Source organism: Proteiniphilum sp., assembly GCF_034331125.1.
GTDB lineage: Bacteria > Bacteroidota > Bacteroidia > Bacteroidales > Dysgonomonadaceae > Proteiniphilum > Proteiniphilum saccharofermentans.
The window spans coordinates 1-57671 of the sequence record NZ_JAXQGC010000043.1 but is presented as its reverse complement, the minus strand read 5'-3'; the positions used below and the strand labels follow the sequence as shown (position 1 = coordinate 57671).

The 57671-nt window shown below is 42.4% G+C and carries 47 protein-coding genes and 2 tRNA genes (1 of these 49 running past the window's edge); 22 read left to right on the top strand and 27 right to left on the bottom strand.

Going from position 1 to position 57671, the window contains the following annotated elements; all coding sequences use genetic code 11:
* The 9 genes from U2P89_RS10715 to U2P89_RS10675 form a co-directional block, all read right to left on the bottom strand.
* On the bottom strand, positions 1 to 210 hold the 5' end (the start) of the coding sequence (locus U2P89_RS10715) for a DUF4623 domain-containing protein (RefSeq protein ID WP_322191404.1). Its footprint begins 1158 nt before the window's first position; the window shows 210 of its 1368 coding nt (coding positions 1-210); it begins with the start codon at positions 208 to 210; the stop codon falls past the left edge of the window.
* 81 nt (positions 211 to 291) lie between these two features.
* A complete protein-coding gene (locus tag U2P89_RS10710; protein WP_322191395.1) occupies positions 292 to 2076 on the bottom strand; it encodes a RagB/SusD family nutrient uptake outer membrane protein in 1785 nt (594 codons plus the stop codon).
* 19 nt (positions 2077 to 2095) lie between these two features.
* Positions 2096 to 5806, bottom strand: coding sequence for a TonB-dependent receptor (locus U2P89_RS10705; protein WP_322191394.1), 3711 nt, complete (start codon positions 5804 to 5806; stop codon positions 2096 to 2098).
* A 362-nt stretch (positions 5807 to 6168) separates the two neighbouring features.
* Positions 6169 to 7314: a FecR family protein gene (locus tag U2P89_RS10700; RefSeq protein WP_322191393.1), complete on the bottom strand. Its 1146-nt coding sequence runs from the start codon at positions 7312 to 7314 to the stop codon at positions 6169 to 6171.
* Between the two features lie 219 nt (positions 7315 to 7533).
* Positions 7534 to 9534, bottom strand: a complete 2001-nt coding sequence (locus U2P89_RS10695) for a SusD/RagB family nutrient-binding outer membrane lipoprotein (RefSeq protein WP_322191392.1) — start codon at positions 9532 to 9534, stop codon at positions 7534 to 7536.
* 20 nt (positions 9535 to 9554) lie between these two features.
* Positions 9555 to 12791 (bottom strand): SusC/RagA family TonB-linked outer membrane protein, encoded by a 3237-nt coding sequence (locus tag U2P89_RS10690; RefSeq protein ID WP_322191391.1) that lies wholly within the window; start codon positions 12789 to 12791, stop codon positions 9555 to 9557.
* 319 nt (positions 12792 to 13110) lie between these two features.
* Positions 13111 to 13680 (bottom strand): RNA polymerase sigma factor, encoded by a 570-nt coding sequence (locus U2P89_RS10685; RefSeq protein ID WP_322191390.1) that lies wholly within the window; start codon positions 13678 to 13680, stop codon positions 13111 to 13113.
* A 2-nt stretch (positions 13681 to 13682) separates the two neighbouring features.
* Complete coding sequence (locus U2P89_RS10680; protein WP_322191389.1) at positions 13683 to 14198, bottom strand: dihydrofolate reductase; 516 nt, start codon at positions 14196 to 14198, stop codon at positions 13683 to 13685.
* Positions 14195 to 14989, bottom strand: coding sequence for a thymidylate synthase (locus tag U2P89_RS10675; RefSeq protein WP_091907299.1), 795 nt, complete (start codon positions 14987 to 14989; stop codon positions 14195 to 14197). Before U2P89_RS10675 ends, U2P89_RS10680 begins: the two co-directional genes overlap by 4 nt.
* 321 nt (positions 14990 to 15310) lie before the next feature.
* Between U2P89_RS10675 and U2P89_RS10670 the strand changes: the two genes are divergently transcribed.
* From U2P89_RS10670 to U2P89_RS10660, 3 genes are all read left to right on the top strand, one after another.
* Positions 15311 to 15907 carry a DUF937 domain-containing protein gene (locus U2P89_RS10670; RefSeq protein WP_322191388.1) on the top strand — a complete coding sequence of 199 codons (597 nt, stop codon included), beginning with the start codon at positions 15311 to 15313 and terminating at the stop codon, positions 15905 to 15907.
* Positions 15908 to 16121: 214 nt separating this feature from the next.
* A complete protein-coding gene (locus U2P89_RS10665; protein ID WP_322191387.1) occupies positions 16122 to 16568 on the top strand; it encodes a hypothetical protein in 447 nt (148 codons plus the stop codon).
* A gap of 69 nt (positions 16569 to 16637) precedes the next feature.
* On the top strand, positions 16638 to 17207 hold the full coding sequence (locus U2P89_RS10660; protein ID WP_322191386.1) for a hypothetical protein: 570 nt from the start codon (positions 16638 to 16640) through the stop codon (positions 17205 to 17207).
* Here the strand turns inward: U2P89_RS10660 and U2P89_RS10655 are convergent, their stop codons facing one another.
* The 7 genes from U2P89_RS10655 to U2P89_RS10625 form a co-directional block, all read right to left on the bottom strand.
* On the bottom strand, positions 17208 to 18497 hold the full coding sequence (locus U2P89_RS10655) for a folylpolyglutamate synthase/dihydrofolate synthase family protein (RefSeq protein WP_322191385.1): 1290 nt from the start codon (positions 18495 to 18497) through the stop codon (positions 17208 to 17210).
* Between the two features lie 111 nt (positions 18498 to 18608).
* Positions 18609 to 20675, bottom strand: coding sequence for a dipeptidyl-peptidase 3 family protein (locus tag U2P89_RS10650; RefSeq protein WP_091907306.1), 2067 nt, complete (start codon positions 20673 to 20675; stop codon positions 18609 to 18611).
* Between the two features lie 118 nt (positions 20676 to 20793).
* Positions 20794 to 21300, bottom strand: coding sequence for a 5-(carboxyamino)imidazole ribonucleotide mutase (gene purE, locus U2P89_RS10645; RefSeq protein ID WP_322191384.1), 507 nt, complete (start codon positions 21298 to 21300; stop codon positions 20794 to 20796).
* Between the two features lie 101 nt (positions 21301 to 21401).
* A complete protein-coding gene (gcvH, locus tag U2P89_RS10640; protein WP_322191383.1) occupies positions 21402 to 21782 on the bottom strand; it encodes a glycine cleavage system protein GcvH in 381 nt (126 codons plus the stop codon).
* A 77-nt stretch (positions 21783 to 21859) separates the two neighbouring features.
* The gene (locus U2P89_RS10635; RefSeq protein ID WP_076930749.1) at positions 21860 to 22474 is read right to left on the bottom strand and encodes a hypothetical protein; all 615 of its coding nucleotides are present in this window, start codon (positions 22472 to 22474) and stop codon (positions 21860 to 21862) included.
* 27 nt (positions 22475 to 22501) lie between these two features.
* Entirely contained in the window at positions 22502 to 23953 is a 1452-nt protein-coding gene (rpoN, locus tag U2P89_RS10630) for an RNA polymerase factor sigma-54 (protein ID WP_322191382.1), read from the bottom strand.
* Between the two features lie 47 nt (positions 23954 to 24000).
* Complete coding sequence (locus U2P89_RS10625; RefSeq protein WP_322191381.1) at positions 24001 to 24318, bottom strand: hypothetical protein; 318 nt, start codon at positions 24316 to 24318, stop codon at positions 24001 to 24003.
* A 203-nt stretch (positions 24319 to 24521) separates the two neighbouring features.
* Here U2P89_RS10625 and U2P89_RS10620 point away from each other — a divergent pair, with 203 nt between their 5' ends.
* From U2P89_RS10620 to U2P89_RS10590, 7 genes are all read left to right on the top strand, one after another.
* A complete protein-coding gene (locus U2P89_RS10620; protein WP_076932173.1) occupies positions 24522 to 25079 on the top strand; it encodes an IS1096 element passenger TnpR family protein in 558 nt (185 codons plus the stop codon).
* 82 nt (positions 25080 to 25161) lie between these two features.
* Positions 25162 to 26064 (top strand): tRNA (adenosine(37)-N6)-dimethylallyltransferase MiaA, encoded by a 903-nt coding sequence (gene miaA, locus U2P89_RS10615; protein ID WP_076930746.1) that lies wholly within the window; start codon positions 25162 to 25164, stop codon positions 26062 to 26064.
* A gap of 18 nt (positions 26065 to 26082) precedes the next feature.
* Positions 26083 to 26505 carry a hypothetical protein gene (locus tag U2P89_RS10610; RefSeq protein WP_091907314.1) on the top strand — a complete coding sequence of 141 codons (423 nt, stop codon included), beginning with the start codon at positions 26083 to 26085 and terminating at the stop codon, positions 26503 to 26505.
* Positions 26496 to 26569, top strand: a tRNA-Asn gene (locus U2P89_RS10605). Before U2P89_RS10610 ends, U2P89_RS10605 begins: the two co-directional genes overlap by 10 nt.
* Before the next feature lie 30 nt (positions 26570 to 26599).
* Positions 26600 to 26673 (top strand) — tRNA-Asn (locus U2P89_RS10600).
* Positions 26674 to 26808: 135 nt separating this feature from the next.
* Complete coding sequence (locus U2P89_RS10595; RefSeq protein WP_092025049.1) at positions 26809 to 27765, top strand: NAD(P)-dependent oxidoreductase; 957 nt, start codon at positions 26809 to 26811, stop codon at positions 27763 to 27765.
* 10 nt (positions 27766 to 27775) lie between these two features.
* On the top strand, positions 27776 to 29002 hold the full coding sequence (locus U2P89_RS10590; RefSeq protein ID WP_322191380.1) for a pitrilysin family protein: 1227 nt from the start codon (positions 27776 to 27778) through the stop codon (positions 29000 to 29002).
* A gap of 208 nt (positions 29003 to 29210) precedes the next feature.
* On the opposite strand, the gene U2P89_RS10585 is transcribed toward U2P89_RS10590, so the two are convergent.
* Both U2P89_RS10585 and U2P89_RS10580 read right to left on the bottom strand, forming a co-directional pair.
* Complete coding sequence (locus U2P89_RS10585; protein WP_313381136.1) at positions 29211 to 29552, bottom strand: hypothetical protein; 342 nt, start codon at positions 29550 to 29552, stop codon at positions 29211 to 29213.
* Between the two features lie 186 nt (positions 29553 to 29738).
* A complete protein-coding gene (locus tag U2P89_RS10580; RefSeq protein WP_313381137.1) occupies positions 29739 to 29870 on the bottom strand; it encodes a DUF6597 domain-containing transcriptional factor in 132 nt (43 codons plus the stop codon).
* Between the two features lie 273 nt (positions 29871 to 30143).
* On the opposite strand from U2P89_RS10580, the gene U2P89_RS10575 reads away from it, so the two are divergent.
* Positions 30144 to 30761 carry a porin family protein gene (locus U2P89_RS10575; protein WP_092025053.1) on the top strand — a complete coding sequence of 206 codons (618 nt, stop codon included), beginning with the start codon at positions 30144 to 30146 and terminating at the stop codon, positions 30759 to 30761.
* Positions 30762 to 30954: 193 nt separating this feature from the next.
* Positions 30955 to 32406 carry a D-alanyl-D-alanine carboxypeptidase/D-alanyl-D-alanine-endopeptidase gene (gene dacB, locus U2P89_RS10570; RefSeq protein WP_322191379.1) on the top strand — a complete coding sequence of 484 codons (1452 nt, stop codon included), beginning with the start codon at positions 30955 to 30957 and terminating at the stop codon, positions 32404 to 32406.
* 210 nt (positions 32407 to 32616) lie between these two features.
* Here dacB and U2P89_RS10565 read toward each other — a convergent pair whose 3' ends face one another.
* Both U2P89_RS10565 and U2P89_RS10560 read right to left on the bottom strand, forming a co-directional pair.
* Positions 32617 to 33159 (bottom strand): FKBP-type peptidyl-prolyl cis-trans isomerase, encoded by a 543-nt coding sequence (locus U2P89_RS10565; RefSeq protein WP_091907327.1) that lies wholly within the window; start codon positions 33157 to 33159, stop codon positions 32617 to 32619.
* Between the two features lie 19 nt (positions 33160 to 33178).
* Entirely contained in the window at positions 33179 to 34723 is a 1545-nt protein-coding gene (locus U2P89_RS10560) for a glycine--tRNA ligase (protein WP_091907330.1), read from the bottom strand.
* Between the two features lie 331 nt (positions 34724 to 35054).
* On the opposite strand from U2P89_RS10560, the gene U2P89_RS10555 reads away from it, so the two are divergent.
* Complete coding sequence (locus tag U2P89_RS10555; protein ID WP_322191378.1) at positions 35055 to 36557, top strand: polysaccharide biosynthesis C-terminal domain-containing protein; 1503 nt, start codon at positions 35055 to 35057, stop codon at positions 36555 to 36557.
* Positions 36558 to 36664: 107 nt separating this feature from the next.
* Positions 36665 to 38794: a S46 family peptidase gene (locus U2P89_RS10550; protein WP_076930724.1), complete on the top strand. Its 2130-nt coding sequence runs from the start codon at positions 36665 to 36667 to the stop codon at positions 38792 to 38794.
* Between the two features lie 207 nt (positions 38795 to 39001).
* On the opposite strand, the gene U2P89_RS10545 is transcribed toward U2P89_RS10550, so the two are convergent.
* The 4 genes from U2P89_RS10545 to U2P89_RS10530 form a co-directional block, all read right to left on the bottom strand.
* Entirely contained in the window at positions 39002 to 39781 is a 780-nt protein-coding gene (locus U2P89_RS10545; protein ID WP_322191377.1) for a ZIP family metal transporter, read from the bottom strand.
* Between the two features lie 47 nt (positions 39782 to 39828).
* Positions 39829 to 40299 carry a hypothetical protein gene (locus tag U2P89_RS10540; RefSeq protein WP_091907336.1) on the bottom strand — a complete coding sequence of 157 codons (471 nt, stop codon included), beginning with the start codon at positions 40297 to 40299 and terminating at the stop codon, positions 39829 to 39831.
* Between the two features lie 45 nt (positions 40300 to 40344).
* Positions 40345 to 41700: an FtsX-like permease family protein gene (locus tag U2P89_RS10535; RefSeq protein WP_091907337.1), complete on the bottom strand. Its 1356-nt coding sequence runs from the start codon at positions 41698 to 41700 to the stop codon at positions 40345 to 40347.
* Between the two features lie 65 nt (positions 41701 to 41765).
* A complete protein-coding gene (locus U2P89_RS10530) occupies positions 41766 to 42404 on the bottom strand; it encodes an ABC transporter ATP-binding protein (RefSeq protein WP_091907339.1) in 639 nt (212 codons plus the stop codon).
* A 686-nt stretch (positions 42405 to 43090) separates the two neighbouring features.
* On the opposite strand from U2P89_RS10530, the gene U2P89_RS10525 reads away from it, so the two are divergent.
* The 4 genes from U2P89_RS10525 to U2P89_RS10510 all read left to right on the top strand — a co-directional run bounded on the left by U2P89_RS10525 (position 43091) and on the right by U2P89_RS10510 (position 49901).
* Positions 43091 to 43870, top strand: coding sequence for a patatin-like phospholipase family protein (locus U2P89_RS10525; RefSeq protein WP_091907341.1), 780 nt, complete (start codon positions 43091 to 43093; stop codon positions 43868 to 43870).
* A 287-nt stretch (positions 43871 to 44157) separates the two neighbouring features.
* A complete protein-coding gene (ettA, locus tag U2P89_RS10520; RefSeq protein ID WP_091907343.1) occupies positions 44158 to 45837 on the top strand; it encodes an energy-dependent translational throttle protein EttA in 1680 nt (559 codons plus the stop codon).
* A 204-nt stretch (positions 45838 to 46041) separates the two neighbouring features.
* Positions 46042 to 47646 (top strand): DUF5686 family protein, encoded by a 1605-nt coding sequence (locus U2P89_RS10515; RefSeq protein ID WP_139298057.1) that lies wholly within the window; start codon positions 46042 to 46044, stop codon positions 47644 to 47646.
* A gap of 101 nt (positions 47647 to 47747) precedes the next feature.
* Positions 47748 to 49901 (top strand): FUSC family membrane protein, encoded by a 2154-nt coding sequence (locus U2P89_RS10510; RefSeq protein ID WP_322191376.1) that lies wholly within the window; start codon positions 47748 to 47750, stop codon positions 49899 to 49901.
* A gap of 17 nt (positions 49902 to 49918) precedes the next feature.
* Here U2P89_RS10510 and U2P89_RS10505 read toward each other — a convergent pair whose 3' ends face one another.
* Entirely contained in the window at positions 49919 to 50602 is a 684-nt protein-coding gene (locus U2P89_RS10505; RefSeq protein ID WP_019541133.1) for a response regulator transcription factor, read from the bottom strand.
* An 8-nt stretch (positions 50603 to 50610) separates the two neighbouring features.
* The gene (locus U2P89_RS10500; RefSeq protein ID WP_019541132.1) at positions 50611 to 51963 is read right to left on the bottom strand and encodes a sensor histidine kinase; all 1353 of its coding nucleotides are present in this window, start codon (positions 51961 to 51963) and stop codon (positions 50611 to 50613) included.
* 230 nt (positions 51964 to 52193) lie between these two features.
* Here U2P89_RS10500 and U2P89_RS10495 point away from each other — a divergent pair, with 230 nt between their 5' ends.
* On the top strand, positions 52194 to 52388 hold the full coding sequence (locus U2P89_RS10495; protein WP_019541131.1) for a hypothetical protein: 195 nt from the start codon (positions 52194 to 52196) through the stop codon (positions 52386 to 52388).
* Between the two features lie 416 nt (positions 52389 to 52804).
* Positions 52805 to 52984 (top strand): hypothetical protein, encoded by a 180-nt coding sequence (locus U2P89_RS10490; protein ID WP_019541130.1) that lies wholly within the window; start codon positions 52805 to 52807, stop codon positions 52982 to 52984.
* A 335-nt stretch (positions 52985 to 53319) separates the two neighbouring features.
* Here U2P89_RS10490 and U2P89_RS10485 read toward each other — a convergent pair whose 3' ends face one another.
* A complete protein-coding gene (locus U2P89_RS10485) occupies positions 53320 to 54489 on the bottom strand; it encodes an IS4 family transposase (RefSeq protein WP_322191375.1) in 1170 nt (389 codons plus the stop codon).
* A gap of 126 nt (positions 54490 to 54615) precedes the next feature.
* Here U2P89_RS10485 and U2P89_RS10480 point away from each other — a divergent pair, with 126 nt between their 5' ends.
* On the top strand, positions 54616 to 55848 hold the full coding sequence (locus U2P89_RS10480) for a radical SAM/SPASM domain-containing protein (protein ID WP_322191374.1): 1233 nt from the start codon (positions 54616 to 54618) through the stop codon (positions 55846 to 55848).
* A gap of 25 nt (positions 55849 to 55873) precedes the next feature.
* Positions 55874 to 57628, top strand: a complete 1755-nt coding sequence (locus U2P89_RS10475) for a TonB-dependent receptor (RefSeq protein WP_322191373.1) — start codon at positions 55874 to 55876, stop codon at positions 57626 to 57628.
* The last annotated feature ends 43 nt before the right edge of the window (positions 57629 to 57671 follow it).

Sequence of the window (57671 nt, the reverse complement as noted above, 5' to 3'; positions counted from 1 at the left end):
TGACAGTTCAACCTCAAAACGGATAGCGGATACATCCGTTTCGGGATCTATTCTGGGAAATGATACTTTTTTTGATACCTCGTCCACCGTTCCCTCCACAACGGTATTTCCCTCTACACCGGCATTGAGTATCTTGATAGATTTCAATACGGTATATTTGTCTGATTCCATATTTTTCGGAAAATCTTCCTCACAAGACAGGAAGAACATTATGAGCAATGAAGCGAAAATTATTCCGCATTTTGGTGTGATATTGATTATTCTCATAGTAGGATCATTTTTTTAATGTGATTAATTCTGTGGCCATCCTTCGGTTTGTTGCAAAACATATCCTCTACTGGCATAATCATCTATTTGCGTTTTTCCGACAGGAGAGAGGTAAGGATTTACGTTCACCTGGTTCAGGAACGGTTGTCGCCCGTTAGTCACGATGTCTTTATAGAAACCCACCATTTGGGCACCATTCGTTCCATTATAGACGATTACTGATCCATCGGCTTTTGTTACCGAGAAAGCTTCGGGTTTTGCACTGGCAAGGTAATCGTTTGCCTCTGCCGGGAAGTTCACCCAGGCGCCTGTCAGTAATTCCGGATCACTGTCGGTATCCATATATTCGAGTTTGTACCATCGCTTCAAATCGATAAGCCTTCCATCTTCAAATATAAATTCCATGCGGCGCTCACGTCTGATTTCCCATAACAGGGGCGAAACGTTGGGATCTTTGCCGGGATCGTCGGGGAGCGCATCGAGCATCAGGGGAGCTGTTTTTTGTACGCCTTTCTCAATAGCTTCGGGTGCTAACGGCCTGTTACGTATCAGGTTGATAGTCCTGTCCAGGTCGGCTTGCGTGACAGCATCACCGCCTATGGATGCCAATTCGGCCTTGGCTTCGATCCAGTTAAGTAGAATCTCCGCGTAGCGAAGGACGGGTGCGTCGGTGATATTTTTACTACCTTTTAATTCATCAGGAGTAGTTCCTTCCTCTTCCGCCTTTTTTACTCCATACCTGGGGTAGAATTTGATGGGGAACAGGAAGGATCCTTTTGCGTTGATATTGGGTTTGTCGTAAAATGTCCCTTCAAAGCGGGAGTCTCTTGTCTTTACCAGGCTTGCAATCCTGAAGTCATTAGCTCCCTCAATATCGGAGTTTTGCCATACCTTTCCATCGACACAAATAAAGGATTTGAGCAAGGCAGTAGTTCCTCCGTAATTGATGGAGTTAAGAGGATTATTATAATGTGCCACACTGTGCGTAACGCTAACGGCATTGTCATATTTCCGGTAAAGGATACATTCCCTGTTATTTTTCAGATCGTTTGATGTGAACAGGCTTCGGAAGTCGGTATCGATTGCATATCTTCCGCTGTTCATCAGAAATTCCGCTGTTTCCATAGCGAAGGCAAGGAATTTTTCTGCCCGCGCGTTATTTTTATAATAGTATTTTTGCCAGGTCCCTTCGTACAGGGCGATACGGGAAATAAATCCTGCGACAATGTATCGGTTCAGGGATTGGTCGCCATCGTTGAGGCGCACATTAGCAAAAGCAAACTTCAGGTCATCGTAAACGGCATCCATCACCTCATTTCGTGGAGTACGGGGTTTATAGAGGTCATCCTTGTCTATATCACTCACCACATGATCGTAATAGGGTACGTCACCGTAGGCAAAAACCAGTTCGGAATACCTTAATCCCCTGAAAAACCGGCCGACTCCCATCCAGTGGTTATATGCCTCTTCCGAGAGGACACCCTCCATCCGGTTTCCAACCCTGTCGATCATGATATTGATGGATCGCAATGATGTCATACTCCAAATAGCGCTGTTGGGGACAGCACGGGTGAAATTTCCCTGATTCCCTCGTTGCACTACATCATCGGTAAATAAAGACACATCATTACTGTATCCGACAAAAAAGGTGGGATAGAATTTATTGGCATAGAGTCTTACTTTTTGTTCGGAAGTCCATGCGGTTTCATCGGTATCCTGGGTCAATTGCGGACGGTTGAGAAAATCTTCACATCCGGTAATCATCAGCATGATCACAGATAAAACGATAATTATGCTTATATTCTTCATACGATTAAATTTTTTCAATTTATAGACCAATTTGTACACCTATCGAGGCCGATTTAAAGGTGGGGTTACCGGTTCCGGTACGGTTGTTGTTGTAACCGCTATCACGAAGCATGGAGTGTCCGGAAATGGTTTCGGGATCAATGGGAAGTCCACGCAGTTTGTCGAAGGTGAAGAAGTTCTCCATTGAAACATATACGCGCGCGTTCGACAGATGGATGTTTTGCGTAATATTTTTTGGCAAGCTATAGCCGAAGGTGATATTTTTAATCTTCAGATAGGCCATGTTCAGCAAATAACGGGTCTGCTTCCTCATGACAAATCCCTCATCAGCACCATTCAAGTTCCATGCCCGTGGATAGAAAGCATCGGTACGGTCTTCCCTCCAGTAGTTTTCGGCGATGGCTTTGGGCATGGCTCCCTCTTTCGAGAAATATCCGGGGATAGCCAATTGTCCTGATCCCCATATTTTTCTTTTTCCTACACCTTGAAAGAAGATGGAAGCATCGAAATCCTTATAATCGATCCCCAGCCTCAACCCATACTCATAGCGGGGCGTGAAGTTGCCGATAACCACTTGGTCTCCGGGATCGCCAAAGGTATTTTTTCCTGCGGTGATATATCCGTCACCATTCACATCCACAAACTTAACATCACCGGGGCTGACCAACAGTACCTGGTTCCCATCCTCGAAGAAGGTTTGGTAAACAGGATTGTTCCCCGCTAACTGATTGGTACGTTTGGCCGTTCCTTCCCAGATGATCACAGTTTGTTGGATATTGCCATTCTCATCATACAGAAAATCATCTTTTTGATAAAGCCTGTCGGTCACAAATCCATATATGTCGCCATACCGTTTACCGGTTGTGTAAGTGTTTTGAATATTCCTGTTTTCCCAGGGGGTGTTCCAATCGGCTCCTTTGGTAATATCAGTAATAGCATCGGAGATATTGGCATTTACCCGGATATTGATACCATTACTGAACCGGTGTTGGAAATCGGCTGCAATCTCCCATCCTTTGGTACGCAGATTGCCATAATTGCCCTGAGGAGCAGTTGCTCCATAGGTAGCAGGCAACGCTTCACCCGGGATAATCATATTCTTTGTGTCGCGTTGGAACCATTCAAAGACAAGTCCCAATTTGTCTTTGAAAAAGCGTAGATCAAGTCCTAAGTTCAGCGATTCGATATCCTGCCAGGTAATTCCATCCGAAATAGGGACAGGTGTTCCCAATTGGAAGAATTGCTTTCCATCACTGGACAACCAACTGTTTTTACCTAAACTCATAGTGGGCTGGTAGAGACTGTTTGAGACAGACTGGTCACCGATAGATCCCCATGAAGCGCGGAGCTTGGCAAAGCTCAATACCGGTTGCAAAGGGTTCATAAATTGTTCGTTTGAGAGGATCCATCCCCCCGAGAATGAGGGATACCATTTCCAGCGGATATGCGCGGGGAATTTGGATGTGGCGTCGTAGCGCAGGTTCGCCTCCAACAGGTATTTATCCATCAATGAGTAGTTGATACGTCCGAAGAAGCCCACTTGTGAATCCCAGTTTGCTCCTCCGCCTACTGTTTCTTCACCCACCGTGAAAGCGAATTGAGGATTATTGCTGTCTAACAGGTCTGTCCTGTTTGACCAATGATTATTCCACTTATAAGCCACAACGTTGGAACCTACCATGAATTTGAATTTGTGGGTATCCTGCAAATTTAAATTGTAGGTGGAATAGGCATTAAAGGTGCTTTTATCGGAAAGATAAGAGTTTTGATAGAAATAACTTTGGTTTTCGGTTATATAGTTCGATGTGTAGAACCGATAGGCAGGTATACCGCCATCGTTTGTAATTTGTCCGGTATCGTCGACATATACCCGGTCTCCGTTATCATCTACCCATGCAACAGGTGCATACCAGTGCTCAAGGGCAGTGGATACCGGCAGTGACATGGTAAGGGGTTTCATTTCGGAAGTGTAGGCATAATCCGCCTCCACGTTCCAGTTGCTTGTTATGTCGATAGTGGTTCCCACGTTCAGGTTTATATACCTGTCCCTTTTGATCACATCGTTGGTATTCTTTGTGTCCCAATAGGGGTCATGAATTTCTTGTCCGTGTTCGGTAGTGGCAATAGGGAAAAGTCGACTCCACCTGTACAGATAAAGCCATGGGTCGGCTGCAAATGCCCATGCGCTCGGTGAGTTGGGATACCGTTTGGTTGCATCCGAATAGCGGGCACCTCCCCTTATTGTGAGGAAATCTGTTACTTTTGTAGAAATGTTCATATTTCCGGTAAGTCTTTTGTAATCATCATGATTGGCGGGTTTCATCATTCCCTCTTGTCCGAGATAACCGATACTTAGATTATAACTTGTATCGCCCCGTCTCCCGTTGAGTGATAGATTATGATTCTGTGAAAATGCGGAATTTTTGACCATCGCTTCTACCGGATCGTAGATTCTGTAGCCGAACTTATCAGTACCGTCATAAAACCAATCCCGACCGTATAATACAGGATCGGAATTCTTGACAGTTGAGCCATACAGTCTTTGCCATTCCCTGATTTTTTCAAGGCTTTCTTCATTTACACGCCAAAAACCTCCGGCCGGTCCACTGGTTTTCATGTTGCGGTGTGCATCCAACGTATATTCCAATCCTTCTACTCCTGCCAGTTCTATTTCCTTAAAAGGTTGTTGCCAAGATAAATTGGAGGTATAAGTGATATTGGTGGTCTCCGTTTGAACCCCTTTTTTCGTTGTGATGAGGATTACGCCAAATGCCGCTTTGGCTCCGTATATAGAGCTGGCTGCCGCATCTTTTAATACCGTAATGGTTTCGATATCATTGGGATTGATATATTGAATACTTGGGATTTCAACATTATCTACCAATATAAGAGGATCGCTTGACCCGGCAATGGAGGCTACCTGACCACGAATTTTCATGACCGGGTCGGAACCCACTTCACCACTGGGCACAAGGATGGAAAGCCCCGGAACTGTACCTTGTAATCCGCGTCCCAGATCGGGAATAGGGCGGCTGCCCATTGCCTCTTCAACATTGACTGTGGATACGGCTCCGGTGAGATTTACTTTCTTTTGTATTCCATATCCGACTACCACCACCTCATCCAATGCCTGGGTATCTTCCTGCAGTACGATTTTGAAACTTGTCTTTCCTGTTGTATTGAGGGTTTGGGACAGAAAGCCGATATAAGTGATACGGATGGAGGCATTGTCGGCTACCCGCAGGCTAAATTTTCCGTCAATGTCTGTAATGGTACCATTAGAGGTGCCTTCTTCAATAATATTGGCGCCAATAATAGATTCACCATTCACATCCGTCACCGTTCCGGTAATCGTTTTACCGGTTTGTTGTATCTCTTTGACAGTGACCTTTTCTTTCACCCTGTTTTCCTTTTCCACACTACCGGGTTTTCTTGAAATGGTTATCTGTCGGTTGACAATGGAGTAGGTAAGGTCTGTATTGCTTAGCAACATATCCAGAATTTCCTCCATAGATTTGTTGCTAAGGGAAGCGTTTACATTTTTCGACAGGCCGTTCTCTGTATTATCCATAAAGAGAAAGAGGTAATCACTGTTTTTTTCTAATTCACGAAATGCTTCTTTCAGCGTCACATTTTTCAATTCGGCACTAACTGTTTTAGACTGTGAGTAAATATTTTCAGCCGTAACTGAAAAGATGCAAAAGAAAGTGATTAAAAAATAGATTTTCATGATTTTTAATAACTTATCATTTTTTTTCGTGGCAAATAGTTTACATTTATACTTTTCTTGCATACCTTTGTTTTGAATTATAATTTGTTACCAATAAATTAGATTCACTTCGTAGATTTTGCTATTGCTTAGCATAACCCAAACAGGTTTGGTCTCTGCTTTTGCTTAACCGCAAAATTTACACTCGGGTCGAATAATGTTGCCGCATTATTCGACTTTTTTTCATTTTTTATCTCTCATAGGCATAAATAATTTTGAGTTAATAATAATATTCATAAAAGTTAAATATTTCCTTGCTGTGGTAGAGGCAAAACTTGTTTTGCCTCTACTTATTCAGCTTAATGAAAATATTGATTCTTTGGTTATTTACGGATGAAAATTGCTTTATCATTCTGTTTGTCATATTGATAATAAGTCATTTTTGAAAAAGCTTCAAGCACATCGTTCAAGTTCTCCGAAAGGAATAGTTTTCCCGAACAAGTCTGGTTATGCATATTCAAATCTGAAGCATATTGAAACTCTATATTGTAGTATCTTCCTATTTTTTTCAATACCTCGTTGAGGGGCGACTTATTAAATTGCATATAGCCGCTTGTCCAACCTATATAATCCGAGACATCCACCTCTTTTCGCATGATTTGTCCGTTTTCGATCTCTGCCATTTCATTCGGGTTTAATAATATGGTGCTTTTTTCACTTTTCACCTCCACTGAACCATTGACCAAAACAACGGATTCCCTTATATCTTCGGAATAGGAAGATACATTAAAGGAGGTGCCATAGACGGTGATTTGAGAATGTGGAGTGTAGATCACAAAGGGAGCATTGTTTTGTTTTGCCACTTCAATGAAAATTTCTCCTTCCACATTGATTTCTCTTCTTTTTCCGGAAAATGTGGTGGGAAATTCCATTTTCGTACCGGAATTCAAATGTACTTTCGAGCCGTCTGCCAATATCATGGTTGATCTCTTTCCATAGGGAACCAGAAGCGTGTTTGTCCTGCTATCGTTTAAATTAATTTCTTTCTTTGTAAGGGGATTCCGGATCACTGCACTGTGTTTCTTTTCAGATAGGTTCAGCGTGGAATTGTTATCTATTTCCAACACTTCGTTGCCGGTAAAAAGTTGAATATTGTTGTTACTCATCACTTCTCCAATGGAAGACACCCGGAGATCCATCTCTTCGGTTTTTTCGTGGAATATAAAAAGAGTAGATATTATCATAAGGAGTAATACCGCAGCGGCAGAAGAAGTGAGGATAATATTGAATTTCCGTTTCTTTTCTTTTTTAATCCTGTTTTTTAATTTCAGCAGAACTGAAGTATCATCCATTTGAAATGAATCTTGTTCGTTACGTATCGCGTCGAAAGTTTCAATAGCTTTATTGAACGCTTCCTTATACTCTTCGTTTTCCCTGATAAAACTATCCCAAAAGGTATTCAGTTCCCTTGTGGGATGAATTCTCCAGTATACAAAAAGGTCGTCACACAAAAAATCCTTATAATCCATATCTAGGCTTTTTATTATATTATAAAGACTGAATAAAAAGTAAAACAAGGACATTTTTAACTAATATTAACCTTGTATGGTTAAAGGATAGTAATAAACTGTCTCTTTCATCCGCAAGCTTGGTGGATGCATATTTAGGATGGTTAAAGAAAAATAACAGGACAATTTTTTAAAATTGTCCTGTTAAACACTTGGAAATTAGTCTATTTTCGATATATGCTATTTGAGTGTCGACTGAATATAAGAAAAATATTCGTCGTCTGTAGCACAATCCCACCAGACAGGACAACTCCAGATATATGATTCTAATGCATTTGCATTGGCCAGTTTTGCATTTGTGGAGTTATACTGGAGTTCAAGCCTGTCGGGCAACCTCCATCGACGCATCCAATAGGTAGGGTCGGTTTTTGATGAACCGATAATCTGGGCTTGTCCTGCAAATAAAGGACTCCGGTCATAACCCGGATAAACAATGCCAAAATCATCGATATTACCGGTGCTATAATTGAAACGGCGCATGTCGTTCCAGTTTTCGACACTACAACCCATAGCGAGGTATTTTTGTAACATGATATCACTCATGGTTAAATTGCCGGCATCCTGGCAAACAGCATCACTGGCGAGATATGCTGTTATAGCGCTCTCATCCATAGGCCACATATCCGGATTTGAATAACCGGCAGACTTCCATTCGGTCAATTTCGCCTGCATCATATCGATATGCGCCTTGATACCATCTATATACGCTTTATGGGCGTTGTCCTTATCCCCTTTTCGCATATAAACCTCAGACTTGATAAAGCACATCTCGTGATATGTGAGGATTTCCTGATCTGAATTCGGTCGAACCTGGAAAGAACCGGTGGATCCAACAGCTCCTTGGGCCTTGGATTCGGTTGTAAAGTACCAGTTCATATCCATTTCACCCAAATCAGCGTTGCCGGTCATCACCGAGTTATTGCGTAGATTAATATACACCGTATCACCGGCATATTTGTAACTTGTGCTGTTAATGTATAGTGATCCGGCTTTATAAGTAACTGTTACATCATTTCCGGAAACTGTATGGGGTTTTCCCGCCGATACTAATGACGCGATAAATGCTGCGCGGTCGGTGTCGTCATCAATAGTATATTTGATCTCTTTGTTAACATCCGCATAGTTCGGAAGTTGAATGGATGTGGCTCCTCCGGCAACAAGACGCGTGGCGTCACCATATATATCAACTCCTTCTGAGCGAAGCCACTCAAACTCTCTGACCTTATTGCCGGCATCTAACCTGATATTACTCATGGATGCCGGTACAATCTTGGTCATACGTGGATCTTCCACTTCTGAACCCCGCATATTTGTAAGCAAATCATAATAATATTTGGAGATACGTTGGTTGCTACCGTAAGCGGCATAATCCCAGTTGCCATTTGTCATAATAGGATCGCCATACAGATAATCAGTTACATCTGAAGAGCTATTGTAACAATGAGCCAAAGTGTTGTCATTGTTTGATAGGGGAGCTTTGGTCAGACAGTCCAGAATAGCATCGGGGTTATACAAGTCATTTTTCTTAGAGAGTTTCAGCAAATAACGGGCTTTTAACCCATAGCAGAGTTTCAACCATTTATTTACATCGCCTCCATTCCATATATCTCCTGATGAAAGATTGGCAGCGGTTATCTCCTGGGTCCGATTAAATAATTCAATCGCTTCGTCCAGTTTTGCAATACAACCGTTGAAAATTGTTTTTCCATTATCATATGCCGGGCTAGGGGAAGCTCCCAGTGCTTCTGTGTAGGGCATTTCACCGTAGAGATCCAACATTTGCATAAAACCCAATGTATGCATTACATTTGCTGCAGCCATATAATGGTAAGCCCCTTCTTCCTGAGCAGTATTATAGAGATCGTTCAGGTTAGCAGCAGCTGAAACAAACCATGTTTGATATGGGGTTGTGGTTGACCCCGCCTGACAAGCCCAGGTGACACCCAAGTGGTTATTATTCGCATTATTACTATAATAAACGCCGGCCTGGCACGCAGTACGCATATTGGTTACTCCGGCAGAATACATATAAAACTTCTGAATCCATGGCAATCTATTTGCAACCAATGCGCTCTTATTGTTAGGCGCGTCGGGGTCAATATTCACATCCAGCCAATCTTTGCAAGAAGTCGTGTATAATACTACACACAACAGTGTAATGTAATATTTTATATTTTTCATAATTTTCTGTTTTTTGATTATTAAAATGTGAGATTTACACCAAATGTGAGACTTGAAGTAGACGGAACACTGCAATAATCTATCCCGGTTGCTCCGGATCCACCTGTTCCTCCTGCCGTACTTACCTCAGGATCCATACCTTTATAATTTGTAAATGTGAGCAAGTTCGTCCCCGTTACAGTTACGGCAAGTCTTTTGATGACATTCTGATTTTTGATCATCTTGGTGAAATCATAGCTCACCGCCATTGAACGTAACTTTAACCAGTTCACAGATGTGATAAAGTGGTATGAGTGAGAACGGTAATTATCCCAATATTTCTGTATCATGGCTTTTCCCGAATAGGTCGTTCCACTGATGGTATAATTCTGGTCGGCATAGTAGGTCTGACTGAAATCCTCTCCGGTTTCGCTGTTTACTCCCGTTACAGATACAAATTCACGCCCGTTTTCTATTGTTTTTTTAGATAGGCCGTTCTGCATCATATAATATTCGGTCCCATTGTATACGTCACCTCCGACGCGGAGATCGAGCAGGAACGAAAATGTCAGGTCTTTATACCTGAAAGAATTGTTTAATCCTCCAATAAATTTGGGCTCCCGGTTCCCTACTACTTCACTTGAAAGAGTAGACACTTTATAGAGCCCTGTCGTTGGATCTACCTGGTAACGACCGCCAATAATTTCCTCTTTATTATCTCCTGTTCCTCTCTCTTCGTATGCAAAGCGGGTTCCTATCAGTCCGAGGAAGTGTCCCCCGTTAGGGATAGAAGCTGCTTTGACGGTTCCGAATTGTGCATCGGTCGGGTAGAAGATATCCACACCATCCAGGAATTCACCTAATTTTCCACGGTTATAGGAAGTATTTAAAGTGATATCCCATTCAAAATCTGGTGTTGACACCGGTTTACCGGTAATAGCAATTTCCATACCCTCGTTGATTACTGAACCGGAATTGATCGACGACATGATATAGCCGTTGGCATTTGATAGGCGTGGAGAGGCTATCTGGTTGGTAGTCTGGCTATGGTAGTAGGTGTAATCCAGTCCAACTCGTCCGTTTAAGAACCTGAACTCTCCTCCCACTTCCCAGGCGGTCTGGATTTCCGGTTTCAAGTAAGCATTTCCACTGACATAATTATTACCTACACCTATATAGGAGCCGAAAGTGATGGGATTGGCGAGATAGGTAAGAGTCGCATAAGGATTGGCGTCCTTACCCACTTGGGCCCAACTGGCCCGGATTTTTCCGAACGAAAGAATATTATTCCTGGGCATTAATTCTGTAAATACAAATGATCCGCTGACAGAGGGATAAAAATAAGAACGATTATTGATCGGAAGTGTTGATGACCAGTCATTACGCCCCGTTACCGTTACGAAAGCCATATTCTTGTATGATGCGCGTAGTTCTCCGTAGGCACCTACCAAACGTTTTTTGATTGTAGCATCTGTAAAGAATTGATTCTCCTTGGAAATATTGGAGAAGCTGACAGTACCGGCAGTGATAAAATTATATCCCCAGTGTGTTTGATTCAATCGTTCCGTACTTTCAGTAGTAGTCCCCAATAAGAGATTGAAGTCGAAATCGTTAAAAGTCCTATGGAAATTAGTCATGATATTGGTCGTGATATATGTATAATCATAATCACTTTTGCTCAAACGGCCATTTTGATATATCTCCCTCACCACAGACCCCGGTGCGATATAAGTATATGCATTTGTTGTATATTGGTCATATCCAACACGGGCTGTTACATTCCACCAGTCTGTAATCTCGAATAATCCGCCTAAAGATCCGGTAAAACGATCGGTTTTATCTGTCATCTTATGCTTGTTGATAATCCAGTAGGGATTCTCCTTGTCATCGGCCAAATCCCAGCGACCTTCAAATAATCGGTATTTGGTACCGTTCTCGTTTAGGTATTTAGACATATCTTCGGTCAACGGCCAACTATACAGGGCGGTCATAGTACCGTTACCTCCACCATCATATAATCCGGCAGAAGTTAAAGTCTTATTCGTATTGGCAATTGAATAAGCAACATTGGCATTCACCGTTAAACGGCCATATTTCTGCTCACCATTAAAACGGAAAGTACTTTTATTATATCCCGTTTCGGGTACAATCCCTTTTTGGTCATAGTTTGAAGCTGATAAATAGAAAGAGCCGTTACTGTTGCCGCTGGAAATACTTATATTGTTATCATAAACAGTTGCATTCCGGAAGAAACTGCCAATATTATCATACAGAGTGGTGCCGCCGGCAATTTTCTCACCCCATGATTGATAGGTGAGATCATTGAATACTCCGTTATTTTCATAATATCCCCTTCCAAACTCAGTTTGTGCTTCCGGTAATTTGGTGGCCCAGGAAGAACTTAATTTGCTGGAAACATCAATTTTGACAGTCCCTTCGGTACCTTTCTTTGTCGTGATAATAATTACACCGTCGGCAGCGCGTGAACCATAAAGTGCCGCTGCCGCAGCTCCTTTTAACACCGACATCGTTTCTATATCTTCGGGATTGATGTCCATGACACGGTTGGAAAATGTGGTATTGCTACGTGTCATACCATCGGTAGCACTATTTCCGACAACTGTCGTGGAATTATCATAAATAATACCGTCAACGACGAATAATGGTTGATTTTCACGTCCCTCGGATGTTGAGTTTCCTCCTCTGATAATGATATTTGCTCCGGCACCTGCAGCTCCACTACTTTGCGTGATGTTTACCCCGGGAATTTTACCTGCTAAAGAATTGACAACATTGGTATTTTTATTTTTCATCAACTCTTCAGCGTTGAGATCGGAAACGGCGTAACCCAATGCTTTTCTTTCCCTTTTGATACCCATAGCGGTTACAACTACCTCTTCCAAAGCCCGGGAATCTTCGATTAACGTAATTTCGAAGTTTGTCCTTCCTGTAGTATTCAGGGTTTGAGATAGATATCCTATGTAAGAAATGTGGACGCTGGCATTGTTGGCTACCTGTAGGGTGAATTTTCCATCAATGTCTGTGACAGTTCCATTGGATAAAGTACCTTCTTCAATGATGTTGGCACCTATAATAGGGTGTCCTTGTGCATCCGTTACTGTTCCGGTAATTGTTTTTCCGGTTTGCTCAGGAGCGTTGATGTTGACATTCGACGTTCCCTCTTTCAATTCACCACTCTCCGTTTTAGATCCGGCATAGCTGTTTTCTGCATTAACAGAAAAAATGGAAAGGAAAGTGATTAAAAAAAAGATTTTCATAATTTTTAAAAACTCGTTATTCTTTTTCGAGAGAAATAACCTGGATGGATAGTTTGTTTGCATACTTTTATTTTTAATTTGTTTCCAATAAGTTGCGAATCACTTCGTAACTGCAAAATTCACTCTGGTCGAATAATTTCACCGCAATATTCGACTTTTTTTGTAATTCTACCTTTCCCATAGGCATAAGTATTTAAATTTGAATTAAAGGTCGTTACACAAAAAAGTCATTTAGAATATATATATGGCTTTTCCATTTCAAAAATATCGAAAAAAGACTAAAACATAGGTAATATTAATAAAGATTAACTAAGTATATCTAAAGAAGAGGGAGTAGAAAAGTGAATATAGGATTCTTTAGTTGTTGACTTTCTCTCATTTTTTGTATTGCCCTGTATGTTGATTTTTTCACGGCTTCAGGTTTCATATTGAGCAATAATGCTATCTCATCGAAAGAGAGGTTGAGTTTATAATGGTAATAGATTATCTTTCTTTGTTTAGGAGGTAATGTTTTTAGCGATTGTTTGATCTTTCCTTCCAATTGTAATTCGGTTTCTTTTTCAATGATGCTTTCGACCACACTGTTCTCTCTTTCAACTATAATCTCATTATAATTTATATGGTTAATTTTAGTTTCTACATTATGAAGATCGAATAGCCGGTTTTTCAGGCAGTGTAGCAGATATGATTCTATATTTCTGATATGGGACAATTGAGTACGGGAGATGTATATCTTATAAAAGACATCCTGTATGGCATCTTTGCATACCTCCTTGTCGAACCCGATTTTGAGGCCGTATGCTAAGAGTTCATTAAAATAGAAGCAATAGAGTATCGAAAAAGCGTTTTCGTCACCTTGCAAAAATTCTTGCCAGCTGTCCGCACCCATTTTTACTGTTTCCTTTTTATATAGGTCAGAAACGAATAATTATACTTATGCTTTTCGTCTGTTTTATATTTTTCGGTGTGAATTAATTCCCATTCATCCGGGTCGATTTCCGGAAAAAAGGTGTCGGCATCGTCGAACGTATGATGGATACGGGTAAGATAAAGTTTATCGGCCAGATGTAATGATGAACGGTAAAGTTGTCCTCCACCGATAATAAAAACCGTGTCCTCATTTTTGCAACGGGCCAGCGCTTCATCGACAGAACGCACCACGACGCAGCCAGGGTAATTGTCTTCCTTATCAGAAGTAATTACTATATTGGTTCGGTTGGGCAGTGCGCCTTTAGGAAGCGATTGATAAGTCTTTCTTCCCATAATGATGGTGTGTCCTGTGGTGAGCTCCTTAAAATGCTTCAGGTCGCCGGGAAGATGGCAAAGCAGTTCGCCTCTTCGCCCGATACCGTTCTGTTCATCGAGTGCGACAATAATGGCGATATGTGGTTTCTTCTGATTCATCATATGCTGACAATACCTTTAATGTGTGGGTGTGGATCGTAGTCTACCAGTTCGAAATCCTCGAAACGGAAGCCGAATATGTCCTTTACGTCAGGGTTGACCTTCATATTTGGTAATGGACGCGGTTCACGCGACAGTTGAAGATTCACCTGTTCAAGATGGTTCAGGTAGATATGGGCATCCCCGAAAGTGTGGATGAAATCACCCTCCTCCAACCCGGTCACTTGGGCCATCATTTTCAGCAGTAACGCATAGGAAGCGATATTGAACGGCACTCCCAGAAAAATGTCCGCACTACGTTGATAGAGTTGAAGGCTCAGTTTGCCATCGGCTACATAGAACTGGAAAAAGGCGTGGCAAGGTGGAAGGTTCATATTGGGAATATCAGCCACATTCCATGAACTGACAATAATACGTCGGGAATCGGGATTATTTTTGATGGTACTCACTACCTCTGATATCTGGTCGATATGTCCGCCGTTATAATCGGGCCATGAACGCCATTGATACCCGTAGATATGCCCCAGGTCGCCATTTTCATCAGCCCACTCATTCCAGATACGCACGCCATTATCGTTCAGATATTTCACATTGGTATCCCCATTGAGGAACCAGAGTAGTTCGTGGATGATCGATTTCAGATGTAATTTTTTAGTGGTAAGTACCGGAAATCCGTCGCTCATCCTGTACCTGCTCTGATGTCCGAAGATACTGATGGTTCCGGTTCCTGTACGATCTTCTTTTTTAACGCCTTCATCGAGCACCCGCTGCAATAAATCAAGATATTGTTTCATATTTTAGAGTAAAGAATAAAGAACAAAGAATCAGGATTCAAAACGCAAGACATTTTGATTACGCTTCTCATACGACTTTGTCCGTTGTTCTTCTTATATTGAAAATTTATCATCCATAATAATGTGGATAGACAAAAATAATGTTTTTTTCACAGCTGGCAATCCATTGTTGAAAAAGTTGTTGAAAAAGTAATTGTAAATTGCGGTAATCCTATTGTGTGGTTTTATTCCTCATTACGCCAATTCTAAGAACTTAATAAAGGAACGGATTGTTTAATAAATATATATTTGGGCTCTATTATTTTATAATTACTCACACGAATGGATTTATCAGAATTATTAAACAGCCCGGTGGGGCAATCAATTGTGAAAAGTGTAGCCGGTCAACTCGGCATGAATGAAGGAGAGGCGTCGGGCGTAGTCAATATGGCCGTGCCGGCAATATTAGCCGGAATGACCAGGAATGCACAATCCCGCGATGGGGCGGAGAGCCTGAATAAAGCGCTGGAGTCGAAACATGATGGTTCGCTTCTGAATAACCTTTCCGGAATGTTACAGGGACATACAGAAGAATTGCAGCAGGATGGCAATGGAATTCTGGGTCATATATTTGGGAATAAACTTCCGGCTGTAGAGCAGGGCATATCTCAGAAAACCGGAGTCAGTATGAATAAGATAGCTCCTTTGTTGGCGATGTTAGCCCCTATTGTAATGGCATACCTTGGAAAAGAGAAGCGTCAGGCCAATACCGGTGCCGGTGGTTTGGGCGATCTCCTGGGAGGCCTGCTGGGTAATTCACAGCAAGGTAAATCCGGTGGAGGCATCATGGATATGTTGGGTAGTGCACTCGACAAGGATGGCGACGGTAATCCCCTGAACGATATTCTAGGCGGATTTTTGGGAGGAAGGTCATTTTGATCCCAGGATGGTAGTGTAAATATTTAAGAAGTATAAAATGATACTTTTTGTCTTCTTGAATTAAATAATTTGTTCTGATCTTCAGGCAAGTATTAATATAGAGGGAGAATGGTTTAAACTTTTTTCCCTCTTTTACTGTTTTAAATTAAACGTAAGAACTTTTTTCAAGTCATAGCCTATGAACAAGCATTACAGACTTCAAAAACCACGAATTATGAAAAGAAAATTTTTTCCCACCCTGTTTGCGGGCCTTCTATTTCTAAGTATTGGCTTTTTTGTCTCATCCTGTAGTGACGATATAACTGAAACTGCATGGGATATTCAGGATTATGAAGTGAAAGCTTCGGAATGGAGTTGGAATCCTGCCAATAGAAGATGGGAAGTAGTAAAACAAATGAGATATATCGATGAGTTTATCTATGAAAGTGGAGCGGTGATCGGTTATGTTTTTTTAGGCGTACAAAACCAGGATGAGGTACAAACTCAGCTTCCCTATACAATAAGTATTCTCTTGGACGATGGCAGTGTATTTACGGAAACGGTAGGCTATGAATATAGTTCTCTGACCAACAGAGTGACATTTTATATTCAGCCGTCTGACGGTATTCAGGATACGGCAGCGAAAGTATACTATCAATTCAGACTTGTATTAATCTGGTGAGATCAAATGCTTTTTTAATAAAAAATGATTATTTTTACGCTCGAATGGAAACCAATTAAAACTATCTATATGGGAAAAAATTTATTTAAAACAGTTGTTGTATCATTGCTTTCTGTGGTAGTTTTGCTTGGAGGGTATTCCTGTTCTGATGATTATCCTGATGATTATCTGACAGAGGCTCAGATTCGGAGGATGATTGAAGAGGCGTTGCGGGAAAATAACGAACAACTTGAATTTACGCGGTGGGAGATTGTGAATATTACAGTCGAGAAGGATGATTGGACATGGAATGATGATGGAAATTTCAAACGTTTTGAAGCCGTATATGAATTGCCCGAACTGAATGAATCTATTTATGAAGATGGTGCTGTGTTGGGATTTATTTTTATTGGCCCGCGGGATGTGAATGAAGTGCAGAAGTCACTTCCCTATGTACATACATATGGTATCTATGATGATACGGGAAATATAGTTGATACATATACCGAAACTATCAGTTTCGATGTACAATATAAATTTGAGGGTGAAGAGAAGCCTACTGTCGCTTTTTTTATTCAGGCTTCAGACCTTTTTGGAAGCGAGGATGATATACAATATCTGGAAGAAGAATACAACTTCCGAATCGTGTTAGTTTGGTAATTATATGAACAGCGGCAACGCGTCTGCTACGATAAAGGAACTACCGCCGATGAAAATGAGATCGTTTTTATCGGCGTTTTCTTTTGCGGCCTCTATTGCTTTTGTCACAGTGCCGAAATTGTTTCCTTTCAATCCGTATGTTTCGGCCTGTTGTGCCAGCGTTTTTTCATCCAACGCACGTTCTACCGATGCTTTTGTAAAATAATAAACAGCATCCCGTGGTAAGAGAGAAAGGACGGGATCAATATCTTTATCGTTTGCCATTCCGAACACCATATGGAGACGATTGAAGTTTTCTGATTGTAACTGTTCCGCCACATATCGTATCCCATGCGCGTTATGCGCGATATCGCAGATGATCTTCGGTGAAGTTTGCAACTGTTGCCATCGCCCCATTAATCCGGTAATGGAGGTCACATTGGCGAACCCTTTATACACAGCTACTTTCGGAATCACATAACCTGTTTCAAGGAGAACTTCCACCGCCGTCAATACCGTTCGTGCATTTTTGTCTTGTGCTAACCCCCTTAATTCGCTCTTTACATCAGGGTACCCGTCTGCATGAAACAGCAACCATCCTGATTCACATTTCTCTGCTTTAAAATTGTTCATATAGAGTTCCGCGAAGACAATAGGAGCGTTCGCCGACTGTGCCTTATCGATAAAAACCTGTGTTACTTCCGTATTGCCCGCTTCCCCAATCACTACAGGTGTATATGCTTTTATGATTCCTGCTTTTTCGGCAGCGATCTTCGGCAATGTATTGCCTAACTGTTTCATATGATCGAATCCGATGTTAGTGATAATGCTAAGATCGGGAGAGATGATATTGGTGCTATCGAGCCGTCCGCCCAGACCGACCTCGATCACAGCTACATCCACCTCCTGTCGGGCAAAATAGAGGAAAGCCATCTCCATGGTCAACTCGAAGAATGAGGGCATTATGGGTTCAAACTGCTCTTTATACTGTTCCACTAAATCTGTCACGAATTCACGACTGATCATCTCTCCATTGACACGGATTCTTTCGCGGAAATCGATCAGATGGGGGGAAGTGTATAATCCGACTTTGTAGCCGGACTCCTGTAATATAGCAGCCAACAGGTGTGAAACGGAGCCTTTCCCGTTGGTACCTCCCACATGGATGGTTTTATAACGTTGGTGGGGATGATCGAATATCTCATCTAATGCAAGGCTGTTGTCAAGCCCGGGTTTATAAGCCTTATCGCCGATCCGCTGATATTCGGGCATCTGGCGATAAAGATAATCAATTGTTTCGTCGTAAGTCATTGTTGGATGTGGAAAAGTGAGAAGGCGGGAAAGTGGGAAGGTGATTAGTGAAATGAGGGTGAAACCACGAAATTGTGATACACCCTCATTTTGTTGATATTTCCTGTAGGATTAATTCTTCAACGGCAATACTGAGTATTGTCTTGAATAACGCAACTGCTGGTTCACATAGTTTTCATCATATGAAACAGTTACATCCGTTACCTTACCTTTGTCATCGGTTACGAGTTTATAAACCGGATTCACAAATCCCTTGTATGGAGCGATATTCAGCGCTTCATAGCGTGCCAGCACCTCTTTGTGCAGATTCGCATTTACTTTCACACCATATTTTTCCACTAAGTTCTTGCCTGCTTCGTAATCGCCTTCCGACTTGATACGCTGCACTTCGGCCAGTAACTCTCCAAAGAGGCTGCGCAGTTTGTCGTAATCGTTGATCACCACGTATGTTTTGCCATCACGTTGCTGTAATTCCACTACATTGTCAGCTTTTCCGTTTTCGATCACCCAGTTGGAGATCAATGCCCGGTTGCGCATATGTGCCTGTTCAATATCTTTACCCGGTTGGATACGGGTGAGCTGAGTCATGGCACCATTCATGATGTAGCCATAATACTCTGTTTTGTAAGCCTCATTGTCCGGTAAAAGCCCCAGTTCCACTAATTTGGGATCAGCCAGATAATAAAGCGCAAACAGGTCGGCTCTTGTTTCTTCCAGCGGTGAACCATAGGCTCTGAGTGCGTCACCGTCCACACCCGGAAGTAATTTTCCCGATCCATGTCCGAGGCATTCGTGCAGGTCGGTATGCAGGTTATCGGTCAGGGTGCCATATTTTTTGGCACGTTCCCGTTCGGTATCGCTCCACATGAACTCTTCTTTGAAGCCATTCCCTTCTGCCGCTTTGTCATAGGCAAAGGTGATATTATCAATAGTCACCGATTTGGAGCCATGGTCGCGTCGGATCCAGTTAGAGTTAGGCAGGTTGATGCCGATTGGTGTAGCCGGATAGCAGTCGCCACCAAGCATGGCGGCTGTAATCACCTTGGCCGATACCCCTTTCACTTCTTCTTTCTTGAAACGGTCGTCGACAGGAGAATTATCTTCGAACCACTGGGCGTTTTCGCTGATGATTCGGGTACGCTCGGATGCTTCTTCGCTCTTGAAGTTCACCATAGACTCCCAGGTCGCTTTCATACCGAGCGGGTCGGTATAGGTTTCGATAAAGCCGTTGATAAAATCTACACGGGAAGCGGTGTCAGTCACCCATTTCACCGAATAGTCGTCGAACGTTTTCAGATCCCCTGTTTGGTAATAGGAGACCAGCGTGTTGATCACCTCTTTCTGCTGATCGTTCTCGGCGACGGCAGCCGCTTTCTCCAGCCATCCGATAATGCGTTCAATGGCTTTGTCGTACATACCACCCAGTTTCCATACCTGTTCGGTGACAACGCCATCTTCTTTTACTACTTTACTGTTCAGACCGTAAGACACCGGTGTATTGTCGTTAGGATCCTTCATTGCATTGTAAAAATCTTCTACCTCTTTTTGTGTCACCCCTTCATAGAAGTTCACTGCCGAGGTTGCCACGATATCGGCGCCCGGGGTTTGGTTCATCCGTTTGGACATGACATTCGGATCGAACATCACCGGGAGGATCTCATTGAGAGTCTCATCGGCAGCCATCCCGTCACGGAAAGGCATACGCCCCGGATCCACCCCTTTTACGATAGAGACGAAGTAGTCCTGCGGGAATTCCGGTATGATCTTGTCTTCAGAATAGTGATGGTGGATACCGTTAGCCATCCATATCCGTTTCAGGTAGGTCTCGAAATGTTTCCAGTTTTCGGACGATTTGTCGCCCATATAGTTCTCGTAAACTCCTTCGCAAACCCGCCGGATAGTCAGGTTGTAACGGTTGTGTTGATCCCAGAGGATATCACGCCCTTCAAGTGCAGCCTGCGATAAATAATAGATCAGCTCTTTTTGTTGCAGCGACAAGCTGTTGAAGCCCGGGACCGGATAGCGGAGTATTTCGATATCTGCAAACCGGTCTACCTTGTATTCGAATGTAGCGTAGTCGATACCGTCGTCAACCGGTACTTGCTTATCTGCCTGGTTACTGTTGTTACAGGCTGCCAGCAGAGATAGGGCAGTTAACATAAGAATTACTTTTTTCATATTGATTATAAATTAGATACAAGTGTCAAGAACCAAGACGAATTACTAATTATGAATTATGAATTATGAATTACAAAATACCAATTGTTATCCATTATTAACTGTCAATTATCAACTGTTAGTTGGTTTTGAATTTGTAAGAAACGGATGCCAATTCCTGGTTTGCCTTGGTGATCTTATTTTTCAGACTTATTTTGTAGTCCGCCAGTTTCTTCTGTACCGACTCATCGCCTGTAGCGATCATCTGTAATGCCAGAATAGCTGCATTCAACGCACCATTAATTCCTACGGTCGCTACCGGGATACCGGGAGGCATTTGTACGATGGCGAGCAGTGCATCCATTCCGTCCAGAGATGAATTGATGGGTACGCCAATTACCGGAAGAGTGGTCATGGAGGCGATCACTCCCGGGAGATGTGCAGCCATACCGGCCGCTGCAATAATCACTTTGATCCCCTTGTCTTTGGCTCGTTTTGCGAATTTTTCCACTTCTTCGGGAGTCCGATGGGCGGAAAGGGCATTCATTTCGAACGGGATTTCCATTTCATTGAGAAATTGGGCTGCTTTTTCCATTATAGGCAGATCGGAAGTACTGCCCATAATAATACTTACTAATGGATTCATAAAGAATGATTTGTTGATTTGTTGATATGACGATTTGTTGATGTGGCAATGTGAGAAATCAATCAGTACATCATTCAATCATCGAGTTATCACATCAATTTTTACTTTCCGATAAATTCCTTGTATTCGGCAGCTGACATCAAACTCGACAGTTCACCGGCACTATTGATTGCTATTTTGATGATCCATCCCTCACCGAACGGGTCACTGTTCACTAACTCCGGAGCGTCTTCCAGCTTGGTATTCACTTCCAGCACTTCACCTCCGACAGGCATCATCAGGTCGGATACGGTCTTCACAGCTTCAATACTTCCGAAAACTTCTCCCTGACCCAGGGTTTCACCCTCTGTCGTTACATCGACATAGACAATTTCGCCCAATTCACCTTGCGCAAAATCAGTAATTCCAACGTATGCTTCGTTGCCTTCCACTCTTACCCATTCATGATCGGAAGAGTACTTTACATTTTCAGGAAAATTCATAATGATTATAATTTAAAAAAATATTTATGCGGTAAATATACTATTTAATTCTTTTATGTCAAAAAACAAGATTCTGTTCACGGTTGCACTCCTATCCAGACAAAAATGAAGGAGAGCAAAAATCCCAATAAGAATCCAGCAATCACCTGCGCAAGGGTGTGACGTTTGAGGATAAGCCTCGATGTGCCAACCAGTCCTGCGATGATAAACAATCCCATGAACATAAAATAGGGGTTGGAATGTTCGACGAAATAGCTTACCGACATAGCCCCCCCAATGAGTCCGCCGATGCCGAACATATGTGCACTGATTTTCCATTTCAGGGTGATGAGGATAGCGACAAGCATAATAGCGACAGAGGAGACCATGATCATCAAAAACCATGGGGGCATGTTCATTCTATAATAGAAAAAGATCATCACAGAATAAGAAAGCAATGTGATTATATAGGGGTAGATACGTTCGCGACGTACCTTCAGCGACAAGTCGGAAATAACTCCTATCTTATAGAGCATGAAAATGAGAATAGCCGGAATCGCAAATGAAAATAGGATTACCGGCGTAATGATCAACCAGAACTGCTGAAGATAAGTTACTCCAAAGTAGGTGTATACAAACAGGAGCATTACTCCATAGATGGGCATCAGCAGGGGTTGAAATATAGTGGAGATTAGGTGTGCGATAGACTTCATCCTGTAACCAGTTTTGAATTCGCAAAGTTATATTTTTTTTCTCAATCGAGCCACAGGAATATTCAATTGTTCGCGATATTTAGCCACCGTCCGGCGCGCAATCACATATCCTTTTTCATTGAGAATCTTTGTAAGTTGGTCGTCAGTAAGAGGTTTGACAGGATTTTCATTGTCGATACTTTCCTTGAGGATCAATTTGACCTCCCTTGAAGAGATATCTTCTCCGGTATTGGTCTGCATAGCTTCCGAGAAGAAAAATTTGAGCGGGTAAATACCAGTGTTGGTCTGTACATACTTACTATTACTTACCCTGGAAACAGTTGAGATATCGAATCCTGTTCTTTCTGCCACGTCTTTCAGGATCATGGGTTTGAGCTGGGTCTCATCCTCTGTCAGGAAAAAATCATACTGTAAGTTCACAATCGCCTCCATGGTACGCTGCAGGGTGTTCTGGCGCTGTTTCACCGCATCGATAAACCATTTGGCTGAGTCTACTTTCTGTTTCATAAAAAGGATAGCTTGTTTGTCGTCGTTCGACATGCTCTCCTTGTTTTCGTTGTATCCCTTGAGCATTTCCGAGAAAGATCGGTTCACCTGTAGGCTGGGAACATTACTGTTATTGAGTTGGATAGAGACCTCTCCATTGTAAGAGTCCACGATAAAATCGGGAGTGATATTATTCATTGCGGTCTGCATTGTACCGCCCAGCGCGTTGCCCGGTTTAGGGTTCAGAGAGGTGATTTCACGGATGGCTTCGCGCAGTTCATCCTGGGTGATATTCATCTGTCGGATGATCTTATCGTAATGCTTTCGGGAAAACTCTTCGAAGTAATTGGAGAGGATCTCTTTGGCATGTTCTACTGCCGGAGTGGGTTCATACCGATCCAGTTGAAGCAGAAGGCATTCCCGCAGATTCCGGGCTCCCACACCAGCCGGTTCCAGATCCTGAATTTCATACAGCACATCTTCCATTTGCAGAGGAGATACCTCTATCTGTTGCTGAAACAACAGGTCGTCTGAGATCGATTGCAGGTCGCGTTGCAGATAACCATTCTCATCGAGATTGCCAATAATATATTGTGCGATCAATTGCCTTTGGTCATCCAGTTGTAATAATCCGATCTGTTCCTGCAATGAGTCACTCAATGACTTGTCGTCGTAATAACTGATCTCGACTATATTGGTTTCATTCTTCCGGTCGCTTCCATTCAGCCGATAGTCCGGTATATCATCTTCTGAAGCATAATCCCCAAGAATGATCTCTTCCTGTGAGAGAATATCTTCCGGGACATCGTTGTTCTCCTCTTCTTCGCCCGCAGGGCCGGAATCCGAGACTTCCAGGGCGGGATTATCTTCTATCTCCTGTTTGATACGGTCTTCCACCTCTACCGAGTTGAGTTCTACCAGTTTTATTACCTGCATTTGCAGAGGCGAAAGGCGTTGAGTTTGTTTTAGTTCCTGTTGTTGTTTCAGAGCCATAAACGCAATTGAAATAGTCTAAATGTTGGAGGCAAAGATAATGAATTCTATTCCATAAAACAATCGTCATAACCTGCCTGGCAAGTGAGGGGGGCAAGGGCGTATGAATCGTATTCATCATAGGCGGGGCCCGGTATTCCGTTAATTACGATAATCCTGTCGAGGCGTACCTCATCGCCATTCTCAAAGAGAAGAAAAAGACCCTCCTGGCCTTTATCATCTACCTCGATGATCTTTCCACGCGACTCTTCCAGTTCCGGTTCACTGGCAAAAGCAAAATAGATCACTCTTGCATCATTTTTTTCCATCTCCCGCTCAAAAAGTTCAAAATAGCCGGGATCGACGGGCATATATTTCGGTTTCATATCCTCAAAATGATTTATAGCTCGCTTTATTGTTTATTCTATATCCTTAGTTATGTTACACCTATAAAACAATTGCTTTCCCCATTCGGTTCATCCATACAGTTGTTGTGTATTTGGATACATTAAAATAATTACTTAAATGTGAAAAATTAAAACTTTTTATTACCTTTGAAATGTAAACAATGCATAAAACTGAAATCGCAATGATATTCAAATTTTTAATCCTGTCTGATGAAGTCGATAACTTCAAAAGAGAAATTAAAATCGATGCGGATGCCACGTTCCTGGATTTTTACAATGCAATTATAGATTGTACGGGATTCAGTAATAAAGAGATGGCGTCGTTCTTCCTTTGTGATAATAAATGGCGCAAGAAGCAGGAAATTACTCTGGTGGAGATGGATACCTATTCCGATGAGGACTCTTATATTATGGAAGAATGCATTTTGAGTGATTATCTCGAAGATGAAAAACAAAAGCTGATGTTTGTGTTCGATTATTTTAACGAGCGCGCATTGTTTATTGAACTGTCGGAACTCATTCCCGGTAAAAATCTAAAATCCCCTGTCTGTACACTCTCATTGGGTGAAGCTCCAAAGCAAATCGCAGATATCGAGGTGATGAAAGCAGACTCTGTGTCATTAGATATAGGGGAAACTTTTTATGGTGACGAAAGTTTTGAATTGGACGAATTGGATAGGGAGGGATTTGAAGGATTAGATGATGCCCCGGCAGAACCTGATACTAACGATTTATATTAATACAGTCGATAACACTATTATTGTTATTCAGCTTCGCGTTCTTCGGCACAATAACTGAACAACCATCGAACAACAACCGGATATGAATACGCTCCTCGTGCTTCTTGGCCCTACAGGTGTTGGAAAGACAGAATGGAGCCTGAGAGTTGCTGAAGAGTTGGAATCTCCTATATTATCTGCTGATTCCCGTCAGATATATAAGGGAATGACCATTGGTACGGCCGCACCGACCTCAGCACAATTAAGTCGGGTAACACACTATTTTGTGGGTGTACTTTCTCCCGAAGATTACTATAGTGCCAGTGAATATGAACGGGATGCGCTTTCACTGCTTCAGGAATTATACGGACAGTATCCGGTTGTAGTGATGACAGGTGGTTCAATGATGTACATAGATGCGGTCTGCAAAGGTATTGACGATATCCCCACCATAGATGAAACACTCCGTAAGGAATTACAGGAAATTTATCGGAGGGATGGTCTCGATCCAATACGACAGCAATTAAAAATACTTGATCCTGTTTTTTACAATGAGGTGGATTTGAAAAATCCCAAGCGAGTGATCCATGCTTTAGAGGTATGCCTGATGGCAGGAAGGCCATACTCATCACTGCGTACCAATCCAAAGAAAGAACGTCCGTTCCGGATTGTGAAAATCGGTTTTACACGTGATCGTGAAGAACTATATGACCGTATCAACCGGCGGGTGGACCGGATGATCGAAGAGGGATTGATAGAGGAGGCAAGAAGCTTCTATCCACAGCGGCATCTTAACTCGCTCAATACTGTAGGGTATAAAGAACTTTTCGACTATTTCGACGGGAAATATAGTCTTGGGTTCGCGATAGAAAAAATAAAGCAACATTCCCGTAACTATGCCCGTAAGCAGCTCACCTGGTTTAAAAAGGACAAAGAAACGATTTGGATTAACCTGTCTGATGAGAACCAGGATGTAATGAAAAGAGTATTCGCACTATTTGTTTAATAATAAAATGATCGAATTATGAGAAAATTAAACTTGTTAATTCTGACACTGTTCGTTTCGGTGATTGCTTTTTCTCAGCAAAACAATCTGATAGATGTCGTATACCTCAAAAACGGGAGTATCTTAAGAGGCATCATCATTGAACAAGTCCCGAATGAGCAAATTAAACTGCAAACTTCTGATGGCAGTGTTTTCGTCTACCAAACAGATGAAATAGAAAAAATTGTCAGAGAGCCTGTTTCATCCCGCAATAGAAGAGTAGCGGGTTTGAATGACACTGGCTCCAGAAGAGGTTTTATTGGATTGTCCTTAGGAGCTGCTATCCCTGTGGGTGACGTGAGTGATTTAGGAGCTCAAATTTTTTTCCGGGAGTTATTGGTTTATTCGGAAAATTATACTACTTTTGCATCGCTTTTCGGCAGAGAGAACATTCTTCCTTAGCTCAGTTGGTTAGAGCATCTGACTGTTAATCAGAGGGTCCTTGGTTCAAGTCCAAGAGGAAGAGCAGAAAGGTTAAATTTAAAAAGTGAAATATTCTTCCTTAGCTCAGTTGGTTAGAGCATCTGACTGTTAATCAGAGGGTCCTTGGTTCAAGTCCAAGAGGAAGAGCGGAAAACGGGTCGAAAGGCTCGTTTTTTTGTTATACTTATTTGATTGATAATTGACAGTTGACAGTTGACAATTGACAGTTGATACTTGGTAATTTGTAATTGGTAGTTTACTGTCTCTTAATCCGTAATTCTTATGAAAAAAGTATTGATTACGTATCGTTTGAAGCCGGAAGGGTTGAAAACCTTGGAAGGAAAGTATGATGTTACACTTCCTACCGAGAGATCATATTTCACCAAAGAGGAGGTGCTGGAAATGATCCCTGATTACGAGGTTCTTGTCCCTAATTTTAGTTTTTATACTGACAGGGAAATTATGGACAGAGCCGTAAAATTAGAACTGATTTCTAATTTCGGAGTGGGATTCAACAATATCGATGTGGATTACGCTACAAAAAAAGGAATTGTGGTCACCAATATTCCTAACAGTACGCGTGAGCCTACAGCTGAATTTGCTTTCGCACTTTTGCTGGCTGCCGGTCGCCGTATTGGCTATTACGATCGTAAATTACGCACCCCTGAAGGTGTAAGCTGGGGCGTTTATGCTGAGAGTGGCATGCCGGTATATGGAAAAACGTTGGGTATTATTGGTATGGGACGTATCGGACAATCGTTGGCGCGTCGTGCCGTGGCATCGGGTATGGGGATTATTTACCATAACAGGAATAGGCTGGATAAAGCTGTCGAACAACAATATAATGCCCGGTATGTGGCATTTGAGGAGCTATTGAGAACGGCTGATTATATTTCGCTGAATGCGCCTTATACACCTCAAACGCACCACATGATTGCCGCGGAACAATTAAATATGATGAAACCTTCAGCAGTATTTATCAATACGGCCCGTGGCAGTATGGTAGATGAGAAAGCACTGGCAAAAGCTCTGAAAGAAAGCAGAATCTGGGCTGCAGGGCTGGATGTGTTCGAGAATGAACCGCATATTTTACCGGAATTACTGGAACTCGATAATGTGGTGCTTGCTCCCCACGCCGCAACCAGAACCATAGAGGATCGAATCAATATGTCGATTGAGATGACGCAGAACATTGTGGGATTTTATGAAGGTACCTATTCCGTATCACGGGTGAATTGATTTTTTTGTAATGACACATACACATACTTTATCGAATGGTTTACGCATCATTCACCGTTCTTTTCCATCCGACATATCCTATTGCGGGATTGCTGTGAACAGTGGAACCCGTGATGAATTTCCTGCTGAGCAGGGTATGGCCCATTTTGTGGAACACATGCTTTTCAAAGGTACGGAGAAGCGCAGGGCCCATCATGTTGTCGACCGGATGGAGAATATAGGAGGAGAGCTTAATGCTTACACTTCCAAGGAAGAGACGTTTGTGTACGCCGCATTTCCGGAAGAATATTTACCCCGTACCATGGAACTGTTGAATGATATTGTTTTTCACTCCCGGTTTTCCGACCGGCAGATCGAGAGGGAACGGGAAGTGATCATCGATGAAATTCTTTCATATGAAGACTCACCTTCGGAGCTGATATATGATGATTTTGAGAATCTGGTGTTTGCCGGCCACGATTTGGGGCACTATATACTGGGTGATCCTGAAACACTGCAATCATTCAATAGCGGGAACATGAAGCGTTTCGTTGAGAGACAGTATCGTCCGGATAATATGGTCTTTTTTTCTTTCGGGAAAACCTCTTTTTCAAAAGTCGTACGGATGGCCGAAAAGTATTTTTCGTCTGCATTAAATCCGTCGAATGGAGCATTACCCCTTAAGCAGCGTATATCCCCGGCTATCCTGGTTCCCGAAAAGACGGAGATGCAAAAAGATACATCCCAGTCGCATGTCGTGATGGGATGGCGTACATTCAATATGCATCATCCTGATAAATATGTATTGTATATGATCAATCACATACTGGGGGGAGGGAGTCTCAACAGCCGGCTCAATGTTTCACTCAGGGAAAAACACGGGTTGGTCTATCATGTGGAATCAAATCTGACATTGTACTCCGATACCGGCCTGTTCACCATCTACTTTGCTTCCGATCCGAAATTCAGGGAAAGATGCCTTAGACTCATCAACAAAGAAATTGAGAAGATCATTCAGACTGAATTAACTCCTACACAATTAATGCGGACCAAACGGCAGTGGAAGGGGCAGATGGGTATTGCTGCGGAAAACCATGAAAACAATACCTTGGGAATGGGGAAAGCTTTTCTGCATTTTGACCGATACACGCCGTTGAACGAGGTCTATTCCCGGATCGACGGGATCACACAACAGGAAATCAAAAAAGTAGCCAACGAAATATTCTCTGTACCTCACTTCGAGTTGAGCTATGTATGATCTGTGACTGTAACTGTCTTATTGTTTGTGTTTTCGCCTATTTTATAACTTAATATGCTACAGTACAGTGAAATAGTTAGTAGTGGTATATGTAGGATTCCCAGAAATACAGTATGAGGATTGAGGAATGAAACCATATTGTAGAGACCTATAATTACCCCGATAAGTGCTGTGATGCGATAAGTAACAACGTTTATATTCGGGATATTCAGCTCACGGTCACTATGCTTAGTCCATATCGTTCTGTCACAGCTATATTTTGGATAAAAGTAAAAAGGATATAACTGGCTGCGACATATATATTGAAAATAAGTTTCATCCTGTTTTTCAGTATAACCAGCAGGACTAAGATTAAAAGGGATAAAGCTTGGAAATAGATATTGTAATTGCCGAATCCCATCTGAAGTGAATTTTGAAGTGTAGTGTAAATAATACTACTAATGGCGTCCGGTTGAAAATTCTTACTTGCATACGGCATCAATAAGGATTGTGATGCCACTAAGACGACAAAAAACCACCATTTCCTTGAGATATGATCCAATTTTCTCATTTTATTGATCTGTTAAGTTCATGGCAAAATTAAGGTTTTCGGTTCACTGATAATTGTAAAAAACGGTCATCCTCGTTTTTTAACAGTTTCTTGGGAGACTCTCCCGTATATTTTTTGGTCTCTTTAATGTAATGAGATTGATCGTAATAATTTAGATCGGGATATAAAGTGCCCTCTTTGATAGATTCAAAAGAGCTTCTCAACCCATCCATTCGGGAGAATGGTATGTTGAATATCTTTATCCTTGCTTTTGTATTCCCAGAAGCATTTTACAAAAGATGAAAGTTCCTTGGGTGGCGTAACCTCTTTATAGTTCATTCCGTTTTATTGTCTGGAGAACAAAAATAGAGAATAAAAAGCAAAGAGTATTTTTGAAGGTATAGATTAATTCTATTGAACAATAATACCGGTCACGTGTTTTACCCCGTAGATTTTGACTTTTGGGTACGAAGGTCCCGACTAAATAATATTCGACTGTCGGACGTTGTATCAAAAGCTTTAAACCATTTCTGAAAGAAATAGTCTGAAAGCGGACGAAGGCATGATCTTCAAATAACGAACTAACTAATTTCTTTAACTAAAAATGACATTATGAGAAAAATGAAATTTTCACTGATTGCAGCGATGCTTATCATGGTAACGGCTGCGAGTGCTCAGGTAAACCTTGGAGTAAAAGGTGGTGTGAACATGTCGAACTTTTATGGTGACGAACTGGACGACAAAAATGTAAAGATCGGTTTCCACGTAGGTTTGGCGGCTGATTATGAATTTATGTACAACAGCGCTATTCAAACAGGGTTGTTCTTCACTACCAAAGGATTCAAGGCAGAGAATACTGACTTGGATGCCAAATACACTGAAAACCTGATGTATCTGCAACTGCCGGTTCACTATGCGTATAAATTAGATGTTTCACCTGGAACGCGAATCGTGTTCCATGCAGGCCCTTATGCAGCATACGGAGTGGGTGGCAGCAGAAAGGCTTCGGTTGGTAATATCTCCGGGGAATGGGATGTTGATAAGATATTCGGTGATGGCAACAGGCAGTATAAACCGTTCGATGCCGGTTTAGGTCTTGGGGTAGGTGCCGAATTTGGTCCTATTCTGATAGATCTGGGCTGGGATATGGGATTAGTGAATATTTCCAACGTCTCCGACGGAAATATCAAAAACCAGAACGCTTACCTTTCTGTGGGTTATAAATTCTAACCATAGCCCAAAAAATAATTATAAATAGATTATTAATAGGATGACTCTCTACCAGGGTCATCCTTTTTTATTTCTCTCTAATTTTCCGACCGGGATCAATATTCTTCCGGATTATTCATTATATTTGTAATTCACGTGTATAAATTACCTGCAACCGATATTCACGTTGTACTGACAATAATACTACTGAATCATGATAAGATATTTTCTTGCTACAATTATCCTTTTGGGAACCGGGTTTGGCTATTCGCAGACAGCGCTGCAGCGTTTTATTAATCATCCCTCACTGAAGCATGCTTCGGTAGGGGTCTCCGTCGTGGAACTGAAGAGCGGTCAACATATTGTTTCACACGACGCGGAAAAATCACTTACACCGGCATCGACACTAAAACTGCTTACCACCGCTACGGCGTTGGAAACTTTCGGAGATAATTACCGTTATAAGACCGAAGTGGGTCTTGATGCAAATGACCCGTCACGTATCCTGGTGTTTGGCTCCGGCGATCCCACACTGGGTAGTGAAGCCTTCGGGGAAAATCGGAATGCCTTTTTTATCAATGGTACCGAAGCACTCGCCAAAGTACTTCCTAAAGACAAGGAGTATACCATTTATGTCGTGGATAATCTGTTCGGTTATGATGGTGTCGCGCCCGGATGGACATGGATAGATATAGGAAATTATTATGCTGCAGGCGCTTATGGTATCAGTATTTTTGACAATAGCTATCGCTTGTTTTTTAATACGACTGACAGAAATAGTTGTCCTCGTATCCTGCGTACAGAGCCGGAAATTAAGGGACTAACCTTTCAGAATTCGCTTTCTTTGAATAGTACAGGGAGTGATAACGGATATATCTATGGTGAACCTTTCTCTTACGATAGGGCGGTGCGGGGAAATATTCCTGCAGGCAGGGCAGAGTTCAGTATCAAAGGGGATATCCCCGATCCGGGGCTGTTGTTAGGACAAACATTGGCTGATTATCTTTCCCGTGCCGGTTTTCAGATAGGAAATGTGGAAACGGCGCGTAATGATTATCTTTCGGGAATTTGTGCGACAGACCGGAAATCGGCTCCTTATCGTGTCGGAAAGGTGATATTTACACAAGTATCGCGTCCCGTGAAGGATATTATCCGGGAGATAAATGTGGAGAGTAACAACCACTATACGGAGCACCTTATCCGTACCATGGGGCGTTATAACAAAGGTGATATATATACTGATCCGTTAGAGGCCGGAATCGAATATACAGAAGAGTTCTGGAAAGAAAGAGGGATTTCAACCTCCTCATTGCAGATGTTTGACGGTTGTGGGCTGGCTCCACAAAACGCAGTAAGTGCACAATTTCTGACCGACCTGTTGGTATATATGTACAATAGAAGCAGTCATTCCACAGTATTTTTCAACTCGCTGCCAAAGGCAGGGCAGGAGGGTACGCTCCGGAGTTTCCTCCGGAATACGAAGCTAACCGGTAAAGTTGTTGCTAAAAGCGGTAGTATTGGCGGAGTACAATGTTTTGCCGGTTATCTGATTGATGGCAATAAGAAGTACGCATTTACCGTGATGGTAAATAAGTTCAACGGTACCCGCCTCCAGGTCAGAGGAGCCATTGAGCAGTTTTTATTATCGATAGATAACAATATTTGAACCCAAATTTCTACCATGAGACTCCCTATAAATGATGGCATTTTTTTAAGAAAATCCCAATTTTAAGGGATTGAAATGAGTGTTCGAAGGCAGTAATTTTGTGAAAAATGTAAACACAATACTGCCTATGAGACAAAAAAAAAGAGCGCTACTTTACATAACACTCTTTTTTATAATTCTACAAAAATCTTGTCGTCCCCGCTTGAGGAGTTATCTTACGATGCTGACCAGTTCAACTTCGAAAACCAGCGTGGTGTAGCCAGGTATATTGTTGCTGCCATTCGCCCCGTACCCTAAATTCCAGGGAATCCAAATTTCCCATTTATCGCCTACCTGCATGTGTTGGAGCGCAGTCCTGTAACCATCAATCAAACCGCTTACGGTAAAGGTACTGAGAATATTGTTCCTGTTTTCTGTAGGGTCGAAGATATATTTGTTAATAATGGTTTGGCCCTGATCGTTTTCATAGGTATCGGGCTTTGACCAGTCATATTTGTACCATCCTGTATAAAGTACTCTTACCTTGTCGGTAAAGGCGGGTGTTTCTCCGTCTCCCGGCTCGATCTCCTTAACCATAATATAGCCGGCGGTTGATGCCGAATTGATCCGGGTATATCTCGAATCAGCAGCAATTTTCGCAAACTGTGCTTCATTAGCGTTTTTCCATTGATCGTCGAACGTTTCCGTCTTGTCGCATGTGGCAAAGAGGATAATCGCGCAAAAGCTGAAAATCAGTGATAGTTGTTTCTTCATTGTTGTGGTTTTTTATACTTTATACAGCCAGTTGTTTCAACAAATTCTTCATATCCGTTTTTTCGGAGATGGTTTGTTGTAGTGAATCGATAGAAACTCTTTCTTGTTCCATCGTGTCGCGGTAACGGATGGTTACCGTGTTGTCCTCGAGTGTCTGATGGTCGATGGTGGCGCAGAAAGGGGTGCCGATGGCATCCTGGCGGCGGTAGCGCTTGCCGATGCTGTCTTTCTCGTCGTATTGGCATGCGAAGCTGAATTTGAGATCATCCATAATCTCCCGTGCTTTCTCAGCCAAACCATCTTTTTTTACCAGCGGTAATATGGCCAACTTGACCGGCGCAAGGGTAGGGGGTAGCTTCAACAGTACACGGATCTCACCGCCTTCCAGTATCTCCTCGTGATAAGAACCTGCGAGGATTGAAAGGAACATCCTGTCCACCCCGATAGAGGTTTCCACTACATAAGGCACATACGATTTTCCTTGTTCCGGATCGAAATACTGTATCTTTTTACCGGAATATTTTTCATGCTGGCTCAGGTCGAAATCGGTACGGGAGTGAATGCCTTCCACTTCCTTAAACCCGAACGGCATCTCGAATTCAACATCAGTGGCGGCATTGGCATAGTGCGCCAATTTGTCGTGGTCGTGGAACCTGTATTTTTCTGCGCCGAAGCCCAGTGCCTGGTGCCATTTCATCCGGAATTGCTTCCAATGTTCAAACCATTGCAACTCTTCACCGGGAGCGACGAAGAACTGCATTTCCATCTGTTCGAACTCCCGCATACGGAAGATGAACTGACGGGCTACGATCTCGTTACGGAACGCTTTTCCTATCTGGGCGATACCAAACGGGATCTTCATGCGACCTGTTTTCTGTACGTTCAGGAAGTTCACGAAGATACCCTGCGCCGTTTCGGGACGAAGATAGACCTTCATTGCTCCGTCGGCTGTCGATCCCATCTCTGTAGAGAACATCAGGTTGAACTGACGCACTTCCGTCCAGTTACGCGTGCCGCTTATGGGGCAGACGATCTCACAATCGAGAATGATCTGACGAAGATCTTCCAGATTATTATCATTAAGCGCTTTGGCGAAACGGGCGTGGATTTCATCCCTTTTCTGTAGGTTTTCCTGCACGCGGGGATTGGTCTCACGAAACATCGCTTCGTCGAACTGGTCGCCGAACCGTTTTGCCGCTTTCTGCACCTCTTTCCCGATCTTTTCGTCGTATTTGGCGAGATGGTCTTCAATCAGTACGTCTGCCCGGTACCGTTTTTTACTGTCTTTGTTATCAATAAGCGGATCATTGAATGCATCCACATGCCCTGATGCTTTCCAGATGGTAGGGTGCATAAAGATGGCGGAGTCGATGCCTACTACATTTTCGTGCAGCAGTACCATACTGTCCCACCAGTACTTTTTGATATTGTTCTTGAGTTCCACACCCATCTGTCCGTAATCGTACACGGCGCTTAACCCGTCGTAAATCTCACTCGACTGGAATACAAATCCGTATTCTTTACAGTGCGATACCAGTTTCTTAAAAACGTCGTCCTGTGCCATAAATTTCGATTGCATGCTTTCGGCCTGTACAGTGACAACCGTTGCCTGCCTTACATATTACTTGGTTTATTTCTTAGCTGTTTCGACCTGCAAAGTAAGCTTTTTTTTTCCATATTTTAGCTATCATTCTTCTTAAAGATAAATAATGATGGGCTACAGCGCAGACACTACGTAGAAAAATACTACCTTTGCCATTGTAATATTCGATTACAGTTGTGAAGATCCGGATTAGAAGTGAAGAAGATTGGAAGTCAAGAATTCATTTTTCACTATTCACTATTCGTTTTTCACTATTAATTTACAACCAGTCTTCAAAAATTATCGAGAAAATATGGCAGGAGGAATGAAATCGTTGGCAAAGGAGACTTTCTTCTATGGGATAGGAAGTGTCTTGCCTAAACTCCTTAGCTGGTTGTTGTCACTATACTGGGCATTCGCTCTGCCGGAGGTCTCCGATATCGGGGTGCTGACCAACTTTTATGCCTGGGTGGCACTTTTGCAGGTAATCCTCACTTACGGTATGGAAACCGGATTTTTCCGTTATGCCAATAAAGAGAATGACCCCGTGAGGGTCTTCTCCACCACCTTTATCAGTATTGCCTTCACAACATTGCTCTTTTTCCTGGCTGCACTGTTATTGTTAGAACCTGCGGCTTTCGCATTGGGAGGTGCGGCGATGAAGCCGCATTACCTGCTTATGCTGGTGATCATTCTCTGTTTCGACGTGTTGGGTGCTATCCCCTTTGCAAACCTCCGCTTTAAGAAGCGGCCTATCCGGTTTGCAGTAATCAAGCTCATCAATGTGGTGATGACCATCCTTTTCAACCTCTTCTTTTTCCTTGGCTGCCCTTGGCTGCAAACCCTGTTTCCTGATGCTTTTTCCTGGTTCGATATCAGTCGTGGTGTCGATTACGTATTGATCTCCAACCTTACCGCTTCTGTTATCCAATTCCTGATGGTGTCGCCGGAACTGAAGATCAGGTTTACATTCGACCGGGAATTATTACGCCGGATGCTGCGCTATTCTTTCCCTATCCTTATTCTGGGTGTGGCAGGTATATTGAACCAGACAGTGGATAAGATTATCTTTCCCTGGGTCTACCCCGACGAGGCTGCAGCATTTACACAATTGGGGATTTACGGACAGAATTTTAAGATCGCTGTCATCATGGTGATGTTCACCCAGGCCTTCCGTTATGCTTTTGAACCCTTTATATTCGCGAGGAACAGGAGTGCTTCCGATGATCGCCGGTCGTTCAGTGATGCGACCAAATTTTTCATCATTTTCGGATTGCTGATCTTTTTAGTAACGACCGGTTATATCGATATTATCAAGAAGCTGATCCCTGAAAATTATCATGTGGGGCTGAAAGTGGTTCCTATTGTCCTTCTGGGTGAACTCTTCTTTGGGGTCTATTTCAATCTCTCGTTGTGGTATAAACTCACCGATCAAACCCGGTGGGGAGCATATATGTCAATCTTTGGATTCATCGTCACCATAGTAATCAATATTCTTTTTATTCCCCGGTTTGGCTATATGGCTTGTGCGTGGGCTTCATTTATCGCCAACCTTGCCATGATGCTGGTTTCTTATTTCCTGGGACAAAAAAATTATCCTATCCCGTACAACCTCAGGTCGGCCGGATTTTTCTTCCTGCTATCGATAATCCTCTTCGCCGGGATTACACTGACATACAATAATATACCTGAATTATGGCTGCGATTACTGATCAATACGGTGTTGATCATGCTATATATCTTTGTGGTTGTTAAAAAGGAACTGCCTTTACGGGAATTGCCGGTGATTGGGAAAAAATTAAAAATTAAGAATTAAAAATTAAGAGCTAAGAAGTGACGAAGTCAGAAATTAGAAGCTAAGAATAATCTGGAATCTGAAATTTGGAATCTGAAATCTGGAATTTTGAAATTGAAAATAAATTTATGAAGAAAGTAGGTTTGTTGGTCGCGATATTTTTGGCGACGTTGACGGTGAAAGCCGATGAGGGTATGTGGTTGCTCAAGGAGTTGAACAGCGAGAGTGTTGCCCGTATGAAAGAGTTGGGATTTACTTTTCCCGTAGATCAATTATATGATGAGGATAATCCGTCGTTGAAAGATGCGGTGGTGATCTTTGGCGGAGGATGTACCGGCGTGGCGGTCTCCGACCAGGGATTGATATTTACCAATCACCATTGCGGATACGGGGCTATCCAGAAGTTGAGCGCGGTGGAGCATGACTATCTGAAAGACGGGTTCGTAGCGGAAAATCAGGCAGAAGAACTGCCTGCCGATGGCTTGACTGTGTCGTTCCTGAAATCGATGACGGATGTGACGGACCGGATCATGGCCCATGTACCTTCTGTTCTTAGTGAGATACAACGCGAACGGGCGATCGACTCTCTTTCCACTGCACTGATAGACGAATATGAAACAGATCCATTTACCCATGCCCGCATTGTCCCTTTCTATTCACGCAACAAATACTACGTTGTGCTATATGATCAGTTTCGTGATGTACGCCTTGTTACGGCACCTCCTTCTTCAGTCGGGAAATTCGGTGGTGATACCGACAACTGGATGTGGCCGCGCCATACCGGTGATTTCTCGGTATTCCGTGTCTATGCGGATAAAGATAACCGTCCGGCCAACTACAGTAGCGAAAATGTACCTTATCAACCTAAATATGTAGTCCCTGTATCGCTCGACGGCGTGACCGATGGAGATTACGCAATGACAATAGGTTACCCCGGCAGTACACAGCGTTACATGTCGTCGTGGGGAATCCGCCAGCGGATGGAGTCGGAGAACAAACCCCGCATCGAAGTGAGGGGAGCCAAACAGGATATCTGGTGGGATGCGATGACCAAAAATGATACCATCCGTATTAAATATGCCAATAAATATGCCGGCAGCTCCAATTACTGGAAGAACTCCATGGGAATGAACGAAGCGCTTACCAATCTGGAAGTGCTGCCCGAAAAGGAGAAGCTGGAAGCAAGATTGAAGGAGTGGATCAAAGGCAGTCCTGTCCGCCAGGCCAGATACGGCAGTACACTTTCCACACTGGAGAGTGCCTATACCGATTCCGGTGATCTGGCGCTTTATACCACCTATTTTCTGGAAGTATTTAATAACGGAATCGAACTGATACGTTTTGCCAATACCATCCTGCAATTCGACAGTGACGGTACCGAAGAGGACAAACAGGATTTTATCAACGACCGCTTTATCGAGTCGTATAAAAATTATGAACCGGCACTGGATAAGAAGGTACTCCCCACATTGATGAAACTCTATGCCGAACGTGTTCCCGAACAGTATCATCCTGATATCTACCAAAAGGTGAAGGACGAGTTCGGTGGGGATTATGAACAATATGCCGACTGGTTGTTTGCCAACTCCCGCTTCACATCGTTAGAGGAGTTGCTGGAACTGCTGAAGACGGCAGATACCCAGTCGCTCACCCAGGATCCGGCCATGGAACTGGCGTTGTCGACTGCTGATATGGGATATGAGTTGTCGGGACAAATGATGTCCTATTATGAGAAAATGCTCAGGGGTGAACGGGAATTTATGGCTGCCCTTATGGAAATGGATGCAGATAAGACTTTCTACCCCGATGCCAATTTCACCCAGCGTATGAGTTACGGGACAGTAGGGGGATACCAACCGCGCGATGCCGTCTGGTATGATTATTATACTACCTCGCAGGGGATATTGGAAAAACAGAAGCCGGGCGATCCCGAATTCAATGTGCAGGAATATATCCTGGATGCCATTCGTTCCGGCGATTTCGATCGCTATGGTGATCCGGAAGGACTAATGAGGGTTAATGTGTTGTCGAACAATGATATCACCGGAGGAAATTCCGGCAGTCCCGTGCTGAATGGGAACGCAGAACTGATCGGACTGGCATTCGACGGAAACTGGGAGTCACTCAGTGGAGACATCCTCTTTGAACCGGAAATGCAACGTGTGATCAGCGTGGATATCCGCTACGTATTGTACATGATCGATAAGGTGATGGGAGCATCCCATGTGATTGATGAGTTGAAAGTGGTAGGGAAGTGAAGAATGAAGAGTGAAGAGTGAAGAGTGAAGAGTGAAGAATGAAGAATGAAGAATGAAGAATGAAAAGTGAAGAAGTAAGCACTGGGAAATATAGAAATTTATAAGTATAAGAAGGCCCCTTATTGGTGTTGATTTACCAATAAGGGGATTTATTTATAAGGAAAGGTGAGGTGTTGATTTATGGGGAATAGGAGATTTTTAGCGAATTCAATGATGATGCCCGCTGTGCAGGCTGAGATAGTACATCAAACCTAAACCTGCCAGGATCACAATCAGATGTAACAACAAATTCCGTTTCGCGGTTTCTTTCAGAATTTCCGGTAACAGACTACCCGCGGCAAGATAAATAAATCCACCGGCTGCAACCGGTAATATGTAAGTAGATAAATGTCCTATGCGATGTCCCAGCCATAGTGTGAGAGCAGTCCCCAGAATGGCTGCACAGGCTATTCCAAAATTAAATAATAATGCTTTTCTTTTAGAAAATCCTGCACGGATCAAAATTCCGATATCACTCACTTCCTGAGGGATCTCATGCATAATAATGGCTAACGTTGTTGCCAGCCCCAATTCCGGCATCACCATCCATGCCGCACCGATCAGAATACCATCAGTGAAATTGTGAATTCCATCGGCATAGAGGCTCAGATATCCATAGGGCTTTATCCCCGATGTATGGCTCTTTGGATGCGTATGGGACTCGGTATCGGTATGGATATGTAATACCTGATCGATGATGAAAAAGAGTAAAAAGCCCGCTAGGATGAGCCATGAAGTAAGATAGACCGACGGAAGGTGAAAATAAGATTCGGGGACAAGATGAAAAAAGGCATTTCCCAGTAAAGCTCCTATGGAAAAGCAGATCAGCAATGGTAATATCTGTTTTAATACTTTGGTTTTAATGAAAAAAAGGAACGCCCCGACAAAAGAAAGCAGACTCACGACGAGCGTACTTAATAAAGCATATAACCCTATGTTATCCATCATTTTTTCAATTTTAAAATCAGTTCTTGGTTGTTTCAATCGGAAGTGGACTATCTTACGACCTTTACCAGTTCCGCATCTTTTAACAGATACATCAGGTGTTCCGGATCATCCCTGTTGATACTGAATATTCCTTTGACTTGTATATACCGGTCGGTGCGGACACGTTTTAAATCGTGGTGTCCCTCTTTTACAGATATTTCCATCACGGATTCAATTCCTCCCACACCGCAGAAAAAACACATGTAGGAAGGTGTTTCGGAGAGTGCGAAAATAGTCCCTTCCACGTCTACCGGCACATAAAATCCCTGTATGATAACAGTTCTGTTATCGAGGAATTCTATCTGCCTTCCGAATTCAGGCATCTGGTAATATCCCGAAAGGGAAGCTATGTATTTTTGAGACCATGTTACATCTTTCAGCATGTCCCAGGAAACGGTCTGCGGTTTCGGCTGTTGTGCATTTACAGGGAGGTAGATTGCGCACAGGAGAGAAAATAGAAAAATAGTTTTTGTCTTCATATGTTTTTTAACACTAAGGTTGTATGGAACATTTGTCTGTTCGTTTCATTCGCTAAGAGTTTTGGAGATATCTGTACGCATTGCTTTTATGGCAGGAATCAGTGCCGATAGCAATCCGATTATCAGTGAAACAAATAAAAAATAAAAATCGTTGATATTAAACCAGTGCTGCAAACTATAATGATAGTTGGTTTCAGTATAATATGAAACCAACAGCATGCCTAACCGGCTCAGTACCAGTCCTAGTAGATAGCCTATGAATGCGATGCTTATCCCTTCCAGTATAACAAGTGAAAACAGTTTATTACGGTTTCCTCCCATCGAACGGATGAGGGCAAGCTCATATCTGCGCTCTTTTAACGAGTTGAGCAACGAAATAAAAATGCTGAAAGCAGATATTATAATGATAAAGCCTGCGATAAGACGTATGGTATGCACTCCGACTCCCATCAACGAATACAACCGGTTTATCTCCAGTGCCGGCGATGCTGCCTGCATATTCGTGGAAGAGTTAACCAGCCGTGGCAGGGTGATCGCTCCCATCGGATTGGTATATTTAACCAGCAATAGGGTGATCTCTTTGTCATCGGCGCTATCGGGAGCGTGCTCATGATCTTGCTCATGTGCATCCGCATCTGCATCTGCATGCCCGTGCTCATCTGCATGCCCATGTTCGTGTTCGTCCGCATGAGTCTGGTCATGAGGATGACCGTGAGGTTCTTCCGCTTCTGTAACATGTGCGTTTTCGGACTCTATGTGTTCGTCATCGTGGTGCTCATGATGGTGTTCATGGATTTTCCACACACTCGCGATATTTGTAAGGATCAACTGATCGAGCACCGTCCCCGTTTCTTCGAAGATACCTGTTACAATATATTCGTGCTCATCGTGTGCATGTCCTGCTTCTTCTATAAAACCGTGCACACCCGTAAAGCTGTCTCCAATTTTTAATCCTGTCTTTTCCGCGACTTTTGATCCTATGTTTGCTTCAAAATCGGTTTTCCACAACATTCCTTCCTTCAACTGCCCATGATAAAGTTCCGGGAATGTCTGGTCGGTACCGACTATACGGAATCCACGGTAACTATCACCCAATGCCAAAGGAACCGCCTGTTTGATCAGGGGATTCTTTGTCAGTTCCAGGGCCTCCTTGTACTGTATATTTCCGGTAGGATGGTCGATATGGTAAATCCCCGCTAAAATAAGTTGTAAGGGACTCCCTTTCGCTCCCACTACAAGGTCGATGCCGGCCACGTTATTATTCAGTTGGTTTTCTATTTTCTCTGTTGTGAGAAACAGGAAGGAGATAATGGCGACACCTGTGGCAAATAAAAAAATATTCAATATGGAGGACAAGGGCTTTGCCTTGATTTGTTTCCGGTTCAGTGAAAATATATTCATGATGTAATGTGCATAAATTAAGATGAGACAATTCTTTGTCGTGGAGGGGTAGTCCCTGAAGAGTTTTATAAGAAAATCCTGTTTGGAAAATGATCCAGCAACCGTTTATCGTGGGTGGCGATCACAAGGCTTGCCTGCAGTTCCTCTGCTTGGCGTTTGAGTAGATTCAATGCCTCCTCGCAATTTTTGTCGTCGAGGCTCGATGTCGGTTCATCGGCCAGGATAAGGGCGGGCTTATTGATCACTGCCCGTGCAATCGACAAGCGTTGTAATTCTCCCTGGCTCATTTGTGACGGCTTGCTCTTTGCTTTGTCTTCCAGATTTAAAGAACGAAGCAGGTGGTTTATATCTTCATTTTCTGTTGTCAGATTATTTAGATACCGTGCTATCTGTAAGTTTTCAAATGCCGTCAGCCATTGTATAAAGTGCGGTTTCTGGTAGATGATCCCGATATTTTTTCCCCGGAACCGATCGGCTTCCTCGTTTTTTAACCGGATCGTATCGGTTCCCTGAACGGTAATTTCCCCTGAATCGGGTCTTAATAATCCGGCGATAAGGTGCAGAAAGGTTGTTTTTCCACAGCCCGACGGCCCCATGATGATGCAGTGATTCCCCGGGGCGCAATCGATATCGGGAAATGTGAATGCGACCAACCTATTATAGGAGAAAATCAAATTCCTTGTTATAAGTGCTTTATTATTCATTTTTATACAAAGTTTTTCTGAAACGGGCATGAGAATTGTTCTCACGCATGAACTTTTTTGTTAAGCTAATGTAATCAAAATAACATTCCCGGCACAAAAGTAGAATAATATTTTATAAATGCAATATTGTTTCATTTGATATTTTATTACATTTGCATTGTTTTGGCAAAGGTCAAACAAAAGTATATTAAAAAATCATCTTACAAAAGGAGAAAAAATAATTATGAGAGATGAACGAATACCGGTTACAGTCCTCAGTGGTTTCCTGGGATCCGGGTATTGTCCGCGTTAAAAGATCAAGATGAATAATGATAAGGAACACTTCAATAAGATAATCTAAAAAAGCGCCATTTTGTATTTCCATCGCCCGAACTTACGGGCGATGTATATGATAAATGATGAAGCTTACTATCACTTGTTCTTTCTTCTGTTGACGCCATATAAAATAGATAAATGACCTAAGGTTGTGTTTTTAAGCAAAAGGAATCAGCTCTTTTGTCGGATCAGGGAAAAGCTTTCAATGAAAGCGAAAGGGTGGCCTATAGAAATTCTTTGGATATTGTCTGAGCCGTGATTAAGCATAAATTTTCACTTCACAATATGGATTTTTTGTACTTTAGTACCGGATGATCCAGATACAGGGGATTAAAATAGATGAAAATTAGATATTAATATCTCTTATAATTATGCAGAAGGGTAAAAAAGTGGCTTTGGTTTTGGCAACAGGTGGTGCAAGAGGATTAGCTCATATTGGTGTTATAGAAGAGTTAATCAGACAAAATTATTCTATTTCTTCTGTCGCGGGTTGTTCAATGGGAGCTTTTGTGGGGGCCGCTTTTGCTTCGGGTTATTGGAATGAATGTAAAGAAGTCCTTTGCAATATTAACAGAAAGACTATTTTCCAATTCGTTGATTTCAGCTTAAGTCGGAAAGGCATTATTGGTGGAAGGAAAATGTATAAAAAGATGGAGCAAATATTTTCCGATACCAAGATTGAGGATCTGAAAATACCGTTTACTGCAGTTGCGACAAATATATTGAATCAACAAGAAGTTATTTTCAACCAAGGAAAAATTATTGATGCTTTACGGGCATCCATTTCCCTACCTTTTATCTTTAAACCGTATGAATTTAATAATATGTCTTTAATCGATGGTGGGTTATTGAATCCATTGCCGTTGGACAAAGTTTCTCGTACGACTGATGATATTCTGATTGGAGTGTCTGTAGGTGCAAAAAAGAATGTGCTGAAAACATACAATAAATTCTCTCTTTTGATGGACTCGGCTGCCATGATTGTTCAGACCAATATCAGAAAGAGCTGTATAGAGATTAAACCTGATCTTATGATTGAGGTTCCTGCGGGTGATTACAGTATCTTCAACTTTAAAAAATATACTGAATTGGTAGAGGAAGGAGCAAAAGCAACTCAAAAAGCATTACAAGCTTACTCTCTCCCCGTTTGACATAACAGAATAGTTCAATTTCATTAGTCATTTTGAATCGCTTTAGCTTCTAGATTTCCAATTCTCGTAACGGCATAATACAAACAAGTTTGTTTCTGTTCGTATTACTTAACGAAAATGTTCATTATCTTTGTGCTCCGTTTCAGATTTATGCCCAGTGGTTATTTGGTCCACAAGCCACGTGAATGAGGATTATGAATCAATCGAAACAAATCAAATCAGCAAATCAATTAGTAATAGTTATAAGTTGTTAGTAATTAATAATTTGTAATTTGTAATTAAATAATATGTCCGACGATAAAAAGATTATTTTTTCCATGGTTGGCGTGAGCAAAACGTTTCCGCCACACAAACAAGTATTGAAAGATATTTACCTCTCCTTTTTTTATGGTGCCAAGATCGGTATTATCGGTCTGAACGGCTCGGGAAAGTCGACGCTGTTGAAGATTATTGCCGGAATAGAGAAAGAGTATCAGGGTGAAGTAGTATCCGATAAAAGCTTCTCGGTCGGTTACCTGGAACAGGACCCTGCGCTGGATGCCAATAAAACGGTGATTGAAATTGTCCGTGAAGGTGTACAGCCTGTGATGGATCTGCTGAACGAATATGAAGAGATCAACCTGAAATTCGGACTTCCTGAGTATTATGAGGACGAGGAGAAGATGAATTCCCTCTTCGCCCGTCAGGCCGAATTGCAGGATAAACTGGATGCTGCCGACGCGTGGAATATAGATAACCGACTGGAACGGGCAATGGATGCCTTGCGCTGCCCTCCTGAAGAACAACCGGTACGTGAATTGTCGGGAGGTGAACGCCGTCGGGTGGCGCTCTGCAGACTGTTGCTGCAGGAACCGGATGTGTTGTTGCTGGATGAGCCGACCAACCACCTTGACGCCGAATCGATCGACTGGCTGGAACAACACCTTCAGCAGTACAAAGGTACAGTGATCTGTATCACGCACGACCGTTACTTCCTCGATCATGTGGCAGGTTGGATCCTCGAACTGGATCGGGGCGAGGGGATACCCTGGAAAGGAAATTATACCTCATGGCTCGAACAGAAGACCAAGCGGATGGAGCAGGAGGAGAAGCAGGTGAGCAAGCGCCGTAAGACGCTGGAGCGGGAGTTGGAATGGATCAATCTGGCACCCAAGGCACGCCAGGCAAAAGGAAAAGCGCGTCTGAACTCTTATGAGAGGTTGCTGAACGAGGATCAGAGGGAGCGGGAAGAAAAACTGGAGCTCTTTATTCCGAACGGCCCCCGGTTGGGAAATAAGGTGATTGAAGCGATAAACGTGAAAAAAGCATTCGGTGACAAGTTGTTATTCGATAACCTGAACTTTATGTTGCCGCCCAACGGTATTGTGGGGGTAATTGGTCCCAACGGTGCGGGAAAAACCACCCTCTTCAGACTCATTCAAGGGATGGAAACCCCAGATGCGGGAAAATTTGAGGTGGGCGAAACGGTGGTAACAGCTTATGTGGATCAGGCACACGAAGCCATCGACCCTGAGAAGACAGTTTACCAGGTCGTCTCCGGTGGTTCGGAATTTGTACGCGTAGGCGGAAAAGAGATCAATGCCCGCGCTTATCTTTCCCGATTTAACTTCTCGGGTGCCGACCAGGAAAAACTGTGCGGTGTACTGTCGGGTGGTGAACGGAACCGCCTCCATCTGGCACTGACACTTAAAGCAGGCGCTAACGTACTGTTGCTCGACGAACCGACTAACGATATCGATGTGAACACTTTGCGTGCATTGGAGGAAGGGTTGGACAACTTTGCCGGATGTGCCGTAGTGATCTCGCACGACCGTTGGTTCCTGGATCGTATCTGTACCCATATCCTCGCTTTCGAAGGCAATTCTGAGGTATTCTATTTTGAGGGTTCCTACAGCGAGTATGAGGAAAACAAGAAGATGCGACTCGGGAACGAAGAGCCGAAAAGGGTGCGTTACAGGAAACTGTGATGATTTAACGATTTGCTGATTTGGTGATCCTGACAAGTCGGGACAAGTAGTGCTGATTAGTTAAGTAGTGAAGAAGTTGAAAATTCATTTTTCACTTTTCATTTAAAAAGTCTTGGCTCTCTTAAGAAACAAAGGTTTCAACGTATTTTTTGAACGGTAAAAACGTTCTGGAATGCTTGGTTCTTGGTTTTAAAACCGGAGAAGATGAAAAAAATTTCAATATTATTGTTTTTCCTGTTTTTGATAAGTGCCGGTGTTTCGGTATTTGGACAAAACACGCTACTCAAAGGGGTGGTGACGGATGCAAAGTATCACACTCCGGTACCTTATGCAGCGCTCTTTATCCAGGGAACCTCTATTGGAACCGTAGCCGATAATACAGGAGAATTTTCGCTTTCTGTTCCCGATTCAATTACCGACAGGCGACTGATGGTCGCAAGGGAGGGATTCCAACTGATGTCCCTTTCTTTGGATGAGCACGAAACGGAGAGACTGATCGTGGCGCTGGAACCGGACGACTATGTGGATAGAGTTCGTGCGATACAGGATAGTATAGCCGTGAATTCAGGAGCCTTCGGTGCGTTTCTTGCCAGAGCGGTAAAGTTCGTGACAAACGACTGGATTCCGCTCGGAGATCCGGAAACTAACCGGTTCGACTTTGGAAGGATACAGACTATTCCCACTTATAACCCTATTGAAGGAATCCGGCTCAGGGCAGGTATTGCCTCCAATTCCAGGTTGAGTCCCCACTTTTTCGTGAAGGGATACCTGGCATATGGTTTCAGGGACCAACAGCTTAAATACCGTGGTGAGGCCATCTACTCATTCAACAAAAAAGCCTATCATGAGGATGAGTTCCCGAAAAACAACCTGAGATTGGTGTATGAAAACGATCTCTATTCTCCCGGGGATATGCATCCTTATGCCCTGAACGACCTGCTACTGATCACTTACAGGCGATCAAAGAATGAAGCGACCTATCGTAATTTTGCAGAGCTTAATTATGAGAGGGAGTATAAAAACGGATTGGTACACACATTCCGGGTGAGACGGTCACGGTTAGTCCCCCAGGGAAAATTGCAATTCGACCAGGATTTTGAAGAGGGCAAAGTCCTTACAAGGGGCGAATTAAATACTACCGATGTAGGTGTACTACTGCGCTATTCGGTGAGAGAGGCCTATCATCAGCAGAAACGGAAGAGAATACCTTTGGAGATAACTTCTCCGGTCTTTTTCCTTTCCCATATGATAGGTGTTGATGGTTTTATGGGTGGTGAAGTAGCCTATCACAGGTCTGAATTTTCAGCCCAGAAGCGTTTTTTACTGGGGAATGCCGGTCGTTTGGATGTGGTAGGAGAGGTGATGAAGGTATGGGATAAAGTGCCTTTCCCATTACTGGTGTATCCTAATCAACGGTACCGGTACCATATTGAGAATAACTTTTTTTTCCTGAACCGGCCATTGGAATTTGTGGCCGACGAGCAATATACGTTGCGGATGACTTTTGTGGGAGATGATCTGCTGTTGGCAAAAATGCCGGTCGCAGACATGTTGCAATTAAGGGAACTGGCCTCATTAAGGGTTGCCCATGGCCGGCTGAGTGATAAAAACAATCCGGCGGTTTCTCCGAGTGGACTGTACCACTTTCCATCCGTTTCACATCGATACGACGATGTTCCTTATGTGGAAGGAACCATCGGTATCACCAATATTCTAGGGCTTTTACGTGTGGAGTATGTCCATCGTTTTACCTATCGGGATCATCCTGATGCCCTTCTCGGTGCTTTTAGGGTAGATGTAACGTTATGATTTGTTAATGTGGTGATTTGATGATTTGTTAATGTTTGGTGTACCAATTAATTAGTCATTAGTAATTTGGTAATTTGTAATTGGTAATTTCCTACATAGATATGGTAAAAGATAAAGAGATGAGTAATGGAGTAGAACCGATAAAAGGTAGGATAGCCGACATTTGGATCAATACGTTCTGGAAAAACCCCGATCATTTGTGGGCATTGAAGGTGACCGTATCCATTGCTTTCCTGCTGATCCCCACCGAGTTGATATTCCATAACTCCTTTTTTGGTACGACTCTGGCACTGGGAGTGGTGGCGATGGCATTGGGAGAAACCGATGTGCATCCGAAAGGAAGGATCAAATCTTCCTCCATAGCGCTAATACTTTACGTAATTACCAGTAGTTTAGTGGCTATCTTTCTACCTCTGCCGGCCTGGTTTGCTATTGTGTTGCTTGTTCTCTCCTTTTCCCTCCTTTTGATTGGAGGTATCGATTCACGGATGCAGGGAGTTACTTTCGGGACAATGCTTATTTTGGTCTATTCCATGCTGGCGGCTGAAAACAGTGAAAAATGGTATTATCTCCCCCTGTTTTTCACCCTTGGAGCCTTTTGTTATGCCGTGATCTCTATCCTGCTACTTTACTTCAGGCCTTATCGGCTATTGCAACAACAGCTTGCCCGTGGGTTTCACTTCCTGGCAGAATATATCGACCTGAAGGCAAATCTATTCCCCAGCGATCCTCAGGTACAAAAAGTGATCAGGACCCAACTGGCACAAAAAAATATAAATCTGGCGCAACAGATCGAAGCATGCAAGAACGATCTTTACAGCTATTCGGAAGAATGCAGTCCTGAAGCACTTCCGGTGGCGGATCATTACTATCGTCAATGGTTTTTGTTGCAGGCCATGCAGGAGAGGGCCATATCGAGCCATGAGCAGTACGATTTATTATCGCGCCAGGTGAAAAATACTGATTTGCTGGAAGGATTCGGAAAGCTGATGAGGGAGATTGCAGCGGCAGTTCGTCTCTATGCCGACTCCCTGCTGACCGAACGACCTTACAGGCATCCATTCTCGTTGAAATGGACGATAACGGCGCTACGGGCAATGCTCGATGCGGAGAAAGACGAACCCTATTATCTTACTTTGTCGTTACTGCTGAGAAACCTGACGGGATTGGAAGAAAATCTCCGGGAGAATGAAAAAACCATCGACCAGATAGATGTGACGGTCTTTCATTCCCGGAAGCCGGAGAGAACCGGTTTGAAGTCACTGTTGCATGCCACTCATCCCCGTTTTCGCTTTGCAGTGAGGCTTACCTTGTGTTGGATGGTGGGATATGGGATCATGCTTTATTTGAATTTCGGAAAGGGTTCGTGGATACTGATGACATCGCTGATTGTCGTCCAGCAAACCTATAGCGCCACGCGTATCCGCCTCTTTCACCGTGTGTTCGGTACCTTGCTGGGAGTTGTTGGAGGGGTCGCCCTGGCACAACTGCTGCCCACCACTCCGGGACAGATACTCTTGTTGCTCACCTCCATTTACTTCTTCTTTTACTGGCTGAAGAAAAACTATACGATCGCTGTCGTCTTTATCACTATCTTCGTGCTGGCAGCTTTCAATTTGCTTTCTAACCAGGGTGTGGCCGTAATGATACCCCGTATCATCGATACACTGGTGGGCGGCGCGCTCGCCTATCTGGCTGTACGCTTTATCTGGCCCGATTGGCAGTATAAGCAGCTCCCGGGGCTGATGCTGAATGCGGTGGCAAAAAACAGGCGTTATTTCGAGAGCATCTATGACGGTTCCGTCTCCGAGGAGGATTATCTTCATAACCGGCGTACCGCTTACAATGCCGACAACGCCTTGACTTCCGCCTGGAAATGGATGCGGCTGGAGCCCAAGAACAGGCGCGGGTATCAGGATAAGGCTTTTAACCTCACTAACCTGAACCATGCCCTGCTGTCCTATATCTCCGCTTTCGGTGTCCATAAGTCGGCCGGCGACCTGTCGGAAAAAGAACTTGATTTCTGCCGTGATGTGAGCGATGTACTCCGGCTGGTTTCGGAGATGTTAACCAACAACGCCGATGAAAAGCAGATTGAGGACAGTTTCCGGAAAGCAAACTGTTGGGACGAACAGATCGACAAGATGATGGATGATGCCGGAAACCACAGGGTAAGGCTTATCTACAATATCGCCCATGTTTCACGTGAGTTGCTGGCAGAGGCAAAAGGGATTGTGAAACTGTATGAGGTATAATATGTTTTTTGAAAAAATCACAGATCAATAATTAGCAGATATCCTCTATTTTTTACGGTTTGAATATGTATACAGGGATCGTTTCCCAATATCTTTCTCAATCTGGAGACCAGATTGTTCATGGATGCTTCGGTTTCGGAATATTCTTTTCTCCATACTTTTCCCGACAGTGTTTCATAAGATATTACGTTATCCCTGTTTTGTACAAAAAACAATAAAGTCTCAAATTCATGAGGGCTCAATTGCTTTACCGGAGTTGCCCGATAACGCAATTCCCTCGTTTTAACGTTTAGAGAATAGTCACGGCCTATCTGAATGCCTGAATGATCCTCTCCGGGATGTGCAAAACGGTCAATGAACACTTTTAATTCCTCCATGTCGAACGGTTTACGGATATATCCTACGCCACCGGTACGTACCCCCCGGGCCACGCTCTTGGTATCGGTATGCGAAGAAATAAACAACACCGGAAGCGACGGATAGATTTTAAGAATATCTTCGGCACATGTAATGCCGTCCTCTTCACCGATCTCCACATCCAATACCAGGATGGAGGGTTTGAACTCTTCAATGATACTATTGATGCCGGCAAGCGAATTTTGAAAATGTACCTTGTAGCCGTCAGCGGCAAGCGCTGTGCTTACCAGATTTCCCAGGTCGGTATCATCGTCAACCAGTATCACTTTAATGGGATCTGTCATAATAAAAATTATTGAGATAAGATGATCGTAAAAGTACTGCCTTTTCCCGGTGAACTTTCCAGGGTGATCTTTCCTTTATGCGCATTGACCACCTGTTTTACAAAAGTCAACCCGATGCCGTGGTCTTTTAACGTGGAACCCGTACCGGAGCGGTAAAATTCCCTGAATACTTTTTTCCGTTCTTTTTCTTCCATCCCTTTACCGTTATCGGTAAAAGTAAGGATTGCCTTGCCTTTGGTTGTTTCCGCGGTGATCCTCACCTCGGGCTTTTCACCCGAATACTTTATGGCATTATCGAGCAGGTTGCGTACGCAGCCGTCAAAATAAACCGGGTCGGCCTGTATCGTTACTTCCGTTTCCGGTTCAATGGAACAGGCGATTTTTTTATCGGCATACACCACCTCCAGTTCTTGTATTATTTCGTTGCACCGCCGGGAGAAAGGGTAAGCAGCGGGATCTATTTGCAAGACGTTATTTTCGTTTTTTACGGTCGTCAGCAATACGCCAATCTTGTCCGAAAGATATTTCACCCTTGTTTTCGCGGTGTGCAGCATGTTTTTCTTTGCGGCAAGCGGTTCATTTTTTTCAAATATCCCCAGCATGGTATACACATACGAGAGGGGTGATTTCAGGTCGTGCACAATGCCGCTCACCGCCTGTGTGTGTGCTTCCAGCGCTTCTGTTCTTTTCTTCAGCTGCATCAGTTGGTACAGCACAAGCAGGGAAATAAGCACGACCGCTACGGCCGAAAGCGTTGTAGTGGAGCGCAGCCGTTGTATATACACCGCCGGTTTGAACACTACGTGAGCCATATAGCGGTAAGTTCCGGTCTCTCCTAACGGAATATTTACGGTAATACCCGTATCATTATTTTTTAAGACTGTATGGGCTTTCCTGTCCGCATGTAATTCGCGCATCACGGAGTCGTTCATAAGCAAACTCATGGAATAGTCCGCGATTTCGGGATAATGTATAAATTCTTTTCTGAAGAGGGAGTCGATAGGTTCCAGCGGTATTTTGTTATCATGCAATAACTCTTCGGCAAAGGCGCCTACCAGGAAATTGCCCAGGTTTTTATCCGACCGGTACTCTTTGGTATCGAAAGAGCCCCTGATAATTCCTCCCGGAGGTAGGCTAGAAGGATCGAGAGGAATAAGTTCGAAGCTCTGTCTATTCGCATCTCCTTTTTTACTTAATTCCCGGGAAAGGCAGAACGGCACAATACTTCTTAAGCTGTGCTGCAAATCTGTTTCAAAGCGCTCTTTGTCGCGTATCATCAGTTGCCTTACCCACACTATCTGTGATACAATGAGCAAGACTATTGCCAATAAGGATATGATGAGCAGCAAATATTTTTTCATGACTCGTTTCATACACAATTATAGCACCTTGTGCAAATTTAAAAAGAAAAACAGGAATACAGATGTGCCATATAAAGTAAAACACACACAAGAAGGAGGAATATTAGTTAAAAAAGCATAATAGTGTTTGTTTTGTTAGATTGGTTAGACAAATGTTAGAGATTTGTTAGAAACGGTTCCAAAAAAAGGCTCCAACTTTACTCCATTAAAGAACTATTAAAGAATAACGTATGAAGAACCGGAAAACAAGTATCGATCACATGTGCATGCCATGTGCCGATGTATTACAGAGTGCAGCTATGGCACAACTAAAAGGAGGTACGACAAGTGCTGAAGAAGAGTATGACATAGTTTATATTGACGGAAAACCCTATTTGGTTAGAAGAAACAGTGCAGGACAAATTATTGAAATGAAACCGCTTTAGTAAAGACAAAAACCAACGACGGTAAAACGGATTCAGAACCCGGGAAGCCTAATACTAAGGGCCAAAAAAGGCCGGTAGCAGGAAAAAAGCCTTCCCTTACCAGGAAAGCGAACAACCAAATTGAGACCAATCAACCCTGATGTTTAACTAAACCTACAAGAAAAGGCACTGCAAAGTTAACACAACACACGGTAATTTCAAACACCCAGGGGTTTGGGTATAACAGATTTTTACCGGAAGCCGCCGGGACAGTGAAGGGAAGTAGCTAAGAGGCGAAAAAAAACAGTATGTTTGTGATATGCTCGATAAGATATGCCTCGTGAAGAGATATAACTATCTGATGAAATTTTAGTGAATAATAATCGGAAGTCATTCCGAAAAACGAGATAAGTATAAAAAATTAAAAAAATATAATTATGAATACTTTAATGACTTTATCAATCGACATTATAGATCAGTTAAACGTGGATGAAATGATGCTTTTACATGGTGGCTCTGGAGCTAGTGTTGCTGCTGTAAATAACGGTGACGGAGTTTGCTATGGTGGCCCAAATAATGGCAGTGGCACATGCAAGCCTATAGAGCAAGCTGAATAATTGATCGATGAAAATGAACCGGTAAAGCAAGGGAAAATCCCTTGCTTTATTGCCTTATGGATAATTTGTCCCCGCAATTATTTATTCACTACAAACAGATATTTATTAAATAATGGATAACTGAATGTAATGTCAAAGTAGAGAAATAAACAAAGAATCGAAGATACGAAATGAGAATTAACGGTATACCCATTTATATAAGTATATCAGCAAAATAAATAGAATAGAAATGAAAAAGAATTTTTACTTGTTTCAAGAGGAAATCTCGCCACAAATTTATTTGCATTACAATTCTTTTAGCAATGAATTTCTTTTATTGAATCACTACTGGACACTTAGATCCAGTTGATTTTTAATTGTTTATAATCGAGCTCTTTGACATTTTTGTAATCGCAATTCGTAAGTATCTCTCTTATAGGAGTTTTGTCCAGTAGGGAGATGCTGAGTATTTGCAGAATTTCGTAGATTGGACGCTCAACTTTCAATTCGTAACCAATCGAGGCTACCAGACAGTAAGCGATGATAGCACAATATAATTGGATTTTAACGGCGTTGATGGTCGTTCCCCAGAAGCTTTTTACTTTCAGGTGTTGTTTTATCCATTTGAAGAACAACTCAACCATCCAGCGCTTTTTATACAGTAGCGCTATCTCGACGGCCGTCAAGTCCATGTTATTGGTTATAAAAACGAAGATCCTGCCCAGTTCGACGTCGTGATACTTGATTCTGCGCAGTTTGCCGGGATAATCCTTTTGCTGGTAGAATCCCTCCAGTTTCCCGATCTGGTCGCATTGCACACCCGTCGACTTGTCAACTTCCCGGGAATACATCCTACGGAACTTGAAGTTCTTCTTGGCCCGCGTGACAAACCAGGCTTCGGACTCATTCACCCGGTACAACCTGTCAAAGTCCACGTATCCGCGGTCGAAGATATAAAAGCTCCCGGATTCATAATGAAGATAATCCATCGCATTCATATCATTGACCTTTGCACTGGTGATCAACACGAAAATCGGAATGGAAGTCTTCAGGTCATACAATGTATGCAACTTGATGCCTCCCTTGTGCTTGCGGAACTCCGCCCACCAGAAGACACTCAGGCACAGGTCGATGGTGGAGGAGTCAAAGGCATAGACGTTCCCGTCCACCTTGACTTCAAAGTCCTCCCTGTAATGACTTTGACGGGCCTTGTCCATCATCACATAGGCAAAATCCTCAAAGATTTTATAGCTACGGTTACGATTGGCTTTGCCCAGATTTGTCCGGGTTACGCTTGCCCCCAGTCCCAAATGGTAATATTTGGATTGATGGGCTTCCAAGCTCAACATCAAGTCCCGCATACTGTCACGGGCTGTCAATTGTCCAAAGATCATGCATAGCATCTGGTTCCAGCAGGTGAAACTTCGGACTTTCTTGTTTCCATCGTGCCTGGATACGATATGGTCAAACACCCTACGTGGTAGAAATTCTGTAAGCTGTGCGAAAATATATTTGCCTTGATTCATGATTTTTACTTTTGGGCAAAGTAAAATATAATCATCGCATTTCAAATCGTCACACAACTAAAATTTCTCAAAACTGCGATCTACAAAAGATTTCAAAGAACTATTTTTTTATTTAAGTGCCCACTAATGTTATTGAATAAAACTAAACATGAGATTTTCAATAATTATAATTGTGAGGATATTGAGAAATTTGATAATTCTCTTTATAATAAATTATTAGAGAATTATTTCATTGTTCCCGATGATTTTGATGAGTTTGAGGTAGTGAAAAACCTAAAAAGACAAATGCAATATAATTCCAATATGTATCAGATTATGATAAATACAACCTTGGATTGTAATTTGAATTGTTGGTACTGTTATGAAAATCGAATTTCAAAGAGCTATTTAAATGAAGACACAATAAAAGCGATTAAAAAAAACATTGAATATGAATATCAATCAGCAAGATATAATACCTTAAAGGTTTCTTTCTTTGGAGGAGAACCTTTACTTTATTTTGAAGGTGTAAAAAAAATACTGGATTATGCCAAAGAATTCTGCGATAATAAAGAGATCGCTCTTACTACTGAATTCACAACGAATGCAACCTTAATAAATGAAGAAAAGGTGGATTATCTAAAAAGTTTCAATTCATCTTTTCAAATAACACTCGACGGCGACAGGAAAGTCCATAATTCAATCAAAAAGGATATTCTAAATCCATCAACAGATACCTACCAAAAGACAATAGAAGCTTTACGTTTGATTAACTCTAAAATACCAAATCGAGGAGTGGCAGTCAGAGTTAATTTTGATAATCGAGCCTTAAGAAAAATCGATGAAATTATAAATGACATTGATTTCATGGATAGAAAATCAACATTTGTAATTTTAAAAAAGGTATGGCAAATTCCAACTAACAAAGTTGATAGAGAGCTTCTTCACTCGGCTATTCAAAAGTTTTTCGATAAGAAATTTTTACTCGACTACTATATTATGCCTAAAGGGTATCTATGTTTTGCAGAAAGGCAAAGACATACATTATTCAATTACGACGGTAAAGTATTTAAATGTTCAACCGTCTCATCTTTTGATGAAAAAGAATCACTTGGAAAATTGAATTTTGAGACTGGACAAATAAAGTGGGATTTAACCAAGATGGCAAATTGGTTCAAGGACATTACTCAAAAAGAATGTGAGGAGTGTAAATGGTTTCCAGCATGTTTTGGTCCATGTAACAAACAATTGCTAGCTAATACAGGGAAATTTATATGCACCTTTGATTCTATGAACATGGATTCCAAGGAGTATCTAATGTATTCTTTTAAATACCATTTACTAAAAGAGGAATTAAATCAAGTCGCACACCAGATTTAAAAATATTGGATATAAATATATTCTGATGAAAAATATAACCCTTATAATGTCATTTCTTATACTCTCTCAGTTGATGAATGCCCAATATTCATTCTCGGGTAAAGTTACAGATAAAAATAATCAACAACTGGCAGGAGTTCAAATAATTCTGTCGAAGAATGATTCACTATTTGCAGTTAGTCTAACTAATGAGCGTGGACAATTCAGCATTGGAAATCTCCCAAAAGCTGAATATTCATTACAGATATTATATCCTGGTTTTACTCCTATCGAAGAACAAAGAGATATCTTTAAAAATATAAATGCTGAATTTGTATTAGTTGAAGAAATGGATATTGAATTGGACGACGTTATCATAACGGCTGATCCAACTAATTTAGTGAGAAGAACGGCTACTGGTGAAATTTTCTACCTTTCAGAAAGTGCAAAAAACAGTGGAGATCCATATCGCGCTTTACGTGAAATTCCAAGATTAAATGTAAATGAATCTTTACAAACGGTAAGCATGATAGATGGAGGTAAATTATTGGTGCTGATTGATGGTAAAATTATTAACACCGGAATTACTCCCATTGATCCTAAAGATATTGAATCGGTTGAGGTTATTGATGTAGTAAGTGCACGTTATATGAGAATGGGTGTGAAGAACATACTTAACATTAAACTAAAACCCAAACGTGAACCATACCAATTCTTCCAAACAGCAACAAGACATGATGTTCCTTTGAGATATAGTATGGGTGTGGTTTATTTTGAAGTTGGCAATCCAAAATATTCGTTATATGGAAGAGGAGCCCTAGACAGAACAGTTAAAGATGATAGTGAATTCAGTACATGGCAAAAAGATATTGATTACTTTAAAGAGAGTGCTGGAGATTCACAAACCAATAACAAAGTAAGTATAGGGGAACTATTGTTTAAATGGAGTGTAACCGAAAACGATTATATAGCAGCTCATGTTTATGGAAAATGGAATGACAAGAATACAAAAACTTGGGGCGAAGGTATTTTTGATCGGGATCAAAAGGAGAATTTCTCCTTGACATCTGCCGATAATAATGTAGCTGATATCAAAACAGCAAGTTTATATTATAAACACGATTTTACTCCTGAAAAGACCCTGGAAGCTACTTTGGCATATAATAAAAACAGTGATAACAACAAAGGAGAACGATCCGAGACTTACCCTCATGATTTATACAATAATCTATTCGAGTATAGGAGTGATCGTTCTTCTGCTAACCTTAATATTGATTATTCATGGCAGTGGAATAAAGTAAACAGTTTAAATATCGGTAGTGCGACCAACTATATTAATGATAATATCAATAAGATTAGCGATAATGTACCAGTCTTTCACCATAAAGCATGGAATGAATACCTATATGCCACTTTTAGTAGTAAAGCGGGTAATCTTCTTTATATGGTTTCGGCGGGATTAGAAAGTATCATGTTAAAAGCGGGTGAATCTTCGAATCAGTATGTAAGGCCACGCGCATCATTAAGTGGAACATACAGAATCAACTCCAATAACTCTACGAGATTTAGTTATACTTTAACTAACCAGACACCAAACGTCGGACAATTGAATCCGTATAATACTTCGACTGATCCTCTAGTCATAATTAAGGGAAATCCTAAACTTCTGCCGGAGCAAACTCATAAGATAGAAGCATCTTATACTCTTAACACAAAAGGATTTTATTTTACACCATCCATTACTTATAATCTTTCTAACGATATAATTGAACCTTTTGGATATAAAGAAAATCACTACTGACCGGATAAAATTTCAGAAAAAAATGGGGCTACCGCCTCAAGGT

Coding starts and splice junctions, on each gene's coding strand:
- U2P89_RS10510 (WP_322191376.1), top strand. CDS start 47,748: ATGGTAAAAGATAAAGAGATGAGTAATGGAGTAGAACCGATAAAAGGT.
- U2P89_RS10475 (WP_322191373.1), top strand. CDS start 55,874: ATGAAAAATATAACCCTTATAATGTCATTTCTTATACTCTCTCAGTTG.
- dacB (WP_322191379.1), top strand. CDS start 30,955: ATGATAAGATATTTTCTTGCTACAATTATCCTTTTGGGAACCGGGTTT.
- U2P89_RS10685 (WP_322191390.1), bottom strand. CDS start 13,680: ATGGGTGCGGACAGCTGGCAAGAATTTTTGCAAGGTGACGAAAACGCT.
- U2P89_RS10690 (WP_322191391.1), bottom strand. CDS start 12,791: ATGAAAATCTTTTTTTTAATCACTTTCCTTTCCATTTTTTCTGTTAAT.
- gcvH (WP_322191383.1), bottom strand. CDS start 21,782: ATGAATTTTCCTGAAAATGTAAAGTACTCTTCCGATCATGAATGGGTA.
- U2P89_RS10675 (WP_091907299.1), bottom strand. CDS start 14,989: ATGAAACAATATCTTGATTTATTGCAGCGGGTGCTCGATGAAGGCGTT.
- U2P89_RS10695 (WP_322191392.1), bottom strand. CDS start 9,534: ATGAAAAATATAAAATATTACATTACACTGTTGTGTGTAGTATTATAC.
- U2P89_RS10485 (WP_322191375.1), bottom strand. CDS start 54,489: ATGAATCAAGGCAAATATATTTTCGCACAGCTTACAGAATTTCTACCA.
- U2P89_RS10530 (WP_091907339.1), bottom strand. CDS start 42,404: ATGAATAATAAAGCACTTATAACAAGGAATTTGATTTTCTCCTATAAT.
- U2P89_RS10565 (WP_091907327.1), bottom strand. CDS start 33,159: ATGAAGAAACAACTATCACTGATTTTCAGCTTTTGCGCGATTATCCTC.
- U2P89_RS10490 (WP_019541130.1), top strand. CDS start 52,805: ATGAATACTTTAATGACTTTATCAATCGACATTATAGATCAGTTAAAC.
- U2P89_RS10610 (WP_091907314.1), top strand. CDS start 26,083: ATGAGAAAATTAAACTTGTTAATTCTGACACTGTTCGTTTCGGTGATT.
- U2P89_RS10680 (WP_322191389.1), bottom strand. CDS start 14,198: ATGATGAATCAGAAGAAACCACATATCGCCATTATTGTCGCACTCGAT.
- U2P89_RS10525 (WP_091907341.1), top strand. CDS start 43,091: ATGCAGAAGGGTAAAAAAGTGGCTTTGGTTTTGGCAACAGGTGGTGCA.
- U2P89_RS10635 (WP_076930749.1), bottom strand. CDS start 22,474: ATGAAGTCTATCGCACACCTAATCTCCACTATATTTCAACCCCTGCTG.
- U2P89_RS10655 (WP_322191385.1), bottom strand. CDS start 18,497: ATGACTTACGACGAAACAATTGATTATCTTTATCGCCAGATGCCCGAA.
- U2P89_RS10710 (WP_322191395.1), bottom strand. CDS start 2,076: ATGAAGAATATAAGCATAATTATCGTTTTATCTGTGATCATGCTGATG.
- U2P89_RS10620 (WP_076932173.1), top strand. CDS start 24,522: ATGATATTCAAATTTTTAATCCTGTCTGATGAAGTCGATAACTTCAAA.
- U2P89_RS10500 (WP_019541132.1), bottom strand. CDS start 51,963: ATGAAAAAATATTTGCTGCTCATCATATCCTTATTGGCAATAGTCTTG.
- U2P89_RS10540 (WP_091907336.1), bottom strand. CDS start 40,299: ATGAAGACAAAAACTATTTTTCTATTTTCTCTCCTGTGCGCAATCTAC.
- U2P89_RS10505 (WP_019541133.1), bottom strand. CDS start 50,602: ATGACAGATCCCATTAAAGTGATACTGGTTGACGATGATACCGACCTG.
- U2P89_RS10595 (WP_092025049.1), top strand. CDS start 26,809: ATGAAAAAAGTATTGATTACGTATCGTTTGAAGCCGGAAGGGTTGAAA.
- rpoN (WP_322191382.1), bottom strand. CDS start 23,953: ATGGCTCTGAAACAACAACAGGAACTAAAACAAACTCAACGCCTTTCG.
- U2P89_RS10700 (WP_322191393.1), bottom strand. CDS start 7,314: ATGGATTATAAGGATTTTTTGTGTGACGACCTTTTTGTATACTGGAGA.
- ettA (WP_091907343.1), top strand. CDS start 44,158: ATGTCCGACGATAAAAAGATTATTTTTTCCATGGTTGGCGTGAGCAAA.
- U2P89_RS10555 (WP_322191378.1), top strand. CDS start 35,055: ATGGCAGGAGGAATGAAATCGTTGGCAAAGGAGACTTTCTTCTATGGG.
- U2P89_RS10480 (WP_322191374.1), top strand. CDS start 54,616: ATGTTATTGAATAAAACTAAACATGAGATTTTCAATAATTATAATTGT.
- U2P89_RS10660 (WP_322191386.1), top strand. CDS start 16,638: ATGGGAAAAAATTTATTTAAAACAGTTGTTGTATCATTGCTTTCTGTG.
- U2P89_RS10650 (WP_091907306.1), bottom strand. CDS start 20,675: ATGAAAAAAGTAATTCTTATGTTAACTGCCCTATCTCTGCTGGCAGCC.
- U2P89_RS10625 (WP_322191381.1), bottom strand. CDS start 24,318: ATGAAACCGAAATATATGCCCGTCGATCCCGGCTATTTTGAACTTTTT.
- U2P89_RS10545 (WP_322191377.1), bottom strand. CDS start 39,781: ATGATGGATAACATAGGGTTATATGCTTTATTAAGTACGCTCGTCGTG.
- U2P89_RS10535 (WP_091907337.1), bottom strand. CDS start 41,700: ATGAATATATTTTCACTGAACCGGAAACAAATCAAGGCAAAGCCCTTG.
- U2P89_RS10575 (WP_092025053.1), top strand. CDS start 30,144: ATGAGAAAAATGAAATTTTCACTGATTGCAGCGATGCTTATCATGGTA.
- U2P89_RS10550 (WP_076930724.1), top strand. CDS start 36,665: ATGAAGAAAGTAGGTTTGTTGGTCGCGATATTTTTGGCGACGTTGACG.
- U2P89_RS10580 (WP_313381137.1), bottom strand. CDS start 29,870: ATGAACTATAAAGAGGTTACGCCACCCAAGGAACTTTCATCTTTTGTA.
- U2P89_RS10590 (WP_322191380.1), top strand. CDS start 27,776: ATGACACATACACATACTTTATCGAATGGTTTACGCATCATTCACCGT.
- purE (WP_322191384.1), bottom strand. CDS start 21,300: ATGAATCCATTAGTAAGTATTATTATGGGCAGTACTTCCGATCTGCCT.
- U2P89_RS10495 (WP_019541131.1), top strand. CDS start 52,194: ATGAAGAACCGGAAAACAAGTATCGATCACATGTGCATGCCATGTGCC.
- U2P89_RS10585 (WP_313381136.1), bottom strand. CDS start 29,552: ATGAGAAAATTGGATCATATCTCAAGGAAATGGTGGTTTTTTGTCGTC.
- U2P89_RS10670 (WP_322191388.1), top strand. CDS start 15,311: ATGGATTTATCAGAATTATTAAACAGCCCGGTGGGGCAATCAATTGTG.
- miaA (WP_076930746.1), top strand. CDS start 25,162: ATGAATACGCTCCTCGTGCTTCTTGGCCCTACAGGTGTTGGAAAGACA.
- U2P89_RS10560 (WP_091907330.1), bottom strand. CDS start 34,723: ATGGCACAGGACGACGTTTTTAAGAAACTGGTATCGCACTGTAAAGAA.
- U2P89_RS10705 (WP_322191394.1), bottom strand. CDS start 5,806: ATGAAAATCTATTTTTTAATCACTTTCTTTTGCATCTTTTCAGTTACG.
- U2P89_RS10665 (WP_322191387.1), top strand. CDS start 16,122: ATGAAAAGAAAATTTTTTCCCACCCTGTTTGCGGGCCTTCTATTTCTA.
- U2P89_RS10515 (WP_139298057.1), top strand. CDS start 46,042: ATGAAAAAAATTTCAATATTATTGTTTTTCCTGTTTTTGATAAGTGCC.